The sequence below is a fragment of the Austwickia chelonae NBRC 105200 genome (assembly GCF_000298175.1).
In the GTDB taxonomy this organism is placed as follows: Bacteria; Actinomycetota; Actinomycetes; order Actinomycetales; family Dermatophilaceae; genus Austwickia; species Austwickia chelonae.
This window is the reverse complement of sequence record NZ_BAGZ01000008.1, coordinates 630,030-687,700: the sequence shown is the minus strand read 5'-3', so window position 1 is coordinate 687,700 and position 57,671 is coordinate 630,030. Positions and strand designations below refer to the sequence as shown.

General features: G+C 66.8%; 53 protein-coding genes (2 of these 53 cut by a window edge). 14 read left to right on the top strand and 39 right to left on the bottom strand.

Going from position 1 to position 57,671, the window contains the following annotated elements:
* The 11 genes from AUCHE_RS09755 to AUCHE_RS09705 form a co-directional block, all read right to left on the bottom strand.
* Nucleotides 1-12: the beginning of a CPBP family intramembrane glutamic endopeptidase gene (locus tag AUCHE_RS09755; RefSeq protein ID WP_052024857.1), read on the bottom strand. The gene continues 903 nt to the left of window position 1, outside the view; the window shows 12 of its 915 coding nt (coding positions 1-12); the start codon lies at nt 10-12; its stop codon lies off the left edge, out of view.
* 625 nt (nt 13-637) lie between these two features.
* Nucleotides 638-1,759: a peptide chain release factor 2 gene (prfB, locus tag AUCHE_RS09750; RefSeq protein WP_040322105.1), complete on the bottom strand. Its 1,122-nt coding sequence runs from the start codon at nt 1,757-1,759 to the stop codon at nt 638-640.
* Between the two features lie 26 nt (nt 1,760-1,785).
* Nucleotides 1,786-3,039: a phospholipase D-like domain-containing protein gene (locus AUCHE_RS09745; protein ID WP_006503135.1), complete on the bottom strand. Its 1,254-nt coding sequence runs from the start codon at nt 3,037-3,039 to the stop codon at nt 1,786-1,788.
* 98 nt (nt 3,040-3,137) lie between these two features.
* Entirely contained in the window at nt 3,138-3,401 is a 264-nt protein-coding gene (locus tag AUCHE_RS09740; RefSeq protein ID WP_143114841.1) for a hypothetical protein, read from the bottom strand.
* 306 nt (nt 3,402-3,707) lie between these two features.
* Nucleotides 3,708-4,256: a pilus assembly protein TadG-related protein gene (locus AUCHE_RS09735; RefSeq protein ID WP_006503133.1), complete on the bottom strand. Its 549-nt coding sequence runs from the start codon at nt 4,254-4,256 to the stop codon at nt 3,708-3,710.
* 1 nt (nt 4,257) lies between these two features.
* Nucleotides 4,258-4,689, bottom strand: a complete 432-nt coding sequence (locus AUCHE_RS09730; RefSeq protein ID WP_006503132.1) for a TadE family protein — start codon at nt 4,687-4,689, stop codon at nt 4,258-4,260.
* Nucleotides 4,686-5,105 carry a TadE/TadG family type IV pilus assembly protein gene (locus tag AUCHE_RS09725; RefSeq protein WP_006503131.1) on the bottom strand — a complete coding sequence of 140 codons (420 nt, stop codon included), beginning with the start codon at nt 5,103-5,105 and terminating at the stop codon, nt 4,686-4,688. Before AUCHE_RS09725 ends, AUCHE_RS09730 begins: the two co-directional genes overlap by 4 nt.
* Nucleotides 5,105-5,320 (bottom strand): hypothetical protein, encoded by a 216-nt coding sequence (locus tag AUCHE_RS09720; protein ID WP_006503130.1) that lies wholly within the window; start codon nt 5,318-5,320, stop codon nt 5,105-5,107. Before AUCHE_RS09720 ends, AUCHE_RS09725 begins: the two co-directional genes overlap by 1 nt.
* A gap of 112 nt (nt 5,321-5,432) precedes the next feature.
* Nucleotides 5,433-6,368 (bottom strand): type II secretion system F family protein, encoded by a 936-nt coding sequence (locus tag AUCHE_RS09715; RefSeq protein ID WP_006503129.1) that lies wholly within the window; start codon nt 6,366-6,368, stop codon nt 5,433-5,435.
* Complete coding sequence (locus tag AUCHE_RS09710) at nt 6,365-7,225, bottom strand: type II secretion system F family protein (protein WP_006503128.1); 861 nt, start codon at nt 7,223-7,225, stop codon at nt 6,365-6,367. Before AUCHE_RS09710 ends, AUCHE_RS09715 begins: the two co-directional genes overlap by 4 nt.
* Nucleotides 7,222-8,454: a CpaF family protein gene (locus AUCHE_RS09705; protein WP_006503127.1), complete on the bottom strand. Its 1,233-nt coding sequence runs from the start codon at nt 8,452-8,454 to the stop codon at nt 7,222-7,224. Before AUCHE_RS09705 ends, AUCHE_RS09710 begins: the two co-directional genes overlap by 4 nt.
* Nucleotides 8,455-8,803: 349 nt before the next feature.
* On the opposite strand from AUCHE_RS09705, the gene AUCHE_RS09700 reads away from it, so the two are divergent.
* The gene (locus AUCHE_RS09700) at nt 8,804-9,319 is read left to right on the top strand and encodes a hypothetical protein (RefSeq protein WP_006503126.1); all 516 of its coding nucleotides are present in this window, start codon (nt 8,804-8,806) and stop codon (nt 9,317-9,319) included.
* Here the strand turns inward: AUCHE_RS09700 and AUCHE_RS09695 are convergent.
* Nucleotides 9,271-10,746 carry a nitronate monooxygenase gene (locus AUCHE_RS09695; protein WP_006503125.1) on the bottom strand — a complete coding sequence of 492 codons (1,476 nt, stop codon included), beginning with the start codon at nt 10,744-10,746 and terminating at the stop codon, nt 9,271-9,273. The genes AUCHE_RS09700 and AUCHE_RS09695 overlap by 49 nt on opposite strands.
* A 203-nt stretch (nt 10,747-10,949) precedes the next feature.
* Between AUCHE_RS09695 and AUCHE_RS09690 the strand changes: the two genes are divergently transcribed.
* Entirely contained in the window at nt 10,950-15,368 is a 4,419-nt protein-coding gene (locus tag AUCHE_RS09690) for an FtsK/SpoIIIE domain-containing protein (protein WP_006503124.1), read from the top strand.
* Here the strand turns inward: AUCHE_RS09690 and AUCHE_RS16235 are convergent.
* Nucleotides 15,278-15,766: a hypothetical protein gene (locus tag AUCHE_RS16235; RefSeq protein ID WP_143114836.1), complete on the bottom strand. Its 489-nt coding sequence runs from the start codon at nt 15,764-15,766 to the stop codon at nt 15,278-15,280. The genes AUCHE_RS09690 and AUCHE_RS16235 overlap by 91 nt on opposite strands.
* A 452-nt stretch (nt 15,767-16,218) precedes the next feature.
* On the opposite strand from AUCHE_RS16235, the gene AUCHE_RS09685 reads away from it, so the two are divergent.
* Nucleotides 16,219-16,467 carry a WhiB family transcriptional regulator gene (locus AUCHE_RS09685; RefSeq protein ID WP_006503122.1) on the top strand — a complete coding sequence of 83 codons (249 nt, stop codon included), beginning with the start codon at nt 16,219-16,221 and terminating at the stop codon, nt 16,465-16,467.
* A gap of 69 nt (nt 16,468-16,536) precedes the next feature.
* Here AUCHE_RS09685 and AUCHE_RS09680 read toward each other — a convergent pair whose 3' ends face one another.
* Nucleotides 16,537-18,027 carry a sensor histidine kinase gene (locus AUCHE_RS09680; protein WP_006503121.1) on the bottom strand — a complete coding sequence of 497 codons (1,491 nt, stop codon included), beginning with the start codon at nt 18,025-18,027 and terminating at the stop codon, nt 16,537-16,539.
* 184 nt (nt 18,028-18,211) lie between these two features.
* Entirely contained in the window at nt 18,212-23,110 is a 4,899-nt protein-coding gene (locus tag AUCHE_RS09675; RefSeq protein ID WP_040322097.1) for an NAD-glutamate dehydrogenase, read from the bottom strand.
* Nucleotides 23,111-23,305: 195 nt separating this feature from the next.
* On the opposite strand from AUCHE_RS09675, the gene AUCHE_RS16625 reads away from it, so the two are divergent.
* Genes AUCHE_RS16625 through AUCHE_RS16230 form a run of 3 tightly spaced genes read left to right on the top strand, consistent with a single transcriptional unit; the run spans nt 23,306 to nt 24,409 of the window.
* Nucleotides 23,306-23,497, top strand: a complete 192-nt coding sequence (locus AUCHE_RS16625; RefSeq protein ID WP_143114833.1) for a hypothetical protein — start codon at nt 23,306-23,308, stop codon at nt 23,495-23,497.
* Nucleotides 23,494-23,895, top strand: coding sequence for a hypothetical protein (locus AUCHE_RS16960; RefSeq protein ID WP_006503119.1), 402 nt, complete (start codon nt 23,494-23,496; stop codon nt 23,893-23,895). Before AUCHE_RS16625 ends, AUCHE_RS16960 begins: the two co-directional genes overlap by 4 nt.
* A 10-nt stretch (nt 23,896-23,905) precedes the next feature.
* Nucleotides 23,906-24,409, top strand: coding sequence for a DUF2505 domain-containing protein (locus tag AUCHE_RS16230; protein ID WP_006503118.1), 504 nt, complete (start codon nt 23,906-23,908; stop codon nt 24,407-24,409).
* An 18-nt stretch (nt 24,410-24,427) separates the two neighbouring features.
* On the opposite strand, the gene AUCHE_RS09660 is transcribed toward AUCHE_RS16230, so the two are convergent.
* From AUCHE_RS09660 to AUCHE_RS09650, 3 genes are all read right to left on the bottom strand, one after another.
* A complete protein-coding gene (locus AUCHE_RS09660) occupies nt 24,428-26,284 on the bottom strand; it encodes a WS/DGAT/MGAT family O-acyltransferase (RefSeq protein WP_246785320.1) in 1,857 nt (618 codons plus the stop codon).
* A 69-nt stretch (nt 26,285-26,353) separates the two neighbouring features.
* Nucleotides 26,354-27,802 (bottom strand): AAA family ATPase, encoded by a 1,449-nt coding sequence (locus tag AUCHE_RS09655; RefSeq protein ID WP_040321870.1) that lies wholly within the window; start codon nt 27,800-27,802, stop codon nt 26,354-26,356.
* Nucleotides 27,802-28,455, bottom strand: a complete 654-nt coding sequence (locus AUCHE_RS09650) for a CpaB family protein (protein ID WP_006503115.1) — start codon at nt 28,453-28,455, stop codon at nt 27,802-27,804. Before AUCHE_RS09650 ends, AUCHE_RS09655 begins: the two co-directional genes overlap by 1 nt.
* Nucleotides 28,456-28,687: 232 nt before the next feature.
* Between AUCHE_RS09650 and AUCHE_RS09645 the strand changes: the two genes are divergently transcribed.
* On the top strand, nt 28,688-28,906 hold the full coding sequence (locus AUCHE_RS09645) for a helix-turn-helix transcriptional regulator (protein WP_006503114.1): 219 nt from the start codon (nt 28,688-28,690) through the stop codon (nt 28,904-28,906).
* A gap of 33 nt (nt 28,907-28,939) precedes the next feature.
* Here the strand turns inward: AUCHE_RS09645 and AUCHE_RS09640 are convergent, their stop codons facing one another.
* A complete protein-coding gene (locus tag AUCHE_RS09640; RefSeq protein WP_245706796.1) occupies nt 28,940-29,545 on the bottom strand; it encodes a hypothetical protein in 606 nt (201 codons plus the stop codon).
* A 176-nt stretch (nt 29,546-29,721) separates the two neighbouring features.
* On the opposite strand from AUCHE_RS09640, the gene AUCHE_RS15695 reads away from it, so the two are divergent.
* Together AUCHE_RS15695 and AUCHE_RS09630 are read left to right on the top strand one after the other, a co-directional pair.
* A complete protein-coding gene (locus AUCHE_RS15695; RefSeq protein ID WP_006503112.1) occupies nt 29,722-30,414 on the top strand; it encodes a LysM peptidoglycan-binding domain-containing protein in 693 nt (230 codons plus the stop codon).
* A complete protein-coding gene (locus AUCHE_RS09630; protein WP_006503111.1) occupies nt 30,411-30,953 on the top strand; it encodes an Rv3235 family protein in 543 nt (180 codons plus the stop codon). The genes AUCHE_RS15695 and AUCHE_RS09630 overlap by 4 nt, the downstream gene beginning before the upstream one ends.
* A gap of 42 nt (nt 30,954-30,995) precedes the next feature.
* Here AUCHE_RS09630 and secA read toward each other — a convergent pair whose 3' ends face one another.
* From secA to ahcY, 10 genes are all read right to left on the bottom strand, one after another.
* Nucleotides 30,996-33,740 (bottom strand): preprotein translocase subunit SecA, encoded by a 2,745-nt coding sequence (gene secA / locus AUCHE_RS09625; protein WP_040321869.1) that lies wholly within the window; start codon nt 33,738-33,740, stop codon nt 30,996-30,998.
* 215 nt (nt 33,741-33,955) lie between these two features.
* Complete coding sequence (locus AUCHE_RS09620) at nt 33,956-34,258, bottom strand: GNAT family N-acetyltransferase (protein WP_006503109.1); 303 nt, start codon at nt 34,256-34,258, stop codon at nt 33,956-33,958.
* A 75-nt stretch (nt 34,259-34,333) separates the two neighbouring features.
* The gene (locus tag AUCHE_RS09615) at nt 34,334-35,620 is read right to left on the bottom strand and encodes a winged helix-turn-helix domain-containing protein (protein ID WP_245706795.1); all 1,287 of its coding nucleotides are present in this window, start codon (nt 35,618-35,620) and stop codon (nt 34,334-34,336) included.
* Nucleotides 35,589-36,317, bottom strand: coding sequence for a response regulator (locus AUCHE_RS09610; protein ID WP_006503107.1), 729 nt, complete (start codon nt 36,315-36,317; stop codon nt 35,589-35,591). The genes AUCHE_RS09615 and AUCHE_RS09610 overlap by 32 nt, the downstream gene beginning before the upstream one ends.
* A 160-nt stretch (nt 36,318-36,477) precedes the next feature.
* Entirely contained in the window at nt 36,478-37,113 is a 636-nt protein-coding gene (hpf, locus tag AUCHE_RS09605; protein ID WP_006503106.1) for a ribosome hibernation-promoting factor, HPF/YfiA family, read from the bottom strand.
* A gap of 219 nt (nt 37,114-37,332) precedes the next feature.
* Nucleotides 37,333-38,037 carry a ComF family protein gene (locus AUCHE_RS09600; protein ID WP_006503105.1) on the bottom strand — a complete coding sequence of 235 codons (705 nt, stop codon included), beginning with the start codon at nt 38,035-38,037 and terminating at the stop codon, nt 37,333-37,335.
* Nucleotides 38,038-38,144: 107 nt separating this feature from the next.
* Nucleotides 38,145-39,956: a GerMN domain-containing protein gene (locus AUCHE_RS09595; RefSeq protein ID WP_006503104.1), complete on the bottom strand. Its 1,812-nt coding sequence runs from the start codon at nt 39,954-39,956 to the stop codon at nt 38,145-38,147.
* On the bottom strand, nt 39,953-41,965 hold the full coding sequence (gene mtrB / locus AUCHE_RS09590) for an MtrAB system histidine kinase MtrB (RefSeq protein WP_217994363.1): 2,013 nt from the start codon (nt 41,963-41,965) through the stop codon (nt 39,953-39,955). The genes AUCHE_RS09595 and mtrB overlap by 4 nt, the downstream gene beginning before the upstream one ends.
* A gap of 5 nt (nt 41,966-41,970) precedes the next feature.
* Complete coding sequence (mtrA, locus tag AUCHE_RS09585) at nt 41,971-42,648, bottom strand: MtrAB system response regulator MtrA (RefSeq protein WP_006503102.1); 678 nt, start codon at nt 42,646-42,648, stop codon at nt 41,971-41,973.
* A 130-nt stretch (nt 42,649-42,778) separates the two neighbouring features.
* The gene (gene ahcY, locus AUCHE_RS09580) at nt 42,779-44,245 is read right to left on the bottom strand and encodes an adenosylhomocysteinase (protein WP_006503101.1); all 1,467 of its coding nucleotides are present in this window, start codon (nt 44,243-44,245) and stop codon (nt 42,779-42,781) included.
* 202 nt (nt 44,246-44,447) lie between these two features.
* Between ahcY and AUCHE_RS09575 the strand changes: the two genes are divergently transcribed.
* Complete coding sequence (locus AUCHE_RS09575; protein WP_006503100.1) at nt 44,448-45,383, top strand: DUF808 domain-containing protein; 936 nt, start codon at nt 44,448-44,450, stop codon at nt 45,381-45,383.
* A 53-nt stretch (nt 45,384-45,436) separates the two neighbouring features.
* Here AUCHE_RS09575 and AUCHE_RS09570 read toward each other — a convergent pair whose 3' ends face one another.
* The 7 genes from AUCHE_RS09570 to AUCHE_RS09540 form a co-directional block, all read right to left on the bottom strand.
* Entirely contained in the window at nt 45,437-46,096 is a 660-nt protein-coding gene (locus tag AUCHE_RS09570; protein ID WP_006503099.1) for a class F sortase, read from the bottom strand.
* Between the two features lie 20 nt (nt 46,097-46,116).
* On the bottom strand, nt 46,117-47,604 hold the full coding sequence (locus AUCHE_RS15690; RefSeq protein WP_006503098.1) for an Ig-like domain-containing protein: 1,488 nt from the start codon (nt 47,602-47,604) through the stop codon (nt 46,117-46,119).
* Nucleotides 47,605-47,879: 275 nt separating this feature from the next.
* On the bottom strand, nt 47,880-49,259 hold the full coding sequence (locus AUCHE_RS09560; protein WP_006503097.1) for a mycothione reductase: 1,380 nt from the start codon (nt 49,257-49,259) through the stop codon (nt 47,880-47,882).
* Nucleotides 49,260-49,310: 51 nt separating this feature from the next.
* Complete coding sequence (locus AUCHE_RS09555; RefSeq protein ID WP_143114830.1) at nt 49,311-50,489, bottom strand: SIS domain-containing protein; 1,179 nt, start codon at nt 50,487-50,489, stop codon at nt 49,311-49,313.
* 62 nt (nt 50,490-50,551) lie between these two features.
* Entirely contained in the window at nt 50,552-50,758 is a 207-nt protein-coding gene (locus AUCHE_RS09550) for a Trm112 family protein (protein ID WP_006503095.1), read from the bottom strand.
* Entirely contained in the window at nt 50,758-52,170 is a 1,413-nt protein-coding gene (locus AUCHE_RS09545; RefSeq protein WP_006503094.1) for a phosphomannomutase/phosphoglucomutase, read from the bottom strand. Before AUCHE_RS09545 ends, AUCHE_RS09550 begins: the two co-directional genes overlap by 1 nt.
* Before the next feature lie 73 nt (nt 52,171-52,243).
* Nucleotides 52,244-52,639: a DUF3499 domain-containing protein gene (locus tag AUCHE_RS09540; RefSeq protein ID WP_006503093.1), complete on the bottom strand. Its 396-nt coding sequence runs from the start codon at nt 52,637-52,639 to the stop codon at nt 52,244-52,246.
* A gap of 191 nt (nt 52,640-52,830) precedes the next feature.
* Between AUCHE_RS09540 and AUCHE_RS09535 the strand changes: the two genes are divergently transcribed.
* Nucleotides 52,831-53,211, top strand: coding sequence for a metallopeptidase family protein (locus AUCHE_RS09535; RefSeq protein WP_245706794.1), 381 nt, complete (start codon nt 52,831-52,833; stop codon nt 53,209-53,211).
* Nucleotides 53,212-53,225: 14 nt separating this feature from the next.
* On the opposite strand, the gene AUCHE_RS09530 is transcribed toward AUCHE_RS09535, so the two are convergent.
* Nucleotides 53,226-53,495, bottom strand: a complete 270-nt coding sequence (locus AUCHE_RS09530; protein WP_006503091.1) for a WhiB family transcriptional regulator — start codon at nt 53,493-53,495, stop codon at nt 53,226-53,228.
* 453 nt (nt 53,496-53,948) lie between these two features.
* Between AUCHE_RS09530 and AUCHE_RS09525 the strand changes: the two genes are divergently transcribed.
* Nucleotides 53,949-54,641, top strand: a complete 693-nt coding sequence (locus tag AUCHE_RS09525) for a TIGR03089 family protein (protein ID WP_006503090.1) — start codon at nt 53,949-53,951, stop codon at nt 54,639-54,641.
* A 42-nt stretch (nt 54,642-54,683) separates the two neighbouring features.
* Here the strand turns inward: AUCHE_RS09525 and AUCHE_RS09520 are convergent, their stop codons facing one another.
* Nucleotides 54,684-54,947 carry a peptidoglycan-binding domain-containing protein gene (locus tag AUCHE_RS09520; RefSeq protein WP_006503089.1) on the bottom strand — a complete coding sequence of 88 codons (264 nt, stop codon included), beginning with the start codon at nt 54,945-54,947 and terminating at the stop codon, nt 54,684-54,686.
* A 176-nt stretch (nt 54,948-55,123) separates the two neighbouring features.
* Here AUCHE_RS09520 and AUCHE_RS09515 point away from each other — a divergent pair, with 176 nt between their 5' ends.
* Together AUCHE_RS09515 and AUCHE_RS09510 are read left to right on the top strand one after the other, a co-directional pair.
* Complete coding sequence (locus AUCHE_RS09515; RefSeq protein ID WP_006503088.1) at nt 55,124-55,900, top strand: CoA transferase subunit A; 777 nt, start codon at nt 55,124-55,126, stop codon at nt 55,898-55,900.
* A 3-nt stretch (nt 55,901-55,903) separates the two neighbouring features.
* Nucleotides 55,904-56,545: a CoA transferase subunit B gene (locus AUCHE_RS09510; RefSeq protein WP_006503087.1), complete on the top strand. Its 642-nt coding sequence runs from the start codon at nt 55,904-55,906 to the stop codon at nt 56,543-56,545.
* A gap of 62 nt (nt 56,546-56,607) precedes the next feature.
* Here the strand turns inward: AUCHE_RS09510 and AUCHE_RS15685 are convergent, their stop codons facing one another.
* Nucleotides 56,608-57,671 carry the 3' portion of a SpoIID/LytB domain-containing protein gene (locus tag AUCHE_RS15685; RefSeq protein ID WP_006503086.1) on the bottom strand. It continues 781 nt past the right edge of the window, so the window shows 1,064 of its 1,845 coding nt (coding positions 782-1,845); its start codon lies off the right edge, out of view; it ends in the stop codon at nt 56,608-56,610.

The following is a 57,671-nucleotide window of genomic DNA, read 5'->3' as shown; positions in this document are numbered from 1 at the left end:
TCGTCGAGACATGAGAGATCTCCGATAGTTCGATGAGGTGTGCTTCATGACAGCCCTGCGGAGCGTGGTGCACGCTTCTTCCGATGGGTGCGACAGGCGCCCTGTCGTTTCGGCGGTCGAGATGATCGCGCTCGGCCTTGCCGAGGCGAGGTCGACCGCAGGCAGGCCGTACCCGGGATTCCTTCGCCGGTCATCGGGCGAAAACGGCGGGTGGGCAGTTCCGGGCGAGCTCGGTGGCAACCTCTCCTGCGGTGCCCGCCAGGTCAGTAACGACGGTTACGACATGATGTCGACGCATGCGAGATTCTCCACTGGGTTGACCCTGGGTCGGTGCACTTCCGCACCGGCCCATTAGGGATCAACGCATGACAACACCCTTAGTTCCTATATGACCTGAGGATGCGCTGTGATTTTTCCGATGTCCTTCTGAGATGTCCTCACCCGGCAGAACAGCCCTGTCAGCCGACACCGACTCCATGCTCACCCCCGGCATGAGCGGAGCGCCAGTTGCAGCTCTTCACCGAGACGCTGGCCTCTCGCCGGAAGTCTCTTCCTCAGGTGTCCGACACGCCGAAATGCCTCGTGGCCGACGACGAGGACCCGTCGTCGGCCACGAGGACCATTCAGTTCAGAACGTTCAGGAGTTGGCGGCTTCCCGCTCCAGGGAACGCTTCCAACGGATACCTGCCTCCAGGAAGGCATCGATGTCACCGTCGAAGACCCCGGAAGTATTTCCGACCTCGTGCTCGGTACGCAGGTCCTTCACCATCTGATAAGGATGCAGGACGTAGCTACGCATCTGGTCGCCCCAGCTGGCTTTCACGTCCCCGGCCAGTTCCTTCTTCTTGGCGTCCTCTTCCTGCTTCTTCAGCAGCAGCAGCCGGGACTGCAGGACACGCAGAGCAGCCGCCCGGTTCTGGATCTGCGACTTCTCGTTCTGCATCGACACGACGATGCCAGTGGGGATGTGTGTCATCCGCACGGCGGAGTCGGTCGTGTTGACGCTCTGCCCACCGGGACCCGAGGACCGGAAGACGTCGATCTTCAGTTCGGACTCGGGGATGTCGATGGTATCCGTCGACTCGATGAGCGGGATGACCTCGACCGCTGCGAAGGACGTCTGCCGACGCCCCTGATTGTCGAACGGGCTGATCCGCACCAGACGATGAGTACCTGCCTCCACTGCCAAATTGCCGTAGGCATAAGGAACCTTCACCTCGAAGGTGGCGGACTTCAGCCCGGCCTCTTCGGCATAGGAGGTATCCAGCACCGCGGTCGGGTAACCATGACGTTCGGCCCAGCGCAGGTACATCCGCATCAGCATCTCGGCGAAATCTGCAGCGTCCACCCCGCCCGCACCTGAACGGATGGTGACCACGGCCTCCCGTTCGTCGTATTCACCGTTCAACAGGGTACGCACCTCGAGTTCGCCGACGGCCTTTCGCAGCGAAGCGAGTTCGTCCTCGGCTTCGGCGAGGGTCTCGGCGTCGCCGCCGTCCTCGGTAGCCATCTCGACGAGGACCTCGAGATCCTCGATCCGGGAGTCCATCCCCTCGATACGTTCCAGTTCCGCATTCGCCCGGGACAATCTGCTGGTGACAGCCTGCGCGTTCTCCTGGTCGTCCCACAGGTCCGGCGCGCTGGCCGCCTTCTCCAGATCGGTGATCCGAGCCTTCAAGGTGTCGACATCGGTCACCTGACGGACCGAGGTCATCGTCGCGCGAAGGTTCTTGATCTCTACTGCAAAGTCGGTGGCCACGAGGACCGAGTCTACGGCACGACCGCTCACAGAAGAGGCTGCATATTCGCCAGCGCTCGTTCACCGATCCGGGCCATCACCCCGCGTGCCTGCCAGTCGTCCAGATGGAGCTGCCGGCAGTTGGTGAGATCCCGGGCGAAGATCTCCTCCATGTGCGCAGCCTGCTCGTCACTGAACAGCTCCAGGTTCACCTCGTAGTTCCCCAGCAGGCTCAACCTGTCGATATTCGCGGTGCCCACCGTCGACCAACGCCCGTCGACCGTGGCCGTCTTCGCGTGCACCATGGCGTCCTGGTAGAGCCAGATCGTGACGCCACCTTTGAGGAGGGTGGTGAAATAACCACGGGCGACCCAGTCCGCGACGATGTGGTTGCTGTACTCCGGCATGAGAATCCGCACGTCGACCCCGCGACGGGCCGCAGCCAGCAGCGCCGCAAGGATCTCCCTGTCCGGGAGGAAATAAGCCTGTGTGATGTAGATCCGCTCCGCCGCACGGTCGATGGCCTCCAGGTAGAGACCCCGCACCGGGAAGAGCATCCGGTTGGGAGCATTGCGGGAGGCCCTGATCCGAGCCTCCCACTCCCCTGCACCCCGGTCAGGGATCTCCGGATGCTCCGGGTCACGGTACTCGTTCCAGAAGTCGACGAAGGTGTTCTCGATCTCCCAGACCGCCGGACCGGTGACGCACAGATGGGTGTCCCGCCAGGTCGTCGCATAGAGGTCCCCGATGTTGTACCCGCCGACGAAACCCACTCGCCGGTCGACGACCAGGATCTTGCGATGGTCCCGTCCGAAGTACCTCAGGTTGAACATCAGCATCCCGGCCCGGACCGCAGGGAAACGCAGTACGTGCACGTGGTCGGGGAAACGGAAGAACCGCGGGTCCACGACCAGGTTGGCGAAACCGTCGTAGATCACGAAGACCTCGACACCGCGGTCGGCCGCCGCGATCAGGGCCTCCTTGAACTTCTCCCCGATGGCGTCGTTCTTCCAGATGAAGGTCTCGAGAAAAATATGCTCCCGCGCCGACTCGATCGCTGCGAGCATGTCCGCATAGACGTCCTCACCGTAGGTGTACGTCGTCACCTCCGCACCGGCGATCCGAGTCGTCGTCGGAGAGCTGCGCGGGAAGATCCCCAACGGGGGTTCCCGGCGTTTACGGACGGCATCGACAGCAAGCACCGCAGCCACCGCTGCGGTCTGCGCGGCGGCGCCCACACCCAAGGTCCACAACCCGGCACGGAGAACGGCTGCACGGCTGGGAAGGTGCGGACGAGACATGCGCCGAGCCTACAAGCAGCGGCTGTGATGTCCCTGGAACAACGCTCTACGACCTCGACCGATGCGGTGCCGGGCGGTCACCGCATCGACCAGGTCGGTCAGGCGGCCAAGGCTGCGGTCACCAGACCGAGCACCTTGATCCGGACCCGCTCCTCCACATCGGAACGTCGCGCATCCACCAGCCCCAGCTCATCGCCCATCACGGCGATATCGTCCGCTGCCAGTCGCCGCAGCACCCCCGAGACGTGGGCTTCCACATCTGCGGAGACTGCCTCCCAGGAACCATCGCGCCCGGCCTGCTGCGCCTCGGCCACCCCGTTCACGGCCGCCACCAACGCTTCCACCATGACGTCATTCACCATCGCGACCATCCCTTTCACACCGTCGACCCACTACGCCGTCCATGGACGTGATCGCGAGTGGATTCTGTGTTCGTCTGCCCGATGGGGGAGGCTCCTGCGTCTCCCTCACCAGCGAGCTCAAGCTTTTCAAGGCACCATCTGCCGATTCTCGAGACTTCTGGAAAGCTCAGAGATTGCTTGACACCGACCACGTCCTCAGGTCACCACATCTTCCGGGCGACAAGTAAACACCACGCCCGATTGGTGTCACCAATTAAGGCGACTTGTCCGACTCGGCAGGGATCGCGACCGCTCCTACGTCGCTCGTCACGGGAGAGATGTGGGCAAGTTGTCCAGGCGGCTTTCGGCAGTGGATGCCACGGTGATTCTCACAGGCCCGAAAACGGACGTCAAGAGCAGATTACCCAAGGGCATCTCCACCACGCCGCTCACCGCCACCGTCGCCGAACGTCCGTCACGGGTCCCTGTCCCCTCGACCAGCGACATTGTACTGACATGCTCGGGGAGAGGACGGGAAGACAGGAAACTCTCGGCCTGCGCCCGCACCGACGCATCCGTGACAGGGATACGGGCACCCAGCCCCTGCCGGTAGACCACCGACTCGTTCAAAGCATCAGCAGCATCGAGAGCCGCCCCGTCAGCCATGTCGTACAACCGAGCTCGCGCCAGCTGCAATGCCGTCACGTTCACGATGCCGACCACCAGGGTCAACGCCAACACGGCACATCCCAGAACGAACAGACCGATCTGACCGGCTTCTCCCGAAACAGCAACACCCCTGCGTTCGTGACCGCAGGAAGACCCTGTCGCGCCCGCACAGACCAGCGATTCTCGGTCCGTCAGGTCGCTGTCCATCTCACCGCTCCCGGAATCGGTCGACCGTCGCCCCGTAGCTTCCGTCGACCCGTACCGTCAACGGCCATGCGTCGGAGAGGAAAGCCGGCAGCAGAGGCAGAGGGACATCGACGGCGGCTTGGACTTCGATCCTCGCGTCCGGACTGAGGCAGGGGTCGGCTGCGCAGCGGATGGTGACCCGCCCTCCGTCCAGTCCGTGATCGGCGTAGGCCAGTTCGGCCGCAGCCTCGGCGCGGGCCTGCGGCGAGACGTGCCTGGGCGCGGTGACGAACGCACGTCCGGCCTCCCTGGCTGCGGTCGACACCGCGAAGGAAGCCGCTTGGAGGCGTGCCACGGTCAGCACCAAGTAGATCAACGGGATCAGCAGGATCACCACCAGGAAAACGAATTCGACGACGGCTGACCCGTCCTCGCTGCGGCGTCGATTCGTCATTGGTCCTCGGCGAAGGCCCGGCCCCGCGTGGTGACCGCACCCGGCGGCCCCCACAGGGCGATGACCGGCAGCGGTGCCGTGATCTGGACCTCGACGACAGCGACGCCGTTCTCGACCCGCCGTAGGACGTGAACGTCCTGGGCGTAACGCGCGGACAGGCTCTGGGTCACCAGGTCCTGGCTTCGCGCCGCCCCTTGTTCGAGGGTCATCCCGGTACGGGCTCCTGCGCGCGCACCCTCCGAGGCGGCCCAGGTGAGGGTGTTGCGCACGTGCAGGGCGAACCCGAGCTGCAGGAGCGACAGGGTGATCGCACACACCAGGACGGACACCAGGACGAAGTCGACGACGGCCGAGCCTTCCTCGGTCCGGTCGTGTACTTCCGGGCCGTGGCCCCCCTGGTGCGGCGCTGCGGACACTACTTCCGGCCGGGGCCGGTCACCCCGGAGATCGCCGTGGTGAAGACCTGCGCGAGCTGGTCGCCGGCGATGGCCCAGATCGTGGTGACCAGCCCGGCGGTCATCAGGGTGACCAGCACCCAGCCGGGGACGTCGCCGCGTTCCCGTTCGCGTGGTGACCCGGTGGCGCTGCACAGACGGGCCAGCACGAGCAGAGTGGCTGCCATGGCGGACATCGGCCATGCCCAGAGCGCAAGTGCTCCTGAGCGGACGAGCTGTCGCCACCTCGTTGGGATCCTCATCGTTACTTCCTTCCGTGTGCGGGGGTCTGCGACCTCATGGGAGAGGTCATGGGGTCAGTCGCAGGTAGATCAGTCCCGGGTAGATCGCGAAGAGCACCGTGACCGGCAGGACGAGGAAGACCACCGGGAGGAGCATGAGGATCTCCTTGCGTCCGGCGGACTCCATCACTTCCCGGCGTCCTTCCTCCCGGGCGTCCTGGGCCTGTGCGCGCAGAACGTCGGCCAGCGGGGTGCCCCGTTCCAGGGCGATGACGACGCCGTCGATGAATCGTCCGAGGCCGGGAAGGCCGGTGCGTCGGGCCATACCCTGCAGTGCGACGGGCAAGGTGGCGCCGGCTCTGGCATCGGCCAGGCAGCGTCGTAATTCGTCGGCGAGTTCACCGGAGGAGAGTCTGCAGACTCGTTCCAGCGCTGCGGCCGTTCCTTCTCCAGCACTGACAGAAAGAGCGAGGAGTTCTGCCACGGTAGGGAATTCAGCGATGATCCGCTGTTCTCTCCTGGAGACGGCGCGGGTGAGTTCGTGGTCGCGCAACAGGATTCCCCCTAGCGCTCCGATGAGTACCGCCGCCAGGGGGAGGAACAGCGATCCAGGCCTGCGCGCCCAGATCAATGCGGCCATCCCGAGGCCGGCCAAAGCGCCGGCAGCACCCCAGACAACCTGTTCCACACGGAAGGCGGCCACATCTGCAGACTGCCCAGCGCGAGTGAGTCGCCTCGCCACCGAGTGGGAGCCGCCGAGCATCGTGTCGATCGCCCGTGCGACGCGGGCGACAGCCGGCTCCGTCCACGACCACAGCCGGGACGGTCTGTCCTGCCTACGTGCCTGCAGCAGAGTGCTCGTCGGGGCGACCTCACGGACGTAGGGCGCGAGACGGTCGGCCAGGGTGGGGGTGCGCCGGAAGGGCAACCGCGCCCACAGCAGCAGGATCCCCCAGGCCAGGGCGAGCCCGCAGAGCGCGCCGACGGCTCCCATACCGGTCATCGCAGCACCCTTTCTTCCTCGGGCAGACGTCCCAGGACGGTCATCAGGCGGTAAGCGGTCGCCGAGACCACGGCTCCGATCAACAGGACGAGACTTCCGCCCGCGCCTGCGTAGGCCCGAGCCGAGTCGGGACGGGTGCACAGCATCGCCAACACCACCCAGGGTGCGATCACCGCCAGGCGCGCCGCATTCACCGTCCAGCCCTGCCTGGTCTCCAGTTCTGCGCGGGTGCGGGCGTCATCACGCAGGAAACCGGAGAGGGTGCGCAGCAGGCGGCCCAGGTCGCTGCCGCCGACGTCCCGAGCTATCCGCAGGGATTCGATGAGTCGGTCCCCGACGGGGTCGGCCAGACGCTCCTTGAGTTCGTCCAAGCAGCAGTTGAAACGTCCGGTTGCCCGGTAGTCGTCGGCGAATGCGGTGAAGGCCGGACGGAGTTCGGCCGGTCCTCGGGCACCGACCTGGGCCAGGGCTTCGGGGAGGGACAGCCCGGCTCGGACCGCCGAGGCGATGTTGTCGACGACATCCGGCCAAATCTCACGCAGGGCGATACGCCGATTGCGTGCCCGGGCGCGGACGAGGACCACCGGGATGTAACCGGCCAGTGCGGCGAAGGAGACGCTGATGGGAAGGACCTCGGTGGCGGCGTAGACGAGAAGTCCGGCGACGAAGGCGCTTCCTGTGCAGGCGGCCAGGATGTGGACGGGGCGGTAGCGGGTGAATCCGGCCTGGACGAGGTCGTCCTGGAGCCGTAATGCCCAGGCCGGTCGGCGACGGTTCCTGGTCTCCTGGGGCCACAGGGAGTTCCACAGGCAGAAGAGTCCTGCGCCGAAGAGGAGTCCGACGGCTGCGCCGCTCATGCCTTGCCTCCGCCGAGGAGGAGGGCGAGGTCGTATCCGGCTCGTTCGAAGCGGTCGCGGTGGGGTGGGTAGCCGTCGGCGCGGGTCAATACGCCCTGTTGTCGGACGAAGATGTCGGCGATCTCGATGACATCGCCTTCGACCCGGCCGGGCAGGGCGACGATCTCACGGACCCGACGTCGCCCGTCGGCGTCGAGACCCAGGTGGACGACCAGATCCACGGCATTGGCGACCGTGGGCACCACGAAGCGGGAGCTGACGTTTTCGCCGGCGAGCAGGGGCAGGACGCACATCTTGTTGACGGCTTCGCGCGCCGAGTTGGCGTGCAGGGTACACATGCCGGGGACGCCGCTGTTGAGGGCGAGGAGCAGGTCGAGGCTCTCTGCCTGACGGACTTCACCGACGATGATGCGGTTGGGTCTCATCCGTAGCGCTTCGACGACGAGTCGGCGCAGAGGGACCTCTCCGGTGCCTTCCAGGCTGGCCTGGCGGCATTGCATCGCGGCCCAGTCGCGGCACTGCAGTTTCAGTTCGAAGACTTCTTCGCAGGTCACGACGCGTTCTCGGGCGGGGATCGCGCTGGAGAGGCAGTTGAGCATGGTGGTCTTGCCGGCCTGGGTTCCTCCGGCGACGAGGATGTTCAGCCCTGCGGCCACGGCGGCCTCGAGGAAGTGTGCTGCGGGTGCGGGCAGTGAACCCAGTCGGACGAGGTCGGTGAGTCGTTCGGCGCGGGCGACGAACTTGCGGATGTTGACGAGCCAGTGTCGGCGGGACACATCGGGGATGACGACGTGGAGTCTGCTGCCGTCCGGGAGGGTCGCGTCCACGAAGGGGCAGGACAGGTCGACGCGGCGTCCGGAGGTCTTGAGCATGCGTTCGACGAGGTCGCGGATGGTCTCGTCGGTGAGCACGGTGGTGGTGAGTTCGGCGACCCCGCCGCGGGCGACGAAGACCTGGTGGGGCCCGTTGATCCAGATCTCCTCGACGGCCGGATCGTCGAGATAACGCTGGAGGGGTCCGTAGCCGGCGATGGCGTCCATGACCTGGCGGAGGGTGCCCCGGGGGTCGGTGAGTCGAGGGAGGCTGCTGGTGAGTGCACGCAGCTCGTAGTCCTCGATCGCTGCTTCGACGAGCTCGAGGAAGGCCGTTCGTTGAGTGAGGGGGTCGACTCCTTCACGGCGTACGAGTTCACGCACCTCGTTCTCGACCAGCTCCCCCGCCGGTGTCATCGCTCATCCCCCGATATGTCAGTTCTCGACCTGGACGAATGTCCGAAAAGAACCTTAAGGGTGATTCAGGACGTTCGGGCTCATCATGAGGCGCCAGGAGGGACCACGACGGGAATTCGACCCACAGGGGCAATGAACCCCCACCCGGGGCAGCTGATTCGACGAGCCTCCCGCGTGACGTGAGTCCTGTCACATCTCAGGTCGAACCGGACACTCGGGCTCATGGGCCCCACCTCCGGCCACCGGCCCCCACCGGACCCGGCGAGACCCCCGGAAGACCAGGATCCATTTGGCGCCGAAGGGAATCCATCTTCGGGCATTTTCGGACAAGCCACCCTAATGTGGGTTCATGGTCGATGACATGAACATCCCCCATGGCACCGGGACCCTTCCCCCGCTCGAATACGACTGGGCCAACGACCCCGACGGACTCACCCCGGCAGACTTCGACACCAAGGACTGGTTGCTCGACTCCCTGCTCTCAGCGATACCCGGCGAAGCCGACACCGACAAGGCCATCAGCATCGGCCTGTCCGTGCACGGCACGGTGCTCTCCGGACGAGCCGTCTCCTTCGCCCGATGGACGAAACTGTGGACCGCCTATCTCGCAGAATCCGGCGGACGCAACGGACAGGAACTCGGCGAAGGATTCCAGGTCGTCCTCCCCGACGCCGTGCAACATCGCACCGATTTCCGCAACCGCCGAGAAGCCCGGCACCTCCCCGTCCCCAAGCCCGAATATCTCAACCTGACCCACGTCAAGGTCGTCATCGGCGATCAGCTGGTCAACATCCGGTTCACCCGCGTCCGGACAAGTCAGATCGATGCATGGTGGGTCGGCGAATTCGGGGAGGAAGAGTCCTGACCCCCGTCGGCGGACAGCAGCCACCGCACGGCTTCCGCCGCAGACCATCCCTGCGGATAGAGCTCCGACAACAGCCGCACCCCCCGCAGATCCTGACCCAAGGTCACCCCCGGAAGCTCCGTATAGCCGTCCTTACGGGTTTGCCCCAGGCCGATATCGGCCATCAAGGCATTGCACAGACACCGTCGCCCGACCGTATCGGCTTCCACCCCACCCTTGCGCAGATAAATCTCCACCGGCTCACTGGCGCAGCGATAACCCAATGAACCGTCCAGCCGCTCGTAGGGCTCGCGGAGATAAGAGAGATCGCACAACCGCGGCCGCTGCTCGTAGACCTCGGCCTGCGCGACCGTGCCGGACAACTCGGCCAACTTGAACGGGAAGCCCGTGGGCGAGGCCCGGGGATCATTCCGCACCCGAAGACGACCCGAGTCGATCTCGGCCAGCAGTCGCGCGCGCAGCCGACCGGTCAGGCCGGAATCGGTGGACAAGGCGAAGACGGTGCCGCACTGCACCCCGGATGCGCCCGTAGCCAACGTTGCGGCCACCCCCTCGGGGTCGGCTTGGGCGCCGGCCAGCCAGAAAGGCGCCCCCAAGGCCTCGAATACACCCAGATCTGCGACATCCCGTGGTCCGTAGACCGGTTCGCCGTCCTCCCCCAGGCGCAGCCGACCACGTGGTGGGGCACTGTGACCACCGGCCTGGGGGCCTTCCACCACGAAACCATCAGGTCGGATCCGGTCGTCACGGCACAGATAGGTCGCCAGTGAATGCACCGACACGATCGCCAAGAACTCCGGCCGGCGCAGGTCCGGCACGGGCACTCCCAGTGCGGCGCCCGGATCGAGTGCCACGACGTGTCGGCGAGTGGCTCCGACCACGTCGACGGTGAGCTCGCATGGCCGCCCCGCAGCGAGCGCCGTGAGTACCCCGGGGATCTCGCGGGGGATGCCCGCGCCCATGAGCACCACGTCGACCTCGGCCAGTATGGCCCCCAGCAGTGCGGCAGGTGTTCCCATCTGGATCTTCTCCAGCAGGTTGATCCCCACGATCCCCTGGTGGCCCTCCTTGGCGAGCCATACCTCGACGAAGTTCCCGGTGATCGACAGGTCGAGAGCGTCCTGACCCGGTTCCGCGGTCAGGCGGGGGTGCGGACGGTACGGGACACCGGGCGCACGCCCGTCCGGGCGGAGGTATCTCGCCAGTACCCGTTCGACCATCGCCAGGTCGGGGAAATGGGAGAGTGCCCGCCGGCAGTGCCCGCCTGGGTCTCCGTCCTGCAGGCGTCGGGCCAGTACGGCGTCCAGCGCGGTGCCGGAAACCACGCCGAGTTGCCCTGCCGCGGCGACCGCGCGCGCCATCTGCCAGGAGGAGACGGCGACCCCCATGCCGCCCTGGATGATCGTCGGCACCGTGGAGAAGGTCATCGCGTGGCTCCGTGGGTAGGTGTGGGCAGGTCCTGGTGAAGGAACTTACGCTGACGTAAGTTTCTCCACCGTAAGTTACGGTAGCGAAAGTTACGCTATCGAAGGTTGGCGCTACCCGGAAGTACCCCGCACACCCACCACTTATCCACAGGCGCTCCGCTCCGGGACACGCCGCCGGACCCCGCGCACTCAAGATGCTCCGCATGGAGCTCACGATCACCCTGCGCCGCTGCGACCCCACCCGCGGCACCGACCAGGACCTGCTCGTCACCGTTCCCCGCGACACCCCGTTCTCGACACTGCGAGCCGTCCTCGAACAGGAGCTCGGGCTCCCGACCTCCCGACCCGGGCCCGGGCCCGGGCCCGAAGGTAGGCGACTCCTCCCCCACTGCACCGATGTCCCCCTCCAGGACACCCACCTCTTCGGCTGCCCACCGCTGCTCGACGGAGCCGTCATCACCTGGAAGACGCCCCACGAAGCGGCCCCCGACCGGCCACCCGTCGTCGACCTACGAGTCCTCTCCGGCCCGGACGCAGGACGCCGAGCCGTCCTGCCCTACGGAGACCACCTGATCGGCCGGAGCCCCGACGCGGCACTCACCCTGGACGACGGCACCGTCTCCCGGCGACATGCCACCCTGCGGATCACCCCGGCCGGGATCACCGTCCACAACCACGGCGCCAGCAATGGCGTACGTCTCGACGACACCCTCCTGGACGGTGACTGTGCTCCTGTCGGCATGTCGGACATCCTGCAACTGGGAGCGAGCGGGATCACCGTCGTCCCCCTGCGGGACACTCCCCCGGTCGCCGGCCGAGCCTGCGGGGACGGGACGATCCGCTTCCACCCCGCACCTCGCGACATCATCCAGCCCCCGCCACACACCGTCTCCTTACCCGCAGCTCCGGCGGAGCTCGAGCAACCCCGACTCTCCATGCTCCTCCTCCTGCTGCCGGCGGTCTTCTCCGCAGCGGCCGCATTCCTCCTGAACAGTCCCGCCCTCCTCCTCTTCGGCCTCCTGGGGCCGGCGCTCTCCCTGACACAACAGCTCACCGATCGACGGCACCGCCGTCGCCGCGAAGCAGAAGAGGCAGAGCGGCACCTGGCCCGATCGGAACAGATCCGCCGGAATATCGCCGTGCTCCTGGCCGAGGAGACCTCGGTGCGGGCACTCTCCTGCCCGGACCTGGCCACCGTCGCAGAGGTCTGCCGAACTCGCGATCACCGCCTATGGGCACGGCGACCCCAGGACCACGACTGGATACACCTGCGCGTGGGCCGAGGCAGTATGCCGAGTACGTTGACCGTCCGCCACGGAGAACGTACGGAGAGCCCCGCGCTGACCGACGTCCCGATCACCATCGACGTCGCCGATGTCACCGGGATAGCGCCGGATACGTCCGGCGCCGAGTCCCGTCGTATCGCCGACGGATTGGCCCGGTCACTCCTGATCCAGACAGCCACCTGGCACAGTCCCAGAGCCCTTCGCCTGTGGGTCATCGGTGAGGACCGGGCCTGTCTGACCGGATGGGAATGGCTCTCCCGACTTCCTCACCTGCGCGACGAGAGCGACCCCGCGAACACACGGATCCTCCTCGCCACCGACCGTGACGGACTCCGCCGTGGACTGAATCCCCTGCTGTCCGAGTTGCAGACCCGCAGGGGAACACCGAGCGCCCGGCCCAGGACGGAGGCCGGACCCGACCAACTGGTCGTCCTCCTCGGCGGGCACCGGTTACGGGAGCACGCCGACCTGTCCGCCCTGCTCAGGGAAGGGCCGGACCACGGCGTCGCCGTGCTGCACCTCGCGACGGACCACCGTGAGCTGTTCGCCGAATGCACCACCACCGTCCGGGTCGGACACCGGCCAGGAACCGGTGACCACGCGCGGCTCCGCACCCCCACCGGCACACAGACCGTCCGGCCCGACCTGTGTCCCCAGGAGGTCGCCGAGGAGATCGCCCGGGCACTCGCCCCGCTGCGGGATGCCACCCCCTCGACCGGTGGCGAGCTCCCCGACTCGGTGCGGATCACCGAGCTCACCGAAATGCCCTTCGATCCTCGGGAGATCACCCGGCAGTGGGCGGTCACCCCGGCGAGCACCGAGATCGTCGTAGGTCGGGATGCCGAAGGTGCTGTCCGTCTCGACCTGTGCGCCGACGGCCCGCACGTCCTGATCGGGGGCACCACCGGTTCGGGAAAGTCCGAACTGTTGCGCACGCTCGTCGCCGAACTCGCCCGGGGGAACCGTCCGGATCGGTTGGCCTTCGTCCTGATCGACTACAAAGGTGGTTCCGCCTTCGACGCCTGCGCCAGGCTGCCCCATGTCGTCGGCCTGGTCACCGACCTCGATGAATCACAGACCCGCCGGGCCCTGACCGGACTCGACGCCGAGCTCCGCAGGAGAGAATCCGCCTTGCGGGCGGCCGGTGCGAGCGACCTGGAGGAATACCACAGGATGGTCGACGCCGGACGCCACGGAAAGGACGGTCGACCACTGACCCATATCGCACGGCTCGTCGTCGTGGTCGACGAATTCCGTTCGCTGGCCGATGAACTACCCGACTTCGTCTCCGGGCTGGTCCGGTTGGCCGCCCTCGGACGATCCCTGGGACTGCACCTCGTGCTGGCCACCCAGCGCCCGGCCGGCATCGTCTCGGCCGACATGCGGGCCAACATCTCCCTGCGGATCGCGCTCAGGGTCCGCGATCCGCATGACTCCCTCGACCTGGTGGAGACCGACGCCGCCGCCCGGATCAGCCCACGGCACCCAGGACGCGCCGTGATCCGTGGCGCCGACCAGGAGGCCACCGTCGTGCAGACCACCTACCTGGGGAGCAGACCCGGCCGCGAAGAGATCCCGGTGGAAGTGCGTCGCCTCCCGACGCTAGGCCGAGGCCCGTGCGCCGACGCGCCTCGGCTGATCCATTCTGCACGTCCCCTGCACTCCTCCCAGGTAGCCGATCGTCCAGAAGAAGAGGGTTCCCCCGACCTGCACCGTCTCGTCACCGCACTCGTCGAGTCCTGCGCCCTCACCGGCGCCCGCCCACCGGCGCCGCCCTGGCTCCCACCGCTACCGGTCGAACTGACCTCGAAAGAGATCGAGGAGCTCACCGTCCGAAGTCACGGACTGTTCGACGGTCTGGGTGACCCGCCCGCAGGAAAGGTCCTCGTGCCTGCACAATGCGCAGGTCCGCTCCGACCGACGGTGGTCGTCGACGACCCCTCCGGACACGGACGAAGCGCAGCCAGCTGGCATCCCGGCCAGGGCCATCTGGCCGTCGTCGGCGGGCCTCGGAGCGGTCGGAGCACCACCGTGACCTCACTGGTCCTGGCCGCGGTGCAGGCTTCCTGCCCTACGGATCTCGCCGTCTACGTCGTCGACGCCTCCGGCGCATTGGCCAGCCTGCGTCGCCAACCCCACATCGGCGCCTATCTGCGATTGGACGAGATCGGAGCCGTCCGGAGACTCATCGACCTGTTCCACGAGCTGGCCTGCCGCAGCGAGCCGTCGACTCAACGACGGCTGCTCGTGATCGACACCTGGGAGGATCTGCGGGACGCACTGGACCGGGTCGATCACGGTGTCGGCTCCGAGTCCTTGGTCCAGGCCGTGCGCGCCGGATCCGTCGCCGGGATCACCGTGCTGGCCGCCGGAGGGCGAGGTCTGTTGAGCGGGCCGGTCTCCTCGGTGCTCACCCGGAGGATGATCCTGCCACTGGCGGATCCGACGGAGGCCTATCTGGCCGGGGTGGAACCGGTCCCTGGTCGGCAGATCCCCGGCCGTGTCCGGTTCTCCTGGAACGAGAATGCAGGGCAGGTGGCTCTCCCGGATGTCCACGGCCACGGGACGGACGACACACAGCCAGAGCGCGAGATGTCCCACCGCCACTGTTCCGGACCACAGATCCGGGTGCGCGCGCTGCCCCCTCAGATCGAGGAGAGGGATCTGTCGACGACTCCGGCCGTGGATGTCGACGGACTCTCGGTGGAGGTGCCCTTCGCCATCGATCACGACGGTTCTGTCGCAGGTCTGGTCCTGGACGGACGAGGTGTCCTGGTCGCCGGGCCGAGGGGCAGCGGGCGCACCAATGTGCTGGAGCTGATCGCGGGGCGTCTCCATGCGGCCGGGGTGCCTCACGTCCGTTGTCACCCTCGGGGCGGGTTCTCGACGGGCGACGGGCAGGTCTTCGGCCCGGAGGACGCGGAGACATTGTTGGCACGGCTGCAGGAGGAGACCCGCACGATCTGTCTGGTCGACGACGTAGATCAGGTGGACGGCCGCTTCGAGGAGGTGCTGGCGGCGTACGCCGCGGCCGGCCATACCGGGTCGGTGGTCGCCGCCGGTTCGTTCAGCGAACTGGTGGACTCCTATCGGGGTCTGGTCGGCAGGCTGCGTCGCTCGTCCTACGGGGTGGTCCTGAACCCGGGGCCGCGCTGCGGCGATCTCTACGGGACGGGCGTGTCCGTCCACGAGCCGCTGGTCCCTGGCCGGGCTGTCGTGATGGACGACGGACGTTCTCGGGTGGTTCAGGTGTTCCGCGCATCTCGCGCGGCCAGGATCGTGCCTCCCGCCCCGCTCAGGCAGAGTGCGGCGACCCCGACGGCAAGCAACGGCTGACCGGCTTCGATCATCGTCGGACACAGCAGGAGTACGAGGACGTTCCACAGAACGGTGGGTGTGCGCGGCCACTCAGACCCGACCCATAGACCTCGGGCGAGGACGAGGAGCCCGGCCGCACCGAGGAGGAAGACGACGACCGACATGGCGACCCGCATGCTGTCGTCACCTTCTCCGCGGACGAGTTCGACGACGTAGAAGGCAACGAAACCGAGGATGATCGCGACTTGGACGAGGAGGGAGCCCACGGCCACCTTGGCAGCGGCGCCGGGTACCTCCTGGGGGGCTACGAGAACTCGGGGCACTCCGTCAACGTACCGATCAGGACCGGCGGAGAGGGCTGTGGACTTCCACCGGCGTTGAACATCCACCGGTCGCCCGAAATATGAGACGCTCATTGAAGTATCAACATCACTTCATCGAACTCACGGACGACCGTTCAGGACGTGCGACCTGCCGACACGCCCGTGGACACCGAACGCAATCAGGTTGTTTTCAGGCTAACCTGGGCCGGTTATGCGCAAAACTCTTCCCCTGTGACCGGCCATGCCCGTAGACTGAATCAACCGAGCAGAGCCTGACGTCTCACCGGAAATCACCACATGAACTGCGTGTGGACTTCCGCGGACAAGTGAGGCACTGACCGCGTGGAACAATCCGGCCACCACCGACGTTGGCCTGGTCGCGCTGGCGTCGTCGCACGAGACGAGACCCGACGCACACGCTTAATAGTGGCCGATCGTCGCCACGTTCCTTCTCCGTCGCCATCCGATAGGGAAGAGACGTGACGTCTTTCCGGGGATGTTCCCGCCCGTAACCGGAAAACCCGCACACACACAGGAGCTTGATGATGGATTGGCGCAACCGCGCTGCGTGCCTGGAGGAGGACCCCGAACTCTTCTTCCCCATCGGCAACACCGGCCCTGCCCTGCTGCAGATCGAAGAGGCCAAGGCCGTCTGCCGACGCTGCGACGTACAGGACACCTGCCTGAAGTGGGCTCTCGAGTCCGGCCAGGACGCAGGCGTCTGGGGGGGACTCTCCGAGGACGAACGCCGCGCCCTCAAACGTCGCAACGCCCGCGCACGCCGCGCCAGCTGAGGACACCCGACAGACTTCCCGGAGGCGGGCGGCCCGACCACAATGGTCGCAGCCGCCCGCCTCCGCGTGTCACGCCCCGGCCGTCGCCCTGCGCAACCTGGCCCGGAAGATCACCTGCGTCCCCTTCGGCTCGTACGGACGCCACTCGATGGTCCCCCTCAGATCCTGCACCAGTGCGCTCACGATCTGAGTTCCCAAGCCTGAATTCCCCGGACGGAAATCATCCGGAAGCCCCGACCCATCGTCGGCGACCACCACCGTCACGTACTCGTCATCGCCCTCCTGCCCACGCTGAGCGTCGATCGTGACCGTCCCCCCACCCGGACGCAACCCGTGCTCGACCGCATTGTGAACCAACTCGGTGACGATCATCGCCATCGACGTGGCGTCCTCAGCGCTGATCATCCCGAAACTCCCCGTGCGCCTCCAGGAGATGTCGTCATCCTGATTGGCGACCTCCACCACCGCGTTCAACGCCCGCGCGACGATGTCGTCGAAATTGACGACCTCCTCCAGACCCTGACTGAGCGTCTCGTGCACCAGAGCGATCGTCGCCACCCTCCGCACCGCCTCCTGCAAGGCCGCCTTGGCATGATCATCGGTCACCCTGCGCGACTGCAGACGCAACAGCGCCGCCACCGTCTGCAGATTGTTCTTCACCCGATGATGGATCTCCCGGATCGTGGCATCCTTCGTCAACAGCTCGCGCTCACGGCGACGCAACTCGCTGACATCACGCAGCAGGACGACCGCGCCGATCCTCGCCCCACCCTCCGTCAACGGAATCGCCCGCAGCGACAAAGTCGCATAACGCGATTCCACCTCCGTGCGCCAAGGAGCCCGCCCGGTCACCACCACGGCCAAGGATTCGTCGACCTGGGTATGCCCGGGGATCAGCGCAGTGGTGACCTCACTCAACGAGACCCCCTCCACCCCGCCGTGATGCCCCAACCGATGCAATGCCGAAATCGCATTCGGACTGGCATAGGTCATCACCCCCTCGATGTCCAGGCGGACCACCCCGTCACCCACCCGCGGCGCGCCACGACGCATCCCCGTCGGAGCACCAGCCATCGGGAACTCCCCCGAGGCGATCATCCGCGCCAAGGTGTCCGCGATCCCCCGGAACGTCAGTTCCAACCGGTTGGGCGAACGCATCGTCGCCAGATTGCTGTGCCGGGTGATGACCGCGATCACCCGCCCACCGTGAACCACCGGGATCGCATCCTCACGCACCGGAACCTCGTCACGCCACTCCGGCACCCGGTCACGGATCACCCGGCCCCGACTCGCACACAGCTCCAGGAGCGCCTGACGGCCCGCCCCCGCCACCGAACCCACGATGTCGTCGAAGAAGACCAACGGGCCGGTATTCGGCCGCACGTGCATCGCCGCCACCCAGCTGCCCGGAGCCAATCTGGTGTCGTAGACCCAGAGCACCAGATCGGCGAACGACAGATCCGACAGGATCTGCCAGTCACCCACGAGAAGATGCAACCAATCGACATCGGCTGCCCCCAGACCGGGGTGCTCCTGAAGGACATCGTTGAGTGTCGGCACGGCCCGAGCGTACCCGTGAGCACCCGGAGCTCGCTCTGCGCCATACCCGAAGGACACCGCCTGGAGCGGAACACCCCCCCCCCGGCGGTCCCCCCGCCGATCCACCGGCCCCGGACGTCGACGGCGCCTCACCCTCCCCCGTAGAGAAGGACGAGGCGCCGTCGACGTCCGGCATACCGCCCGATCAGCCGACAGCACCACCGGCCCGCGCCACCCCGCGAAGAGTGCGCAATGCCACCGACAGAGGTGCCAACCCGGGCTGCTCCAGATCATCGATACCGCTCAACGCCGCACGAGTCCGCTCCATCGCCGCCGCATTGGTCTCCAACCAGGACGCCAACCGCTGCGGAGCTTCCTGCGACAGCTCCGTAGAGGTCACGATCGAGCGGGTCAACGACTCCAACGCCGAATAGAGATCGTCCCGCATCGCGCCACGGGCCAGAGCATCCCACCGGTTCTTCCGCGGAAGCTCCGCCACCCGGCCGAGCATCCCGTCCACCCCGAAGTGCTCCGACGTCGCGAAGTACACCTTCGCCACCTCGACCACCGGCTGGTCCAGATCCTGCGCCAGCTCCACGATGTCCAGACAGGCGTACAGGTCCAGCAAGCCCGCCCAACGCACGGCCAAGGCCTCCGGAACTCCCGCCTCCATCATCTGCTGCGCGCTGGCCCGCTGACGCTCCGCCTCCTCACCGACGAGCAGATCGGGCAGCTGCGCACCCAGATCGGCGATCGGTGCACTGAACCGCTCGATCTCCGCCGCTACATCGACCCGCCCCGGACGCCGCTGCAACAACCACCGCACCGAACGGTCCAGCAACCGACGGAACTGCAGATACATCCGCGTCTGGATGTCCGTGGAGACCACATTGTCCAACTGTTCCACTGCCTCGACGAACGACCTCAGGTCGAAGATCTCCCGCGCGATCACGAAAGCCGTCGCGATCTGCTCCGGGCTGCCCCCCGTCTCCTCGGCAGCGCGGAACATGAAGGTGATCCCGCCGCGGTTCACCACCGAGTTGGCGACCGAGTTGACGATGATCTCCCGCCGCAACGGATGCTCGTCCAGATGATCGAGATAGGACTCGCGCACCGCCGGCGGGAAGTACTCCGCCAAAGTACTGCGGAACCACGGCTCGTCGGCCAACCCACTCTCACTCAGATCGGACTTGAGAGCCAGCTTCGCGTAAGCCACCAGCACGGAGAGTTCCGGCGACTCCAACCCGTCACCGTTCTGCTTACGACGGTTGATCTCGGCCTCGTCCGGCAGGAACTCCAACGCGCGGTCCAGCTCACCGCGCTCCTCCAACCACCGGATGAAACGCTCGTGCACGGCCAACATCACCGAGTTCTGACTCCGGGCGTTGCCCAACAGGACGTTCTGCTCATAATTGTCCCGCAGCACCTGACCCGCCACATCACCTGTCATCGAGGCGAGCAGGGCGTTGCGCTGCTTCAAGGTCATATCGCCCTCCCGGGTCATCCCGGTGAGCAGGATCTTGATGTTGACCTCGTGGTCGGAGGTGTCCACCCCGGCCGAGTTGTCGATGGCATCGGTGTTGATCCGCACCCCGGCCGCTGCTGCCTCGATCCGTCCCAGCTGGCTGCACCCCAGGTTGCCGCCCTCGCCGACAACCCGGCAGCGCAGATCCCGGCCGTCCACCCGAATGGCGTCATTCGCCCGGTCGCCGATCTGCGCAGAGGTCTCCGTGGACGCCTTCACATAGGTACCGATGCCGCCGTTCCACACCAGGTCGACCGGCGCCAGGAGAATGGCCTTCATCAACTCCGCAGGAGTCATCGCGGACACCGAATCGGCGATCCCCAGCCGCTCCTTGACCTGGGGACTCAACGCGATCGACTTCGCCGTCCGCGGATGGACCCCACCACCCTCACTGATCAACGCACGATCGTAGTCGTCCCAGGACGACCTCGGCAGGTCGAACATCCGCCGACGCTCGGCATAGGACACCGCCGCGTCGGGAGCCGGATCGAGGAAGATGTGCCGGTGGTCGAAAGCCGCGACCAGACGGGTGCACGGCGACAACAACATGCCGTTACCGAAGACGTCACCGCTCATGTCCCCGACACCGACCGCGGTGAACTCTTCGGTCTGGATATCGACGTCCAGCTCCCGGAAATGCCGCTTCACCGACTCCCAGGCTCCCCTGGCGGTGATACCCATGCCCTTGTGGTCGTACCCGGCCGAACCACCGGAGGCGAAGGCGTCGTCCAGCCAGAAGCCGTAGCTCTGGGCGACCCCGTTGGCGATATCACTGAACTTGGCCGTGCCCTTGTCGGCCGCAACCACCAGGTACGGGTCCTCCGGGTCATGACGTACGACCCGTTCGGGCGGCACGATCTCCCCGCCGACCCGGTTGTCGGTCACGTCCAGCAAGGAAGAGATGAACAGCTTGTAGGAGGCGATACCCTCCGCCAGCCAGGCGTCCCGGTCGACGGCCGGATCGGGTAGCTGCTTCGCGAAGAAGCCACCCTTGCTCCCGGTCGGGACGATGACCGCGTTCTTGACCATCTGCGCTTTGACCAGACCCAGGATCTCGGTCCGGAAATCCTCCCGCCGGTCGCTCCACCGCAGACCGCCGCGGGCGACCTTGCCGAAGCGCAGATGCACGCCCTCGACCCGGGGGCTGTACACCCAGATCTCGAACATCGGTCGGGGCGCGGGGATATTCGGCACCTGCTTCGGATCGAGCTTGAAACAGACCGTCGGTTTCACATCCGGGACGAAACCGTCCTCCCCGGCACGAGGAGTCTGGTAGAAGTTCGTCCGCAAGGTGGCTTGGATGACGCCCAGGAAGGAGCGCAGGATGCGGTCCTGGTCGAGGCTGGCCACGTCGTCCAGTGCGGCCTGGATGCGCTCGATGACCTCGTCCTGCGCAGCCTGACGTTCCGAGGAGGCCAGACCGCCGAACAGGTCCGGGTCGAAACGTTTCTCGAACAGTTCGACCAGGTGACGGGCCAAGACCGAATGCGTCGTGAGCGTCCCCTCCTGGTACGACTGGGTGAACGGGGTCCCGGTCTGCCGTTGGTACTTGGCCACGGCGCGCAGGATGACGACCTGCCTCCAGTCCAGTCCGGCGGAGAGCACCAAGGCGTTGAACCCGTCGCTCTCCGCCTCACCCGACCAGATCGCTTTGAAAGCCTCCTGGAACCTGCTGCGGGCTCCTTCGGGGCCACGGGTCCAGGACTCCTCCTGATCGGCACGGATCCCGAAGTCGTAGATGTGGACGACGGTGCCATCGGCCCCCTGCAAGCGGTACGGGCGTTCGTCGGTGACCTCCAGACCCATGTCGGTGAAGATCGGCAGGATCGCCGTCAACGACAACGAACCCTGGCGGTAGAGCTTCAGTCGTCGCTCCCCCGTAGGTGCCCCCGGGACGTGATAGACGTTCAGCCGCAGATCGGTGCTGTCACCGAGCTGCTCGGCATGGCGGAGATCGGCGATCGCCACCCGCGCCTGGAAGTCCTCCTTGTAGGCCTCGGGGAAGGCATCGCCCCACCTGGAGAGCAGACGGGCGGCGGCTTCCTCGCCGCACTCGGCCCGGCCCGCCTCGCTGAGGTCCTCCGCCCAGGTTCGGGCCGCCTCGGTCACCTGGCGTTGCAATTCGTCCAGATGCGCATCGGGCACTTCGGTGCCCTGCTTGACCCGGACCACGAAGTGCAGCCTGGCCAGGGACGATTCAGAGACCCGCGTCGTATATTCGACGCTCTCGCCCTTGAAGGCCCTCTTGAGCAGGGCCTCCAGGCGCAGGCGCACCGTCGTGTTGTAGCGGTCCCGGGGGATGTAGACCAGACAGCTCATGTACCGGCCGTAGTCGTCCTTACGCAGGAAGAGCCGGGCCTGACGGCGCTCGTGCAGGTGGACGACCGCCGTGGAGATCTCGGACAGCGCCTCGACGTCGGACTGGAAGAGTTCGTCGCGGGGATAGGTCTCCAGGACCTCCAGGAGATCCTTGGCCAGGTGGCTGTCGGGCGCGAAACCGCTCTGCTCGATGATCCGCTGGACCTTCTGGGCGATATAGGGGACCTGGGTCACCGAATGCGTGTAGGCGCCGGCGGTGAAGAGCCCGATGAAGCGGCGTTCCCCGGTGACCTCGCCCGACGGCGAGAAGGTCTTCACCCCGACGTAGTCCAGGTAGACCGGGCGGTGCACGGTGGAGATCGTATTGGCCTTGGTGACCACCAGGACCTTCTTCTCCCGCGCCTTCTGCGCCACAGGCCCGGTCAACCGGTTGAAACCTGACGCGGCCGGGTTCTCGGCGTCGTACCGCATGAGGCCCAGGCCAGTACCGGGGACCGGCTCCAGGATTTCGCCGTCGATGTCCGAACCCAGCGTGTACTCCCGGTAGCCCAGGAAGGTGAAACGCCCCTCGGAAAGCCATCTGAGCAGAGCACGGGCTTCTTCGACCTCGTCGTTGTCGATCCCTGCCGGAGGGAATTGGACGAGTTCCTCGGCGAGGTCCTGTGCCCGCTGGGTCATCCTGGGCCAGTCCTCGACCGCGACCCGGACGTCGGCGAGGACCCGGCGCAGTCCGACGGCGAGCTCCTCCCTGGCCTGGGGGTCGCTCTCCCGGTCGATCTGCAGGTGCATCCACGATTCGACGCCGACGCCGAATTCGTCCGGAACCTCTTGCCCACGGACGTCGAGGACCTCTTGCAGCACGCCGGCGGCATCCCGTCGGACGACGAGCTGCGGGTGTACGAGCAAGTGCACGGAACGGTTCTCCCGGGCCAGATAGGCCGACACCGAGTCGACCAGGAAGGGCATGTCGTCGGTGACGATCTCGACGACCGTATGCCCGGTGGTCCAGCCCTCCTGCTCGACCGTGGGGGTGAACACGCGCACATTCGCCGAGCCGACCGGGCGTTGCCCGGCCAGGGAGCGGTGGGAGAGGGCAGCGCCCACGAGGTCCTCGGGACGCCGCGCCAGCAGGTCCTCGGTAACAACGTGCCGGTAGTAACGTTGCAGGAGCCGTTCGGCCGGTTCCCCGGGCGAGCGCCCGACGAGTTGGGCTGCCGAACGGAGCAGCTGGTGACGAGACTCTTCCAAGGTCAAGGTCATGAGGGGACTCACCTTCAGGTCCATCGGACACACCGATCTGCGGTGGTTGCTTCAGGTTATCCACGCGGTTGTGCGTTGCCCGAGCACCTGAGGGCTGGTTTCGCATTTTTCGCTCGGATGAGCTACTTCGGACTAGTCCACAGGGGTCATCACGGTGGCGCCCCGGGAACGGTCGGGGGCCCTACCCTGGTGCCCGTGATCCCCTCAGAAGCTCCGTCGCCCCGCTCCGAGCCTCCGGTGTGCTGTCCTCTTCCCGGTCGACGGTTCGCCGAGGTCCTCGGCGATCTCCCGGTGGACATCGGTCGGCAGGCCGAGCAGCGGACGGTCAGGGACACGCTCGACGCCTTGGCCGCGCTGGCCCTCGCGCTGGACGAGCCTCCCCGATGAGCGCCCGCGGCGACGACGGAACCGACCCGCGGTTGTACACCGACGCGGCATCCGTTCGGGCGGCGGCAGCCGTCGTCGGGCAGGAGATCCGTCGTTGGCGGACGATGTCCTCCGAGCGCGCGGACAGCCCTGGCGGGCAGGTTCTTCAGGAGTCGGCCGCGGTCTTGGCGGCTGCGTTGACCGGTTATGCCGAGGCGATGTCCGCGGCGGAGGCGCTGTGGCAGCGTGCCGGGTCGGATGATCTGCGTCATGAGGCGGTCGCCGCGGCAGGGCGGGCGAGAAGTCGGCTCCGGAAATGTTGTGTCGAGCTCACTGCGGCATGTCGGGCTGCGGCCCGGTCCGGTCCGGCCGGAGACATGGGTCTGCAGGATGCGGGTCGGACCGACGACGACGGTTAGCGTTGAAGGTATGAGACTTTCTGTCCGACTGACGTACCCGGCCGCGCCGGAGACCGTGGCCGAGATGTTCGCCGACGAGGGGTTCCATCGCGCCTTGTGCACGGCGACGGGGGACGCGCAGGCCACGATCACGGTCGAGAGCCAGGGCCCGGGGTTGTCGGTGACCACGGCGCGCCGGCTGTCGACCGACGGGTTGCCCGACATGATGAAGTCCTTCGTCGGTTCGACGGTCACCGCGGTGCAACGGACCCGTTGGTCCGCGCCGGCGGCTGACGGTCGTCGGGATGGGCAGGTCGAGGTGGAGGTCCGGGGCACCCCGGTCCGGCTGTCGGCGCAGGCGGTGTTGTTCCCGGAGGGAGAACGCACCTGTGTCTCCTATGTGGGTGATCTGACGGCCAAGGTGCCCTTGATGGGTGCGGCGGTCGAGCGGGCCACGGAGCCCTTGGTGCGTTCGGCCTTGGAAGCCGAGCAGCAGGTCGGTGAGACCTGGCTCCGGGAGCGTTCTCAGGGGTGATCCGGGGGGTGTGCCGGTTCAGAGTTCCCCACGGGCGAGTCGACCCAGTTCGGTGACGTCGTACCAGAGGAGTTCGTCGTCCGGCCCGGCTCCGGTCTCGGCGGCGTGGACTGCGACGAGGTCGGCGGCATGGACCGGTCGGTCGAGGACGACCTCGAAGCCCACCCAGCCGTCCCCGTCCTCCACGACGGTCAGGGTCGATATCGGTAGGTCGACGGCGGCGACGACCACCCGGGTGCCGGGTTTCTCCTCGGCGACGATTTCGGCGGCTACCAACAGGGCGTCGTATTCCAGGTCTTCCTCGTCGTCTTCCGGGAAGGCCGCACGCACCTGGGCGGTGACCGCGCTGGCGCGCACCTTTCCGACGTCGAGGGGATGTCCTTCGGCCAGTCTCGTCAAGCCGTCCTCGCCCAGCGCCAGGTACACCCGGATGTCACGCACGTGTCCGTCCTCCTCCGATGTTCTCGACGTGGGTCGGTCCGTGTCGAGAGCTGTTGTCAGTTCGTTCAGGGATTCCCGGGTGAAGGTCGGGAAGGTTCCGAGATCCTGCATCGTGCCACGGTCGCCGTTGAATCCGATACCGACCGTCCCTGCATAGGACGTCAGGCCGATGGAGAGGGACTGCCCCTGGGCGAGGGGGATGATCGGGTAGCAGATGGTCATCCGGGCCCCGGCGACCCACAAAGTGTGCTCGGGTCCGGGCACGTTGGTGATGACCAGGTTGAAGAAGCGGCGGGCTGCGGCATGGCCGAGCTGGGCCCCCACGTGGTGCAGGGTCGATGGTGCGAAGCCTGCGATCTGGGCGAGCGCGTGTCCGCGTACTGCGCGTCCTCCCCCGACCTGGCGGCGCATCTGGAAGGTGATCTGGTCGAGCCGCATCAGCGGGTCGGGTTCTCCTACCGGAAGGTCCACGAAGCACGCTCGGACGGACGGTCCCATTCCGACTGCGGTCTCGGAGTCGACGACGCTGACCGGGACCAGCGCTCGGACTCGGGCGGCGTCGTGGACCGGTTCGCCTCGGCTCTGCAGCCAGGATCGTAGGGCACCGGTGAGCACGGTCAGTACCACGTCGGTGACCGTGCATTCCCGAATATTGCTGAGGTGGTGGTAGCTGTCGCGGACGTCGCGGAAATCGGTCAACGGGACCCGGGTGAGAGCGATCCGTCGTGCGACACCGACCGTGGTGTTCAACGGGCTGGGCGGGGCGGGGTCGGCAGCGGTGCGGGCCATGGCTCCGGCGATCGTCCTGGTGTGTCCGAGGACTTTTCCGGCCATGTCGGTGAGCTCGCTGAGCCCGCCGGCGGCCAGGTCGAACCAGCGTTGGGGTCGGGTGGCCAGTGTCATCAGCGATGAGGCGAACAGTTCGGTGTCGGTGGGTTCCCGGGAGGGTGCCGGTTCGGGGGGCCGTTCTCCGTCGGGTGCGGGTTCGGGGTCGAGGAGAAGTTGGGGGATGTCCACGGCGGCGATTCCGTCGACCAGCGCCTGATGGGTCTTGGTGACCAGCGCGATCTGTCCGTCCCGCAGCCCTTCGACGATGTACAGCTCCCACAGCGGGTGGGACCGGTCGAGCGGCCGGGACATGATGCGGGCGACGAATTCCTCGAGCTGTTCCTGGGTGCCGGGGCGGGGCAGCGCCGAGTGTCGGATGTGATAGGTCGGGTCGAAGTCGGCAGCGTCGACCCAGATCGGCGGGGCGATCCGTCCTGGGATCTCTCGTACTTTCTGTCGGTATCTGCGGACCCCTGCGGTCCTGGAGATGACCAGCTCGGTGAGCTGTTGCCGGTCGATGCCCTCCGGTCCGGCTTCGAGGAGCAGGACCGATCCGGCGTGCATCGCCGTGGTCGGGCTCTCCAGGTACAGAAAGGATGTGCCCAAGGGGCTGAGGTGATCCTCCACGGTTCCATGCTCACACAGGCGGGTTCGTCCGTGACGTGCAGAGGGCGGTCAGCGTGTGCGAAGTCTGTGCGGCCACCGGCGTCCGTGTCCGGTTCGACGGCGGGTGTCCGGTGGTGCCGGCGTCCGGTCCGTCAGGATCCGGGCGAGCGCGGTGAGTGGTTCTCGTGCCGGGGAGTGGGGTGCGCATTCGGCAAGGGTTCGGCCTTCGAGGGTGGCCAGGTCGAGGGCGGCTCGGTCGTCGGGAACGTAGACGGCTTCACGGATTCCGGCGAAACGGTCCAGGGCTGCGGCGAGTGCGTTGCGCGGGTCGGGTCCGACGGCTCCGGCGCGTACCCGGTTGAGCACGATGGTGCGTGCCTGAGGGGTCTGGACGGTGTCCAGTTCTTGGAGTCCGCGGACGAGTCGTTGCAGGCCTATGGGTTCGGCTGCGCCGACGACGACGAGATGGTCGGCGTGGGCGAGTGAGGTCAGGGTGCTGGCGTTGCGGCGGGGCGCGGCGGTGTCATAGCTGAGTTCTTCGTCGTCCTCCAGGTTGAATCCGCAGTCGATGACGACGAATTCGAAGGCGAGGCGGGACATGTGCAGGACGTCTTCGAGGGGTGAGGGTCGTAGTTCCGGCCAGCGGTCGGCGCGGGTGATGCCGGTGAGGACCGAGAGGCGGGTGGAGACCGTGGAGCAGTATCTCTGCAGGCCGGGCCGGTCGAGGTGCCCTTGGTTAGCTGCGCGGACGGCTCCGGCGAGGCCGGGTGATTCGTCGAGGAGCCCGAGGAGCTGGGCTTGCACGCCGCCGTAGGGGTCGGCGTCGATCAGGAGGGTGTGTGATCCGGCGAGGGCGGCTTCTTCGGCGAGGTTCAGGGCGATGGTGCTGCGGCCGGGCGCTCCTGCGGGTCCCCAGACGGCGATCGTGCGGCCGGGGAGGTGCTCGTCGTGGTCGTCCGAGGGGTTGTCACCGGCGGGTGCGGAGGTGCGGGTGAGCATGACGGTGGCGTCGCCGGTGGGCCGTGTCTGTGGTTCGGAGGCCCATTGTGCGAGGTGGCTGGTCAGGTCGGGGAGCAGCCGAGGGGTGTCTGGGTCCTCGTTCGTGGGGTCGGTTCTGGTCTCTTGGGTGCGGTGGGTTTCGGGTGGGAGAGGGGCGGTCTGCGGTGGCAGCGGTCGGCCCAGGAGTGCGGTTTGTAGCCGGTCTGCGGGGGTGTCGGCGGGCAGCACCGTGGCGATGCCGAGTTGGCGGAGGCGTCGTTCGTCTCCTTCGTTGCCAGGGCTGGTCATGCCGACGACGTGGACGCCGGCGGCGTGCAGTTCGGCGACGGCTGTGCGGTCCAGTCCGGGGAGGGTGCTGCCGATCAGCGCGCATTCGCCGAGGTGGGCGGCGGCGGTGGAGAGGAGTTCGGGGAGGTCTGCGCAGCGGCGGACGAGTTCTATCCGGGCGCAGGCGGTGAGCGCTTCGACGACAGCGGTTTCCCAGGCCTGGGGGACGGCGAGGAGCAGTGTGGTGCGCATCATCGGTCCCGTTGTGCGGAGCCGGTGGTGGGGACGAGGGTGATCTTGGCGCCTTGATCCATGGCTCCGACGAGTCGTTCGACGTCGGCGTGCGGGATGTGGACTTGGACGGCGGTGGCTCCCAGTCCGGCCAGTCGGCCTTCTTCGGGGTCGGGGACGCGTCCGACAGGGGCTGCTTTGACGGCTTTGCGTGGGGTGCCGAACTGGGAGGTCCCGGCGACGAGCTGTTTGTCGTTGATCCAGATGTCGACGGTGGATCCGACGATGAGCATGCGGGCGGTCTCGGCGGGGACCGGGATGACGACGGGGGTGCGCCCGCCGTGTTCTCCTGGCGCGATGGCGGTATGTGCGAGGAGTTCTCCTGGCCGGACTTCTCGGACGACGACGGCATCGGGGAGGGGTTCGTCGGCGGGAAGATATTTCTCGGAGGTCTCTCCGAGGGCGACGTCGACGCGGGTGAGTCGGTCGGCGGTGAGCCGTTCACCGGGGATGAGCGCATGGGTGGCGGCGTACATGGGTGCGGTGTGACCTGCTGCGGCGACGACGCGGGCACCGGTAGCGACAGAGGCAACGATGAGGAGGACACCGATGAGCAATCTGCTGTCACGCCAGTGCGGTCGGCGTAGTCGGCGGGCGTGGGTGCTCTCGGACATGGCGGGTCCCCCTGGGTGCGGCGTCTTCCGGCGGTCTGTTGCGGGAGCGGTCGGCGCGCGCTCCTGTACGAGCGTCCATTATGCCATTTGTCTGTTTTATGCCGATATATCTCCCGTTCGGACCTGTGGACGACGCAACGCCTCCCCGACCTGCCATGTGATAGACAAAACAAGAGGTCGGGCAGGGCGCCCTCCACCTCCGTCGATATCCGTCCCACACAGAGGCAGAGCCATGTCACGCCGTTTCCTCCCGCTCTCCGAGGTCTGCGAGATGCTGGCGATCTCGTCCGCCCAGGGGTATGCCCTGGTCCGGTCCGGCGAGTTGCCGGCCATCCAGATCGGCGGACGCGGTCAGTGGCGGGTGGACACCGACGTCCTCGAGGAGTTCATCCAGGGCAAGTACGCCGAACAGCAGGCGGCGGCCAAGGAACAGCGCGAAGCCCGTTTCTGACTTCAGGATCCGATTGCCAGAAGAGGACTCGCCTCAGCCGAGGCTCACACAGACCAGGGCATACAGGGGGAGGCACCGACGGCCCTGTACGTATTCCCCCCTGCGCGGCAGGTCGAGGGGGTGTTCGGAGAGGTCGAGATGGTCGGCGCCCACGACGTCCACGGTCCCGGTCAGGCTGCGCCCGGAGAGATCCTCGAGTACGACGGCCACTCTGTCCCGGGCCAGTGCGCGTAGGGCATAGCCCAGTCCGAAACGCCGGATGCGCGCGGCCTGCCGGGCCCCTGCGGATCGGCCGCCCAATCCGGTGATCTGGACCACGGCCGCCAGAGGCACCAGGTGCCTCCTTCCGTGCTCCGCGAGTACGACGAAGTCCGCGCCGATCTCCTGAGGTTCGCCCTCGACGCGTTGTCCCCCGGCCAGCAGGATCGCCAGCTTCCCTCGGTGGACCGCCAGTCGGTCGACCAGGGTGACGGTGGCGCGCTCTCGACGCGTCCGGTCGGCGACCTCAGCCGCCCGGCTGGCCTGCGCGTCGGCATCCCACTGGGCTTCCAGGTCTTCGAAGAGTCGTTCCCAGCGCACCTTGCCCGCCTTCCTCGTCCCGTCGCAACGAGGCGCCCGCCTGTCGCGCCGGTTGATCACCGCACCACCGTGCGCGAGACACCGATGCGACCCCATCGGCACCGACGGGATCACTTTGACCCACATTCTTTTTCGAGAATCCCTCAGTGGGCGGGCCCGGATGGGACCAGAAAGTTTCCCGAAGCACCTTTCTAGGTCAATTGACATCAAACAGCATCAAACGCCATATTTATGGGGTGAAGCGCATCAAAACGGTCATATCGCGCCTAGGTGTCCTCGCCGCCCGTCTGGCAGCACTCGGCCTGCTCACCCTGAGCACACACTGGTTCGCCCAGGACGCCTGGCAGACCGCACCGACCGCGAACACGAGCCCGGCAGCAGCCATCCAGTGCTTCACCGCCGCGATCACCTCCGGGATCACCGGCTGGCTGCTGTGCATCCACCTGGCCTGCGCGGCAACACAGATCCCCGGCGCAGTCGGCGCCACAGCTCACACCCTCGTCGAGCGGAGCACCCCCGCCACGATGCGACGGCTGGCCGCACTCACCCTGGCCACCACTGCATGGGCACCCCAAGCCCACGCATCCACCCCTGGCCCTGGCCCTGGCCCTGGCCCTGCCGGGATCGTCGCGACCGCTCCCTCCACCCACCGGTCCACGGCCGTCGAACTCCCCCTGCCCGATCCCGGGCTACGTCCACGCCACCGCACCCTCGACCAAGCGGGACGGATGAAAAGCGTCACCGTCCGCCCCGGAGACACCCTCTGGCAGATCGCCGCCCACCATCTCGGGGATCAGGCCACCCCGGCCCAGATCGCCGTCGAATGGCCACGGTGGCTCGCCGCCAACCGGACGGAACTCACCGATCCGTCCTCCCTTCGCCCCGGACAGACCCTCATCGCCCCCCTCAGCCCGAAAGCCCCACGATGACCACCGCTGCGCCCGCGTCCCTCCACATCCGCCCGCTTTCGGACATCGCACCGCCGCCGATCACCGACGCCACCTGGGTTCCCTTGTCCGTCACCCGCGCTGCGGTCGGTACCGTTCAGGACGAGCTCCCCCTGGAAGAGCCTGTCCGCCGCCCCAGAAACCGTCCTTCGGCCACCACCGACCGACTCTTCGAGCGCCGCCCCACCTCCACCGCCGATCTCCCGGACGCGCCACAGTTCGTCGCTCGGATGGCCGTCGCGCTCACCGAGATCTCCGCGGGTGCACGCCCTGCGGCCCAGGTGATGCGTCACTGCTCACCGAAAGTCTTCGAATCCCTGCTGCGTCGTCAGGCGCACCAGGTCGGACGGTCCCCCGCGCGTCGCGCCGTAGTGGTCAGACGAGTCCGGGTGTGCGACGTCCGTGACGGCATCGTGGAAGCCACCGTCGTCCTGGCAGACAAATACCGGGTGCGACCCCTGGCCCTTCGGATGGAAGGGCTCGACGGCAGGTGGATCATCACCGCCCTCGAGATGGGGTAGCACCCGGTACAGAGCCCGGCCTCATCGGACCGGGTCGGGGACTCAGGCCTTACGGCGCTTCCGCGAGGCCCGGCGCTCAGCGCGGCTCAACTGGTCGCCGGAGTCCGTCCATCCGCCCGAAAGGGTCTCATCGTGCTCCTCGATCGACCCGTCGTCCGAGGGGGCGCTGTAGTGCAACGACGTGGACTTGTGCGCCTCGAGACCCTTGGCGTGCACCTCGGGGACCTCTTCCTCGGCGGCGGCCGCCGCGACCATCGAGGCGTCGACCTCGACGTTGAACAGGAAACCGACAGACTCCTCCTTGATGCCGTCGAGCATCGCGTTGAACATCTGGTAGCCCTCGCGGGAGTACTCCACCACCGGGTCGCGCTGAGCCATCGCACGCAGACCGATGCCCTCCTGGAGGTAGTCCATCTCGTACAGGTGCTCCCGCCACTTACGGTCGAGGACCGCGAGCACGACCCGCCGTTCCACCTGCTTCATCACCGGCTCGGTGAGCTCCTGCGTCCGCCGGTCGAAGGCGTGCAGGGCGTCCGAGGCGAGTTCCTCGCGGAGGATCTCCGCGGTGATCCCGGCACGCCCTCCGACAGCGTCCTCCAATTCCTCGAGGGACAGGGTCATCGGGTACAACTGCCCCAAGGCTTCCCAGAGGGTGTCCAGATCCCAGTCCTCGGCGAAGCCCTCGGCCGTCGCGACATCCACATAGGAATCGATCGTGTCGGTGATGAAATGCACCATCTGGTCGTGCATGTCCTCACCCTCGAGGACCCGACGCCGCTCGCCGTAGATCACCTTGCGCTGGGTGTTGAGGACGTCGTCGTACTTCAGGACGTTCTTCCGGATGTCGAAGTTACGTCCTTCGATCTGGCTTTGCGCGCTCTGGATCGAGCGGGTGACCAGTTTCGACTCGATCGGGACCGAATCCTCCAGATTGGTCCGGGCCATCAATCGTTCGACGACGGCTCCGTTGAACATCCGCATCAGCTCGTCCTGCAGGGACAGGTAGAAACGGGACTCTCCCGGGTCACCCTGCCGCCCCGAACGGCCGCGCAACTGGTTGTCGATCCGCCGTGACTCGTGCCGTTCCGTACCCAGGACGTAAAGGCCACCCAGCCCCATCACGTCCTGGTGCTCGGCCTTGACCTCCTCCTCGGCACGGGCCAGGGCCTGGTCCCAGGCGGCCTCGTACTCCTCCGGTGTCTCCTCCGGGGAGAGCCCTCGGGACTTCAATGCGCTGACCGCGATGAACTCGGGGTTACCACCCAGCATGATGTCGGTACCACGACCGGCCATATTGGTGGCCACCGTGACTGCGCCACGACGCCCCGCATCGGCGACGATCGCCGCCTCACGCTCGTGCTGTTTCGCGTTCAGGACGCTGTGGCGCACCCCGTTCTTCGACAACTCCTGGGAGAGATATTCACTCTTCTCCACCGAAGTCGTGCCGACCAGTACCGGCTGGCCCTTCTTGTGCTTCACGACGATGTCCTGGACCACCGCGTCGAACTTGGCCTTCTCCGTGCGGTAGATCAGATCCGGCTGGTCGCGGCGGGCCATCGGACGGTTCGTCGGGATCGGCACCACACCCAGTTTGTAGATCTGGTGGAGCTCCGCCGCCTCGGTCTGTGCGGTGCCGGTCATCCCGGACAGCTTGGCGTACAACCGGAAGTAGTTCTGCAGGGTGATCGTGGCCAGGGTCTGGTTCTCGTTCTGGATCTCGACACCTTCCTTGGCCTCGATCGCCTGGTGCATCCCCTCGTTGTACCGACGGCCGGGAAGAATACGTCCGGTGTGCTCGTCGACGATGAGCACCTCGCCCTCGATGACGACGTAGTCCTTGTCCCGCTTGAACAGTTCCTTCGCCTTGATCGCATTGTTCAGGTAACCGACCAGCGGGGTGTTCACGCTCTCGTAGAGATTGTCGATACCCAGCAGGTCCTCGACCTTCTCGATGCCCTGCTCGAGCACGCCGACGACGCGTTTCTTCTCGTCGATCTCGTAGTCACCGGTGGGCAGGATGCCCCGGACCCGATCCCCCGGACGCCCCCGGTGCAGGTGTTCGACGATCTTCGCGAACTCGCTGTACCACTTCGTGGCCTGGTCGCTGGGACCGGAGATGATCAACGGCGTACGTGCCTCGTCGATGAGGATCGAGTCGACCTCGTCGACGATCGCGAAGTTGTGACCGCGCTGCACCATCTCCTCGGTGGCCCAGGCCATGTTGTCGCGCAGGTAGTCGAAGCCGAACTCGTTGTTGGTGCCATAGGTGATGTCCTTGGCGTATTCCGCCCGACGCTCCGCAGGTGTCATCTTGGCCAGGATGCACCCGGTCTCCAGACCGAGCATCCGGTGGACGCGGCCCATCAGATCCGACTGGTACTGCGCCAGGTAGTCGTTGACCGTGATGACGTGGACGCCCCGTCCCTCCAAAGCGTTCAGGTAGCTCGGCAGGGTCGCGACCAAGGTCTTACCCTCACCGGTCTTCATCTCGGCGACATTCCCGAAGTGCAGTGCGGCCCCGCCGACCAGCTGCACGTCGAAGTGCCGCTTACCGAGAGTGCGCTTGGCCGCCTCACGGACCGCGGCGAAGGCCTCCGGTAGGAGACTGTCCAAGGTCTCCCCGTCGGCGAGTCGACTCCGGAACCGGTCGGTCTCCTCCCTCAGCTCCGCGTCCGACAGCGTCTCGAAGTCGTCCTCGATAGCATTGACCTGGGCTGCGAAGCCCTGTAAGCGCCGGAGCTCGCGTCCCTCACCGGCGCGCAGGATGCGATCGACGATCTTCGCCACGACATACTCTCCCAAGGGATACAGGTCACGTTCTCACAGAGGCGGCCACCTGCCAGGCGGCTGCGCAGCGACAAGGACGTGTCGGACAGTGACACCGTTATGCGACCCGGGAAAAGCACGGTCGCACGACATACGGCGGGCTCCAGCCTAGACGACGCGGCAGAAGCCCATCCACAGGTCCGGTGGTGAGTCCACCGAGGCACCCGTCCGGTTCGTCAGGCGTCGGGCCCCCGACCGGTCACCAACAGGTCCGCCTCGGCGGGATGACGATCGATCCATCCGGCGTAGAAAGAACACTGCGGATCCACCAACAGACCGCGTGCGCGCACGTCCGCCAGCGAAGCCTGGGCGAGCATCCCGGCGATCCCCCGACCGCCGAAACGATCCGGCACCTCGGTGTGGGTGAAGGTCACCACATGCCCGGCCAGCACATAGTCGGCCCGACCGACCACCTGATCGCCCTCGAGCGCTTCCCAGCAGGAATCCTGTTCACGGTGTTCGACCCTGATCTGCGACATGAGCGCAGCATGGCATATCGACCTGGGCGGGACATCCGGGGCATCCGGGGCCGACGGCGAGACCGCCACCTCTTCTCAGCGCACGACCGTCCGCCCCGTCTGTACCCGGTCGAGCCCCAGGAAAAGCGCCAACGAGGAGAGCTCGGCCGCCAGAGCTCCCATCGCGGCTCCCCCTTCCTGGTATCTTCCCGGTTCCCAGTAGACCGAACTCACGCGCAGTATCCCGGCGCGGCGGTCGGCCCGCAGGTCCACTCTGGCCACGAGATCGTCCCCCCACAGGAAAGGCATCACGTAGTAGCCGTAGACCCTCTGCGGTGCAGGGATGTAGAACTCCAGGCGGTAATCGAAGCCGAACAGGGCGCGGACCCGGTCACGTTGCCAGATCAACGAATCGAACGGACTGAGCAGAGCACGTGCCCGGACCGGGCGCCCCGGTAGCCGAGCCTCCCGGTGCACGAAGGCCGGTTTACGCCACCCCTCGACCCGCGCCGGGAGCAGGACCCCCTCGTCACACAATCGACGAATCGCCGGACGGGCCTGGGCGCAGGACAACCGGGCGTAGTCCCGCAGACACGATTCGGTGCCCACACCGTGCGCCCGGGCCGCCAGCTCCACCAGCGCGCGTACCGCCTCGTCCTCAGGAAGCGGGTCGTCCCCCATCGGACCCTGCCGCCGCACCGCCTCGGGCAGCACCGCTTCCACGACGGAGTATTGGCGTTCGAACTGACGATTCCGGCCGGAGCTGGTCACCCTGCCCGCCCAGAACAGGTGTTCCAGAGCCGATTTCACCAAGGACCAGTTCCACCCCCAGTCCTTCTCCGCCGATTTCACCTCCTCGTGCGCCACTGCGGCTTCCACCTCACGAGAGGTCATCCCCGGATGACGCGCCACCTCGCGGTACACCAGCTCCACCAGTTCCGGATGCTCTCGGGCGACGCGGCGCATACCCGACCACGACTCCGTCCACGCCCTGCGCATCCGGAACCCGAACAGAGGCCAGAGTTCCGGGGAGATCAACGACGCCTCGTGCGCCCAGTACTCCACCAGGTGACGACGCCCCAGCGGATCGCCATCCCGCAATTCGTCCACCCACGCCGGATCGTACGGCCCCAATCTGGAATAGAACGGCAGGTAATGACTGCGGGTCAATGCGGTCACACTGTCCAACTGAACGATCTGCACCCGTTCTGCGACCGCTCGGACATGCTGACGCCGGACCGCGCCACGAGGACGATGCCGCGCGCCGAAACCCTGAGCGTCCAGCGCCATCCGTCGTGCCTCGACCAGGCTCAGCTCGCGGAGCCCCTCAGCCGCGGTCATCGCTCCGCCGTCACCCGGGGGAATGTCGAGGACGTGGCTCACGTCCGTGATCGTCCACCAGGTGCTCCCGCACCGCGTACATCGCCGCTTCCACCCTGCTGTGCAACTGCAATTTCTCCAGGATCGAACGGACGTGGTTCTTCACAGTGTTCTCCGAGATGAACAGCGTCCTGGCGATCTCCCGGTTGCCCATGCCCCGGGCGACGTGCACCAGGACCTCACGTTCCCGGTCGGTGAGTCGAGCACCTCCGCCGCCTGAGGTCTCGTCCTGCCGGGCCAGACTCGCGAACTGGCGCATCAGACTCGCCGCCATCGTCGGGGAGACCAGGGAGCCACCCCACCGCAACGTCCGGATCCCGGCGACGACCTCCTCAGGAGGAACGTCCTTCAACAGATAGCCGTTGGCCCCCGCACGCACCGCATCGAACAGGTCCTGTTCGTCGTCGCTGGTGGTCAACATGATGATCTGGATCTCCGGGTGATCCCGTTTGATCTGCTCGCAGGCCTCGATCCCGTTCATCCGAGGCATCCGCACATCCATGACGACGACATCCGGACGGTGTTCGTTGACCGCCACGATCGCAGCCCGACCACCATCGGCCTCCGCCACCACCTCGATGTCCTCCTCCTGGGAGAGCACCAGATCGAGGCCGCGCCGGTAGAGCACATGGTCGTCCACGATGACGACCCGGGTCAGACCGGGAGAAGACAGCGAGGAGTCATCCGCGACAAAGCTCACCCGGCCATCATGGCATGACCGTCCAGGACGCTCGGGTCAGGCCAGCCACCCGGACACCGGCGAGAAGCCTCCCTCGAGGAGACGACGCGGCACAGCGAAGCGGGGTGCGCCGGAAATCCTTCCGACGCACCCCGCGACAAGACCGATCAGCGGATCAGGGTCACACTTCGGCCGAAGCGTCCAACGAGATCACCCCGTAATCCCACCCGCGACGCCGGTAGACGACACAAGGCCGTTGGGAATCGCGGTCGATGAACAGGTAGAAGTCGTGCCCGACCAGCTCCATCTCGTACAACGCCTGGTCCAGCGCCATCGGCACCGCTTGGTGGACCTTCTCCCGCACCTGCACGGGAAGGTCCCCCTGGGCGCCCAGTTTCTCCTCCAACGGGCTGCGCTCGTCGACCTCCTCCGTGGGGAGCACCGCTCCTCCCGCATCGAGGGTCACGACGTCGAGGTCGGCGGTCGCGCCGTCCAGGTCCGGGCCGCCCCTGCGCCGCACCTTACGCTTGTCGCCCGCCCTGCGCAGCCGCTCGGTGAGCTTCTGCAACGCCAGGTCCATCGCTGAATACTTGTCGTCGGCATAGGCCTCGGCCCGAATCACCGGGCCCTTGGCGATACAGGTGATCTCGACACGCTCGCTGCCCTTCGGGGCGGCCTTGCTGGTCTCGTGACTGACCACGACGTCGATCCGTTGGGTACGCGGCGCATACTGTTCGACTTTGGTCAGTTTCTCGCTGAGGATCTGGCGGAAACGATCCGAGATCTGGACGTGGCGGCCGGTGACAGTGATCTCCATGGTGACCTCCTGGTGAGGCGTGAGTTGCTACGACGACAACAGAGAAGAACGGGGGCAGGCATTCCCCCTCTCGACACCCCGGAAAACGATGAACGCCCCGGACCTCCGGCGACAGCCGGTGGCGGGACGTCCTTCCATACCGAGATTCTAGGACACCAGGCCCTCGACGACCAGGACCTTCACCATACTGATGGGGGATATTCAGGTAACTCCCAGCCGTCACGGAGTGGTCGCCACACAGGCCGCAGACACCGCGACAGCTCCTGCCGCCCAGGCAGCCCGAGCCGCCTCGGCCAGGGTCGCACCGGTCGTCACGATGTCGTCCACCACGACCACCGTGGCCCCGGCGAGCACCTCGGCACCGGCGAAAGCGCCGGCCACATTGCCCGCCCTGGCCCGCGCCGAGAGCCCTGCCTGGTCGGAGACCGCGCGAACCACCCGCAACCCTCGCGCCTGGCACCCCTCGCCCTCCGGTCCGAGCCGGGAGCGCATCGCCGGGGGGAGCCGACGCACCGCCTCACGGGTCAACGCCACCAGGGGCTCGTCCCCTCGCAACCGTCGAGCACGAGCTCCGGAAGGAACCGGCACCACCACGATCCCTCCCGGTGCAGGGCTACGCCCGATCGCCCGGGAGAGCGGAGACACCAGCAACTCCGACAGGGGCTGGACCAGATCACGACGACCGCCGTCCTTGTAGACCGACAGCGCCCGACGCAGCGGCCCGGTGTACTCCGCGGCGGCCCAGCTCTGCGGATAACCGGCGACGGACGGCCGTTCGACGGTCAGCCAGGCACCGTCCGAGCCCGAACGGCGCACCTCCGCTCGGCACAGGGCGCACCATCCGGTGTCACCACGCCCGCATCCGGCGCAGCTCTGCGGAAGAGCCAGATCCCATGCCATTCGCACCGCTTCACGCACGTCCATGGCAGACAGGCTCCCCCACCCAGGACGCCGGAGAGCCGACGACCCCGACCCCTGTGGACCACAAAACCTGCACGAATTCCCCTTGGGGACGACGTCGGGCCGAACCCTCAAGGCGCCATGACATCGGTGGCCGCAACAGCCTCCTGCCAGCGCCCGGCGATCGACAGGCGCAGCCGACCGTCGCCCCCCACGACGCCCAGCTGCCCGGCGCCCAGAGCAACGATCCCCTTCGCCCCCGGCACCGGCGGAAGTTCCAAGACCTCGGTGCGTCCTTCCAGACCCACCGAGAGCGCCCGCAACTCCTGGCCCTGGGCCGCCCGCCCGAGGACAGCCAACTGGTAGGGCGACGACCAGGTCAGATCGACCGCGTCCACGACCCGCCCACCCAGGAAGACCGGCGCGGTCAGGCTCTGGGGGCGCTCGTCCTGTCCTCTGACCACCCCGCTCACCGCGATCCGCAGTCGACCGTCCCGCTCCCTCAGCAGCATCGCCAACCGTTGCGAATCGGTCGAGACCGACATGTTCAACACCGTCGCACCGCCCAGCCAAGGTGCCTCGATCTGCCTGGCCGGCGTCTTCTCCACCTCACCACGGGTGTCGATCACCCAGATGCCGGCGCCCCCGGACGGAAAGGCACCGCCCACCCACAGACCGTGATGACTGTCATAGGTCGGACGGGTCATCCCGACAGCGAAAGGCGGCTGGGTAGCCGACTGCCCCGGGCTGCTCGGATCACCGTTCTGCCGCCACCTCAACAGCGCCCGCCCGTCGGCCGAGACCGCGGCGATGTCGTGCATGTCCGAGGACACCGCCAGTTTGCTGTACGCCGGATCGATCGAAGGCAGATAGGGACCCTGGGCATTCGACTTCCCCGAGCGCAGATCACCGGAATGCATCGGCATCAGCCTCGCGCCCTGACGGACCACCACCCAGCCGGGGTTCGGTCCCGGCGCCGTCTGATAACCCAACTGGCTCAGCTCGTTGGGCGGTGCGGAGACCCCGATCACCTCCAACGGACGGTCGTCCACCTGGAGGGAAACCCCCGCGACCGCAGAGACCTGGGTCATCGTGGTGATCGCCTGAGCCAGGGCAGCCCGTCTTTCCTCGGCCCGACTGTCCAGAGCTGCCGAATTCAAATCCAACCTGGCCAACCCGTCCTGTACGGTCACCGCATCGGCCGACAACTTGGTCAAAGTCGGGAAACCGGTGGTGACCGCGCCCTGCAGATACGGCGGGATCGGATCGAGCTGCGCCCGGGCAAGCGCCGTGAGCAATGCCCCCGACACGGGGAAGAAACGACGGTCGGGAATGATCGTCCGCCCGATCGGGGAGGAATATCCCACGGTGAACGGCTGGTGGGAGCGGTCGAAGTAGAAAGTGTCCAGCCACACCCCGAAGTCCTCCGGGAGCTGCGAGATCCGCCACTGTCCGTTGACCCGGGCCAGATGGAACTCGACAGACCGCTCCTCCGGGGTCACATACTCGGTATAACGGCCGTCAACACCGAGAACCGCTGTGACCTGGGCATTCACCGTGACTGTGAGGTGTTCTTTCGCTTCTTTCCCCGGCCGGATCGTCAGTGCCCGCTTCCCCGAGTACAGATAGGACGGGTGCGCCCGGGGAACCCACCGCTCAGCGGTGCCCGGCGCCAGATATTCCCGGGCAGCCCGGTAGTCCTCGCTCTGCGCCGAACCGTCCAACAGGAAACCCGAGACGATGCTCTGCGGGTCGGCCCCCTTCTGCGGGCCCACAGGATGCTGCCGGACCGGCGCCAACAACGGCTGCGAGACATTGTCCCCGGGCATGACCTCGCTGCTCACCGGAAGACCGCCACAGGCCGAAGTGCCCAGGAGAGCGCTCACCGCCAGCAGGGCACCCAGGCGGGCCCGTCGACGACCTGAGCTGCTCCGAGCGGTCACTCCTTCACCTCCGGGTTCTCCTGGCGCATCGTCCGGGCGTGGGCCTCCAGTTCCGCGAGACCTTCGATCTCGGCGAGTTCCTCCGGCGGAGGCATCCGGTCGAGGTCGTCGATCTCGTCGGTGGGCGGCTTGGCACCATCCGTCGGCTCAGAGCCCGCGCTCGGGTCCACCGCTGCGGCTGCGTTCTCCGCCACGGCGGATTCCTCGGATGACGGGTCGGCGGGTATCTCGTCCGGCTCTGTGCCGAGAGCGGCCACCACGGTAGCGCCCAGCACGGTGGCGCCCGGCGCCGCAACTGCCGAGGAAGTCTCCTCGGCGGGGAGGATGGGCTCACCGATCGGCTGCCCGTCCGGGGATTTCTGCGGCTTGGGATCGGTGAGAGGCAACGGCGAGTAACCGATGGGACGACCTGCGACGCGTGGAAGGGTCAGTCTGAACCGGGATCCTTCTCCCGGCTCGCCCCAGGCCTGCAGCCAACCGTCGTGGAGCCGGGCGTCCTCCATGGCGATGGCCAACCCCAGCCCGGTGCCCCCCGTGGTCCGTTTCCGGGACGGATCGGCCCGCCAGAACCGGGTGAAGACCAGATCGGCCTCGCCGGGGCGTAGGCCGATCCCGAAATCACGGACGGCGACGGCGATCGCGCTGTCGTTGCCGGCGATCTCCACCCGCAGGGGTCGCCCTTCCCCGTGCTCCAAGGCGTTGGAGACGAGATTGCGGATGATCCGTTCGACCCGGCGGGGGTCCATCTCCGCACGCAGGGGTTCGTCCGCCCCGACCAGCAGGACGCTGCTCCCCTTGTGTTTGGCCAGTTCCGCAGTGCCGGCGAGTACCCGGTGCACGACATCCCTGATGTCGGCATTGTCCCGGTCGAGATTGGCCGCCCCGGCATCGAACCGGCTGATCTCCAGGAGGTCTGCCAGCAGGTCGCCGAAACGCTCGACCTCGGCGTAGAGGATCTCCGTCGATCGGGAGGACACCGGGGGGAAGGCCGACCGGTCGTCGTGGATGACCTCAGCGGCCATCCGGATGGTGGTCAGGGGGGTGCGCAGTTCGTGGGACACGTCCGAGACGAATCGCTGCTGGACCGCGGAGAGATCCTCGAGTCTGGAGATCTGGGCCTGCAGGGTGTCTGCCATGTCGTTGAAGGCCGCCGCCAATTTGGCCAGGTCGTCCTCGCCCTTGATGTCCAAGCGCTCGTTCAACCGCCCGTTGGCCAGTCGACCGGCGACCACCGCGGCCTCCCTGACCGGATCGACGACCAGTCTGGTGACCACGTGGGAGATCAGGCCGACCAGGACCGCGAAGATCACCACACCGAGCAGGAAGGTCCGTTCCACCATGTTCAGGATCTGTTCCTGGCGGTCCATGGGGTAGACGTAGTACAGCTCGTAGTCCCCCGCCTCGGGGATCCGCACGATCGCACCGATGAGCACCGCGGAGACCCGGTCCTCGCCGCGCGGGATGCTGACGATCTTGACCTGCTGCCGGGACGGGTCCTTGGAGATCGCCTCACGGATGTCGTCCGGCACGATCTTCGGATCGATCCCCGTCTCGAGTGTGGGCAGGTTCATGTCGCGGGAGGAGTTGCTCCTGGCCTTGGTGAGGATCAGGTCTCGGGTGCTCTCCCCGCGCTGTGATTCCTGCTGACGGATCAGGTCGTAGGCCGTCTGACGCAGGCTCTCGCTGTCGAGTTTGTCGGTGGTCGCGAGTTTCGCCTGGATCTCACGGGTTCCCGCTGCGGCTTCCTCACGGGTGCTGACGATGCGGTCCTGGACGAGCCCGTCGGCGATCCGTTGATACAGGTATGTCTGCAACAGACCCATGACCACGAGACAGAGCACCACGGTGGCCGTCACCACCCGGAATTGCAGGCTCGATCGCCATTGACGGGCCACCCAGGAAGAACATCTCCGGGCGCCCTCGGTGGTCAGGTGCAGTGCTCTGCGGGCGGCGTCGACCACCCAGGTCGTCCGCGAAGGAGGCGTGTCCGACGATGGAGTGTCCGACATCACGATCAGCTAGGGCCCGCCTTGTAACCGACACCACGCACCGTGACCACGATCTCGGGATGCTCGGGATCCTTCTCTATCTTGCTGCGCAGCCGCTGCACGTGCACGTTGACCAAGCGGGTGTCCCCGGCATGGCGGTAACCCCAGACCTGTTCCAGGAGCACCTCCCGGGTGAACACCTGCCACGGTTTACGGGCCAGCGCCACCAGCAGTTCGAACTCCAGCGGAGTCAGCGGGACGACTTCCTCTCCCCGCTTCACACTGTGGCCGGCGACATCGATGACGAGGTCACCGATGGTGAGGCGCTCAGGTTCGGGGTCTTCACCGCGACGCAGACGCGCGCGCACCCGAGCGATCAGTTCCTGCGGTTTGAAGGGTTTGAGGACGTAGTCGTCGGCGCCGGACTCCAATCCGACGACCACGTCGATGGTGTCGGTCCGGGCCGAGAGCATGACGATCGGCACCCCGTTGTCGGCGCGGATCCGTCGGCACACCTCGATGCCGTCCATGCCCGGCAGCATCACGTCGAGCAGCACCAGGTCGGGTTTGAGCTCCCGGGCAGCGTCCAGGCCGGATGGACCGTCGGCGCGGTGGACGACGTCCAGGCCCTCCGCGCGCAGAATGATCCCGAGCATCTCTGCCAGTGCCAGGTCGTCGTCGACGACGAGCACGCGTGCTTTCATGCCTGTTCCCTTCTCCCCTGCTGTCCCGGGTCGAATAGTACCTGTTCACAAGTGCTCTGGTCGGATAAGCCAAGGTCAGACGGGAAATGGGGGCCGTCGTGCGGGGTTCCTGCCCCGGCTCGGCCCTGCTTCAGTAGCGGTAGTGCTCGGGTTTGTACGGTCCGTCGACCGGCACGCCGAGGTAGTCGGCCTGGGTCGGGGTGAGGGTGGTCAGCCGGGCTCCGAGCGCGTCGAGGTGCAGCCGGGCGACTTTCTCGTCGAGCGCCTTGGGCAGGACGTGCACGCCCAACGGGTAGTTCTCCGGTCTGGTGAACAGTTCGATCTGCGCGATGGTCTGGTTGGCGAAGCTGTTGCTCATCACGAAGCTGGGGTGACCGGTGGCATTGCCCAGGTTGAGCAGTCGTCCTTCGGAGAGCAGGACGATCGAGCGGTGGGGCCCGTGCGTGTCGGCCTCGAAGGTCCATTCGTGGACCTGGGGTTTGATCTCGGTCTTCGTCACACCGGGGACGCGGGCGAGCCCGGCCATGTCGATCTCGTGGTCGAAGTGGCCGATATTGCCCACCACGGCCTTGTCTTTCATCGCGAGCAGGTGTTCGGTGCGGATGACGTCGCGGCAACCGGTGGTGGTGACGAAGATGTCACCCTGTCCGACCACGTCCTCCAGCCGGGCGACCTGGTAGCCGTCCATCGCGGCCTGGAGTGCGCAGATCGGGTCGATCTCGGTGACGATCACCCGGGCTCCTTGTCCGCGTAAGGACTCGGCGCAGCCTTTGCCGACGTCTCCGTATCCGCAGACGACTGCGGTCTTCCCGCCGATGAGGAGGTCGGTGGCCCGGTTGAGTCCGTCGACGAGGGAGTGCCGGCATCCGTATTTGTTGTCGAATTTGGACTTGGTGACCGAGTCGTTGACATTGATGGCGGGGAAGAGGAGCTGACCGCGTTCGGCGAGTTGGTAGAGCCGGTGCACCCCGGTGGTGGTCTCCTCGGTGACGCCTCGTATGTGGTCGGCGACCCGGTGCCAGCGCCTCCGGTCGGTGGCGAGGGATGCGCGGAGCAGGTCCTTGACGACGGCGGCCTCGGCGGAGTCCTCGGCGGTGGTCGGCGGTACCGATCCGGCATCCTCCCAGGCCCGGCCCTGGTGGACGAGCAGGGTGGCGTCACCGCCGTCGTCGAGGATCATGTTGGGGTGGACCTCGGCGCCGTGTCGGTCCTCCGGCCAGGTGAAGATCTTCTCGGTGCACTGCCAGTACTCCTCGAGGCTCTCCCCTTTCCAGGCGAAGACGGGGACTCCGCGGGGATCCTCGGCGGCACCCTCCGGCCCCACGACGACGGCGGCCGCGGCCTCGTCCTGGGTGGAGTAGATATTGCAGGAGGCCCACCGGACCTGCGCGCCCAGGGCGACGAGGGTTTCGATGAGCACCGCGGTCTGGACCGTCATGTGCAGGGATCCGGCGATGCGCGCGCCGCGGAGGGGGCGGAGGTCGGCGAACTCGGCACGGATGGCCATCAGGCCTGGCATCTCGTGTTCTGCGAGGCGGATCTGGTGTCTCCCGGCAGGTGCGAGGCTGAGGTCCTTGACCTGGTGCTCTGGGGCCATCGGTGGGTCTCCCGACATGAGGGGGCGCCTGCGCATCATTGCGAATCAGGCCTGATATCAGTGTAATCCGGACGATCTTCTTGATTGGATGTTGTCTTGGGCCTTCCGGATGTACACCGCTGATCTGTGATCGGTCAGGTCCGGTGCCCTACAGTCGCTGCATGCTTCCCCTTCTTGCCTCCACGGCTGTGCAGGTCGACCGGTGAGCGGCGGGCTCGTCGCACTGCTGGACGACATCGCCGTCCTGGCCAAAGCAGCCGCGGCCTCCGTGGACGATGTCAGCGCGGCTGCCGCCCGGGCCAGTGCGAAGGCTGCCGGGGTGGTCGTCGACGATGCGGCGGTGACTCCTCGGTATGTCACCGGGTTCACTCCCGACCGGGAGCTGCCGATGATCAAGCGGATCGCCGTGGGTTCCTTGCGGAACAAGCTCCTGTTGATTCTTCCGTTGGCCTTGTTGCTGAGCCAGTTCGCGCCCTTCCTGCTCACTCCGCTGCTGATGGTGGGCGGTACCTATCTGTGTTTCGAGGGAGCGGAGAAGATCTGGGAGAAGGTCTCCGGGCACGGCCAGCTACCCGAGGAGACGGCCGGGGAGCGCGGCGCCGATGCCGAGGAGGAGATGGTCACCGGGGCGATCCGCACCGATTTCATCCTGTCGGCGGAGATCATGGTGATCGCACTCAACGAGGTCGCGACCCAGCCTCTGCTCTCCCGGGCGATCATCCTGGTGGTCGTGGGCATCCTGATCACCGTCGGTGTCTACGGCGTGGTGGCTCTCATCGTGAAGATGGACGACATCGGGTTGTACCTGGCCGGTAGGCGGTCCCGGTCTTCACGGCAGGTGGGGCAGGCTCTGGTGCGGGGAATGCCGCGTCTCCTGGCCGGGCTGGTGTCATTGGGCACCTTGGCCATGTTGTGGGTGGGTGGCCACATCCTGCTGGTCGGCGCGGACACTCTGGGATGGCGGGCGCCTTACGGCGTGTTGCACCATGCCGAGGAGGCGGTGCGTCAGGCCACCGGTTCTCTCGCCGGACTGCTGGGGTGGCTGACGAACACTTTGGGGTCTGCCGCGGTGGGCCTGGTCGTCGGCGCGGTAGTGGTGGCTCTCCTCCATCTGCGCCCGGGCTCTTCCGCGCACTGATCCGGGGCGCTGTCGGCGGCCCTGCCCGGCCGGCGGTCGGTGGTCGGCGGGGTTCAGGGTGCGGGGTCGGCGTAGACCACGACATTGTCCCGGTAGCTGCGGCCTTGTCCGGTCTGCAGTACCGGCCCGCCGCAGGTGATCAGGGCCAGTTGTCGCCGCCCGGTGGCCTCGAAGGCGGGCAGCGCGTCCTTGTGGTGTACGGAGGATGCGCTGACCCGCCACCGGTAGACCTGGCCGGCGGCATCGGTGGTGACGACCAGTTCACGAGGTCGGATACGGTGCAGTTCGGCCAGTGCGCCTCGTCCGACACCGGAGAAGTTGACGTGGCCAGCCAGCAGGGTGGTTCCGGTGGTCGCGGACATCTCCGGGCCGTCCCGCCACCGGCCTACTGTCGCGGGGTCTCCGGGGATGACCAGGGCACCTGATCCGGCGATGTCCTCGTCCTGGACGGGGGCGTCGATCCCCAGCGCGGGGATGCCCAGGCGCCGAGGCCCGTAGGTTTTGATCGGCGTCGGATCGGGCGGTTCCGGGTCGGAGGCGTGTCCGAGTGCTCTTTCGTCGAAGGTCGCTGCAGGCAGGGGTGCTGCTTCCGGGTCACGGTCGATCCCCTGCAGGAACAGTCCGGCACCGGTGGCGGCCACCGCCAGAGCGAGTATTCGCAGCGTCCGGCGGTGGCCGTTCCTTCTGTTCTCCGAGGGAGGCACCGGGGTCACCGGGTCCGTGCTTCCCTGGGTCAGCGTTCTTCCCGCCGTCCGACGAGGAGAAGAACGAGACCGGATGCGGCGATCAGCCCGAGGCCTGCGGCGACGAGACGCCATTCGGGTCCGCCCTCGTCAGGCACACCGGTGTCGACATAGCGGGGTGAGCCGATATTCCGTTTCGTCACCGGCACCGGAGTGGCTACGCCGGGACGATAGGGGGTGGCTCCGGCGGGAGGCGTGGTCGGCAGCCCACTGTTCGTGGGCGCGACCGTCGCTCCGGAGGTGCTGGTGGTGGTGCTCGAATCGGGTGTCGTGGCCGGCATGGTCGGCAATGGCGGTCGACTTGTCGTGGACGAGGTCGATTCGGTGGTGGTGCTCGAATCGGGTGTCGTCGCCGGCGCGGTCGGCAGCGGTGGCCGGCTCGTCGTGGAGGTGGAGCTCCCCGGGATCGAAGCGCTTGACAACGGAGGGGTGACAGTCATGGTCGCGGTGACTGTCACGGTTGTGGTGACTGTCCTGGGCCGGGGGGGACGAACCGGCGGCGTTTGTTCTCCTCCGCCGGTCCCGCCGGCAGAGAGCAGCTCGGTCTTCACCGGGATTGCGCCATTGCCGACGACGACCTTCCCGGAATTGGTGTAGGACTTCAAGGTTCCGTCGGTCATCCGGGAGACGCCCAGCAGCATGGGAACGCTGCCGACATGCTGGGAAGTGGGTTTGAGAGTGACCACTATCTCCTTCGGGCTGCAGGAGATGATGTCGTAGTGAGTCGGCCTGTGGAAACCGATCCCTTGACCGTCCAGCCTTCCCCCGACATTCCGTTTCCCACTGAGCATCACGGCATAGCCGCAGATGATCTCCTGGCCAGGCCCGGGAGTATCGACAAAGGTCATCGGACGGGTGGAGGTGATCTTGGGCCCGATGATGCCCCACAGGATGTTGGACCCTGCGGGGACGCCCGGCGCCAACGGCGACTTCAACCACGTGGCCCACTTGGTCGCGGTCTTCGACAGGTCGTTGGGATTCTTCTCACCGACGATGATCGTGTCCTTGAAGACGGAAGTTCCCACCCGGAAGGTCAGGTCGTTCGGCCCGGGCTTCAACTCCTTGGCAAAAGTCACCGTGAAATAGGCGGACCCATGGACCTTGATATGACTCTGGGCGTAATCGGTCATGGTGAAGGTCACCGTCTGGCCCTGGATGACCGCCTTTGCCACGACCGTCTTGTCGGGGGCCTCCAGGTTGAAACCGGTGCCGCCCAACGGCTTGAGCTGGTCAGGGAGGACCAGGGTGAAAGTATCGCCCCCGCGGGTTCCGTCAGGAACGCTCCACGTCATGTCCAAGGTCAGGCTGTCTCCCTGAGCGCCTTTCTCTTCCCGGATGTTCACCGAGGTGATGGCCTTCTCGATGACGCCGGCGTGGGACCACAACGTCGGGGAGGACAAGGCGAGGAAGACGGCCAGGACTCCGGCGATCGCACGGGGAAGAAAATGGCTTTTATCTATCGAAGAAGGAGTGCTCATTTTCAAGTTCTTTCCTGAAAACCGGTCAGCACTGCCGGAAGTTATTTCCCCTGGCCGGAGAGTGTCGGCCGCCGTTATTCAACGAGCCACGGAGACCCTGACCGGGCCATCATAACCACCTGAAAACCGTATGGAAACTGTAACATTCGTTCAATACACACAGGTGACAAGAAATGAATATATTGCATTCCACATGCAGGTAATTTTACCTAAAAATAAAGGGAGGCCCTTTTCCTCCAAAAAAGAGGAAAAGGGCCTCCTGGTCGAGGAAGCACTCAGCTCCGCGCTGCCTCCACCCCCAGAAGAGCGTTCTCGAGGACCTCGGTGAGCGCCGGATGGATCCAGTACTGTCCCCGGGCGACCTGCGACACCGTCTGCCCGAAGGACATCGCCTGGATCAACGGCTGGATCAACGTCGACGCCTCGACCCCCAGGATGTGCGCGCCCAACAGCTCACCGGAGGACGGATCGGCCAACACCTTGCAGAAACTCTCCACATCCTCCATCGCCCAGCCGTAAGCGGTGTCCCCATAACGCTGCACCTTCGAGACGAAAGGCACCCCCCGCTCGCGAAGCTGCTGTTCGGTTGCCCCCACCGAGGCGATCTGCGGGATGGTGAAAACCGCGGAGGGCACCGCCCGGTGGTCGAACGGGCGCAGATCCTGCGGATGCGTCAGGTTGTGCGCCACCACCCGCGCCTCATGGTTCGCGACATGCTTGAGCTGATAAGGCGAGCTGATATCCCCCAACGCCCAGACCCCCGGCACCGTCGTCCGGCCGAATTCGTCCACCACGATCCTGCCGTCAGGACGCATCGCCAACCCGGCCGCGCCAACGTCCAGATCGGCGCTGTTCGGTGCCCGGCCCGTCGCCACCAACAGCACTTCCCCACAGGCAGACGACCCATCGGCCAGGGTCACCTCGATCTGCCCCTCACCCTGACGGACCGCGGAGACCGGCGAGTTCAACCGCACATCCCAGCGTGCCCCCGCGATCCGGGTGAAAGCTGCCGAGACCTCCTCGTCCTCCTTCCGCAGCAGAGCCGGCCCGCGCACCACGAGAGTGACCTTCACCCCCAGGTCGGAGAAGACATGAGCGAATTCCGCAGCGATGAAACCGCCACCCAGGATCACCATGGACTCGGGCAGCTCCGCCAGACGCATCACGTCGTCAGAAGTGTGATAGCGCACCCCGGATTCCGCAACGACCTTCGGTACCACCGGGCTGGACCCGGTCGCCACCACGATCTGGTCGGCAGACAACGCCACCTCGCCCCCGTCGTTCAACGAGATCGCCAGTTCCTTCGGCCCGGTGAACCGGGCCCGGCCGGCATAAGTCCTGGTGTTCTCCCCCTGGCGACGGTATTCGTATCCCCCCTCGGAAATGGGATCGATACGCCCGAAGACCCGATCACGGATGTCAGGCCACCGCACACCCTCCACCCGGGCGTCCACACCGTACCGGGAGGACTCCCGAGCGACATGGGCCACATGCGCCGCATAGACGAACATCTTCGTGGGGATACAACCCACATTGAGACAGGTTCCCCCGAAAGCCCCCGACTCGATGACAGCAACCTGCTTGTCAGCGAAATCAGGAGTGATCAGGGAATTACCCGATCCGGAGCCGATGATGGCAAGGTCGACATGATCCACACCATCCAGGGTAACGGGGCCGAAGAACCACGGAAAAAGACTGACCAGCCGTCACCGACGGGTGTGATCGCGCAGTTCTGCGATATGCCGTGAGATCGCCGGATCGATCCCCAGCCCGATGGCCAGATAAGTAGAGGTGAAGTCCGTCGTCGCCATCAGCCCGGCGAGCCTCGCCAACGCAGGGCCCGGTTCCGGGGACACCGTCAGCACCCGCACCCCGGCGTCCTCCGCAGTGGCGACCACCCCGTCGACCAGAGCCGCTCGAGCCGCCACCTCCGGAGTGTCGATACTCTCCGGCTCGTCCCGCAAGAGCAGCAGACCCAGCTGCGGTTGAGCCGGACCGTCCAGGAAAGGATCGGCGAAGATATCCCGCTCCCGGGGAAAAGCGACACCGTCGCCCCCTCCTGCGGTGAACGGCCCGTCGAAGGTCGCCACCACCTGGGAAGCCGCGTCGGGCAGAGCACCATGGGTCGCCGGCAGCCGAGCCGTCCGCGCCAGCATCGAGGCCGCACGATGAGCTGCCACGCCGCCCAGGTCCCCCTCCCCCAGGACCACCGGAACGGTCTCCGCCAACTGCAGCGCCAGGACCTTCGCCGGGTTGACGAAAGCCTCCGAGGACGGCCGACAGGTCTCCGCACACTCGTCCAACCGATCGGCCACCTGCTGGAGAAGAGCGTCGGACACCTCCACGATGCCCAGACGATCAGCAGCCATCAACACAGGAGTGACCATCGACCACAAGGCCGTCCGGCTGGAGATCCGCCCCCGGCCGGAGTCGATGTGCACACCCCTGGCCTGAGCACACACCGCCGCCAACGGCGACTCGGCCGCACCCACCGTGACCAACGCCGCCCCGCGACGGGCAGCCTCCGCCGCCACCGCCAACGGACCGGGAGCGCGCCCGGACAGCGACACCGCCACCACCAGGTCCAGAGGGCCGACCCAGCCAGGAAGCGGGACATTCCGCCGAATAGTCACCGGCACCGGAGAACCCGGCTCGGCAAGAAGATCGAGGATGTCACCGACTACGGCCGAACCACCCAGGGAAGCCACCAGCACCGAACGCGGGCGCCCCTGCCCCGCCAGACGATCGACCCCGGCCTCGACAGCCAGCGTCATCGCCTCACGGACCTGGGCGCCAGCCGTCGCCAACGCCCGCAAGGTGTCCCGAGAATCCAGCTCCGCCACTCGCCTCGCATCGTCCAGCGCGGCCTCGTCGATCATCGGCACCAGCGACCTCCCCTGCCTGAATACTGAACTCCGATCGTGGCCGTCCCCGAACTCCAGGACGGTCAGGACTGCTGTACGACGGCCTCGTCGGGAAGGAGTACCGGGATGCCCTCCTCGATCCGGTACCGGCATCCGGCCTCACCCTGCACACAGGGCCCCGCACAGATCAGCACCGGGGCACCGTCCGGGTCGACACCGTCGGCCAGGACACCCCGGCACCGCGGACACCGCAGGATCTCCCGCAACCAAGGCTCCACCGGGGCGGACATCAGCCCTGCCCCCGCACGATGCTCAGGACCTCATCGCGGACGTCCGCCATCGTCGACTCGTCCACAGCCTCCACGTTCAACCGCAACAACGGTTCGGTGTTGCTCGGCCGCAGGGAGAACCACCACTTCGGCGACCCCTGGTACTCCACGGTCACCCCGTCGAGACGGTCGACGTCCACCCCTTGCGCCTCGGCCCAGTCCAGGACGGCCTGGGTGGCCGCGGCCGTATCGGACACCGTCGAGTTGATCTCACCCGAAGCGGCATACCGGTCGAACTCGGCCACGAAACGGGACAGCGGAAGATCCTGCTCGCCCAACGCCGCCAGGACATGCATCGCCGCCAGCATCCCGGTGTCCGCGAACCAGAAGTCCTGGAAGTAGTAGTGGGCGGAGTGCTCCCCGCCGAAGACCGCGGTCTCCTCGGCCATCGTCTTCTTGATGAAGCTGTGCCCGACCCTGGTCCGCACACCCCGCGCACCCTGCTCGGCGATGACCTCCCGGACCGCATGGCTGCAGATGACGTTGTAGACCACGGAGATCTTCTCGGCAGGCACCCCGAGGGCGACCTGCTTGGCGATCTCCCGGGCAGCCACCAAACCTGTGATCGCCGACGGGCTGACCGGGTCCCCCTGCTCGTCGACGACGAAACAGCGGTCCGCGTCGCCGTCGAAGGCCAGCCCCAGGTCGGCCCCTTGTTCCACCACCGCGCGCTGGAGATCACGCAGGTTCTCCGGCTCCAACGGATTGGCTTCGTGATTGGGGAAGGTACCGTCGAGCTCGAAGTACAGGGGCACGATCTCCAGGGGAAGGTCGCTCAACACCGCAGGCACAGTGTGCCCGCCCATCCCGTTGCCGGCGTCCACGACGACCTTCAGGGGCCGGATCTGCCGTAGATCGACCAGCTCCCTGAGGAAATCGGCGTACTCGGGCAACAGGTCACGCTCGACGATCTCACCAGGTTCACCGGGCGCCGGGACATCCTGCTCGCCGTCGACAATCGCCTGCGCGACCGCGGTGATCTCCGCCAGACCGGTGTCCTGTCCGACCGGGCGCGCCTGGGAACGACACATCTTGATGCCGTTGTACCGGGCAGGATTGTGGCTGGCGGTGAACATCGCTCCGGGCAGGCCCAACGAACCCGACGCAAAATACAGCCCGTCGGTGGAGCACAGGCCGATCAACGTGACCGGGATACCGAAGGCCGCGACGCCCTCGGCGAAGGCTCTGGAGAGCTCAGGGGAGGAAGGCCGCATGTCATGGCCGACCACCACACCGGGAGCCCCGTCGGGGAGCGCCACCACCTGGGCAAAAGCTGCCCCGATAGCCCGCGCCACGTCGGCGTCCAACTGGTCGGGGACCGTGCCGCGCACGTCATATGCCTTGATGAAATCCGAAAGCCTGCGATGGGTCACACGGAAAGCCTATCCGCAACGAGCCTCTCGAGGGGCAAGGGGCCGGGCGCCCGCGCCTCGGAGCAGCGACCTCTCAGATGTCGCGCAGGACCCGTAGCTGAGGGCGGCCCAAGGGCGCCGGCTTGGTGGCCGGACGGCCCCCGGCCGTACCGGAGAACCGGTTTTCCTCGTCCTCGCCGTCCTGGCGCCGCTGCGATTCACTGACCCGCGCGGGCGGGCGGGCGCTGACCGCATCGGCCACGGCGAGCAGGTCGTCGACCTCCCCGCGTTCCACCAGGTCGCCGACCAGGCGGATGACCTCCCACCCCTGCGGCACGGTCAAGCGCATCGCATGGGTAGCGCACAGGTCGTAGGTGTGCGGCTCGGGGAAGGTGGCCAGAGGGCCGAGCACCGCTGTCTGCTCGGCGTAGTTGTACGTCAGTGTGGCGACAGCCGCCCTGGAACAAGCGGTCTTCGAACACCGACGCATGACAGTCACGCTTAGGAGGGTAACCCCCCGGTGGCTTCTGCGCCGACGCGGGCCCACGGGGCGTGTCGTCAGGACGCTCGTCCTTGGACGGCCAGGGCCCCGTCGGACGTTAGAGTGGAGACATGCTGCGACCGTCCTCAGCGCACCCGGCACGCGCCCCGCGTGTCAGTCGAGACCGGCACGGTCGCGGCGTGCGCGGCCCTCTGGCCTGGCCACTTGTGCCTGCCGTCCGTTCGCGCTCGGACGCCTTCGACGACATGGTGCTCGATGCGGTGGACCGTATCGAACGCAGATTCGCCAGAGGGCTGGGCAATATCGAACTGGCCGTCGAACTGGTCCCGCCCTCGGACCCGGCGCCCTGGGAACCCCAGCAGGTCCCGCTGTCCAGGCTCTTCCCGTCGGACCGCGGTCTACCCACCCGGATCGTGATCTATCGCAGACCGGTGGAGACCCGGGTCGAGGATCCCCGCGATCTGGCGTTGGTGATCAACGACATCGTGGTCGAGCAGCTCTCCGCCGCCCTGGACGTCGACCCCACAGATCTGGACCCTTCGTACGACGACCGTGGATGACCGCAGCGTCGTCCTCACACCGCGCGGCGCTTGAGCTTACGTCTTTCCCGCTCCGACAGGCCGCCCCAGATACCGAAACGTTCGTCGTTCGACAGGGCATACTCGAGGCATTCGCCACGCACTTCACAGCCCACGCACACACGCTTGGCCTCCCGGGTCGATCCGCCCTTCTCCGGGAAGAAGGCCTCCGGGTCGGTCTGCGCGCACAGTGCTCGGTCCTGCCAGGACAGCTCGCTTTCCTCGATATCGGCGTCATTGCGGTACACCAACCGCAGCTCCTGCATGGCCCCTCCTCCATGTTCCAGATGCTCTCCGGTGATCCGGGGACACGGCAGGGCACACAGCGGTACGTACCTCCACCGACCGGGTGGTCGTGAGAGCGACAACAGTGGAATTACACGTGTGCCATACAGCTCCAGTCAAGCGGAAAATCCTTATCGGACCTGGGCTTTCGTCCAAGACGGACGCCCGCATCCATGGCCGGTCAGCGGCTTTTCCCGCCGCGTCCTCCCCCAAACCGGGAAAGGTCGTCACGATCGCCGGTGACAGCAGATCACTCTCTGGACGAAAACGACCCGCGACCCCCGCTGTCGATGATTGACTGACAGCCATGGGCCTCACCGCACCTGCCGGGAAATCCGGCACCGCCGTTCTCTGCCCGCACCCCGAAGACCTCCTCCACCGCGTCGAGAGACGCGGGAGGGAACAGCCCCGGCAGCCCACGATAACGTGACCCGATGACCACACCCCGCGACATCCTCCGCGCCCTGCTGGCCGATGACTCCACCTCCCCGCGGCTGACCTGGTACGGCCCGGAAGGCGAGCGCATCGAACTCTCGGCGCGGGTGCTCGACAACTGGGTGTCCAAGGCCTCGAACCTCCTCGTCGAAGAAGCCGACCTCGCCCCTGCTGACCCGGTCCGTCTCGACCTGCCCGCCGGACACTGGCGCACCTTCTACTGGGCCCTGGCGACCTGGAACTGCGGTGGCACCCTCCACCTCGACGACGCCCCGGCCGAGGTCACCGTCACCTCGGACCCGACGGCCCTCGTCGGCGAGCGGGCCCCCGTGCAGGTCCTCGTGAGCCTGCCCGCCCTCGCCAGATCAGCCTCCGCCCCCCTTCCCGGGGGGACACTGGACGAAGCAGCAGACCTGGCCACCTACGGGGATGTCTTCGTCGACGGCGAGGACATCAGCCCCGAGGAGATCGCCCTCATCGCCCAGGACGGACAGACCTGGACCTACACCGAGCTGGCATCCGCACCGCCGAGTGCCGGGCGTCGGTTCCACCTCGACGCCCGGCATCTCACGCAACACGACCTGCTCCGCCGAGCACTCGGCGTCTGGGCACACCACGGGTCGGTGGTGATCACCCGGATCGAGGACGACGCCCTCCCGCGCATCCTCACCTCCGAAGCCGTCGACAGCTGACTGCGCCTCACGACAGGAGCCGACACGACCGGACCGGGCGCCTCAGCAGACGCGGCCCGGGTCCAACAGGGCCCAACTGTGTTGGTCCAGGACCCCGGTGATGTCGACCCCGCCACGTTCCTGCCAACGCTGCACAGCGACCCAGGTCTCGTAATCGAAGACGCCGGTCTCCCCGACGCCCAGCAGACGCTGAGCCTCCGCCACATGCGCCCCCTTGGTTCCCAGCACGAGGCTCGGATGACCGGTGTGAGGCCCGTTGGGGCAGATGTCGTGCACGAATCCGGTGGCGCCAGAAGTCCCGTCCATGGTCCTCTCCTCACGTCGTCGGCGGAGCGATGGCCGGACGGGCCAGTGGATCCCATCCGATGTGTCGACGCCTCATGTGCCGGAAAGACGCACGAGGCCGTCCCCGATCCCATCGGCCGCAAGCCACCACATGTGAGCCCCCAGCAGGACCACCCCCTAGGGGTAGATTGCCCGATATGGACAAAGTCGTCTCGAACGCAGCCGAAGCCGTCCGGGACATCCCCGACGGCGCCTCACTCGCCGTCGGAGGTTTCGGCCTGTGCGGGATCCCCCAGGTCCTGATCCGCGCCCTGCACGACCGAGGCTCCACCCATCTGGACATCGTCAGCAACAACTGCGGCGTCGACGACTGGGGCCTGGGTATCCTCCTGGCGGACGGGCGGATCCGCCGCATCCAAGCCAGCTACGTCGGTGAGAACAAGGAATTCGAACAGCAATACCTGCACGGCGAACTCGAGGTGGAACTCACTCCGCAGGGCACCCTCGCCGAGAAGATGCGCTGCGGCGGCGCAGGCATCGCCGGCTTCTACACCCTGACCGGTTCGGGCACCCAGGTCGCCGACGGCGGACTGCCCCTGATGCACGACGCCGACGGCAAGGTCGTCAAGACCTCGGCGCCCAAGGAGACCCGCGTCTTCACCGTCGACGGCGAGGACAAGGCCTTCGTCCTCGAAGAAGCCATCCGTACCGACTACGCCCTGGTCCGGGCGTGGAAGGGTGACCGGTTCGGCAATCTCGTCTTCCGCGAGGCCGCCCGCAACTTCAACCCGCCGGCCGCGATGGCGGGCAAGGTCACCATCGCCGAGGTCGAACAGCTCGTCGAGACCGGCGACATCGACCCCAATGACGTCCAGCTCCCGGGGATCTTCGTGCAGCGCGTCGTCGCGCTGACCCCGGAGCAGGCCGCCGAGAAGCGCATCGAGCGGCGCACCGTGCGCCAGAAGGAGGCCTGAGTCATGGCGCTGACCCGCCAGGAGATGGCTGCGCGCGCGGCCCAGGAACTCAAGGACGGCGACTACGTCAACCTGGGCATCGGCCTGCCGACGTTGATCCCCAACTATGTCCCCGAGGGGGTCGAACTGGTCCTCCAATCGGAGAACGGCATCCTCGGCACCGGCCCCTACCCGTACGAGGGCGAGGAGGACGCCGACCTCATCAACGCCGGCAAGGAGACGGTGACGGTCCTACCGGGCGCGGCGTTCTTCGACTCCGCGACGAGCTTCGGGATGATCCGCAGCGGCAAGGTCGACGCGGCCGTCCTCGGCGCCATGCAGGTCAGCGAGGCCGGCGACATCGCCAACTGGATGATCCCCGGCAAGATGGTCAAGGGCATGGGTGGCGCGATGGACCTCGTCCACGGCGCGAAGAAGGTCATCGTCCTGATGGAGCACACCGCCAAGAACGGCGCCCCCAAGATCCTGGGCGCCTGCGACCTCCCCTTGACCGGCAAAGGCGTCGTACAGCGGATCATCACCGATCTCGCAGTCATCGACGTCACCGACCACGGGCTCGTCCTACGGGAACTAGCTCCGGAAGTGACGGTCGAGGAAGTCCGGGAGAAGACCGGGGCGCGCTTCGCCGTCGCGCTTCAGGGGTGAGCGACGGCGAAGGACCGTAGGCAACAGGAACCGTTATTTCCCGCCCTGCCGCGATAGACGGTTCAGCCGACCGGGATCCTGCCGGTCCATCCTGATCCGATCGTCTTCGTCGCAGCGAAACCGCCTTTACCGTCGCCGGGATACAAGCGCAATGCCCCGGAACGGTCCAGCGCGAGGACATCTGGCCTGCCGTCGCCGTCGGCGTCACCGATGGACCACACCGCGGACATGTCCCCCCAGCCCCAACCGATCTGACGTTGTGCGCGGAAACCACCCTGGCCGTCCCCGGAGTAGAGGAAGAGCCCTCCGGCCGTGGTCCGGCCGATCAGGTCGACCTTGCCGTCGCCGTCGAAGTCGCCGGGAGCGATCAGTCCCTCCATGAGCTGCCAACCCGAACCGATCGGAACAGGATTGCTCAGCCCGGCGCCCGCTCCCGTGGAGAGGACCAGGGCCCCGGTCTGGGCGTGGACGGCCACGAGATCGGGCACCCCGTCGCCATTCCAGTCGCCCGGGGAGACCAAGTGCCGGAAGCCGGCCCACCCGTGGCCGATCTGACGTTGCCCCGTCCAACCGCCGTTGCCGTCACCGATGTAGAAGAACAGGCGACCGTCCTGGTGGCGGGCGATCAGGTTCTGCCGACCGTCGGACCCGGAATTACCGATCGCGAAGACCTCGGCCATGTCACCCCAGCCGGTGCCGATCCGGCGGCCGTCGGCGAAGCCACCACGTCCGTCGCCGACGTGCAATGTCAGATTCCCGCTCGAGTCCCGGGCCACGATGTCCGCCTTGCCGTCGCTCGTCCAGTCCCGGGAGCTGTCGGAGGGAGCCGAGACATCGGCGACGAACCAGGAAGAACGCAGACCGAGCTTGGTACGGATCCGTTCCCCGGAGACCTCTGCGCTTCCGCGGTCGCCCTCCACACGGACGGACAGGACCCGTCCTCCCCAGTCTCCGTGGCCGTCCCGTTTGGTGATCACCATGCGACGGAACTGCCCGATGCCGTCCACCCCGTCGAGGCGGCTCGCATCGAAGGTGCCCTTCCAGTCGTGGGGTGAATTGGCGGTCAACCCGTCGTAGGGGTCGGCCTTGGCGACCTGATAGGGCACCGGGCCAGCGACCGTCCAAC

Coding starts and splice junctions, on each gene's coding strand:
- AUCHE_RS09720 (WP_006503130.1), bottom strand. CDS start 5,320: ATGTCCGCCATGGCAGCCACTCTGCTCGTGCTGGCCCGTCTGTGCAGC.
- AUCHE_RS15690 (WP_006503098.1), bottom strand. CDS start 47,604: ATGAGCACTCCTTCTTCGATAGATAAAAGCCATTTTCTTCCCCGTGCG.
- AUCHE_RS09620 (WP_006503109.1), bottom strand. CDS start 34,258: ATGTCGCAGATCAGGGTCGAACACCGTGAACAGGATTCCTGCTGGGAA.
- AUCHE_RS09525 (WP_006503090.1), top strand. CDS start 53,949: ATGACCACACCCCGCGACATCCTCCGCGCCCTGCTGGCCGATGACTCC.
- AUCHE_RS09745 (WP_006503135.1), bottom strand. CDS start 3,039: ATGTCTCGTCCGCACCTTCCCAGCCGTGCAGCCGTTCTCCGTGCCGGG.
- AUCHE_RS09675 (WP_040322097.1), bottom strand. CDS start 23,110: ATGACCTTGACCTTGGAAGAGTCTCGTCACCAGCTGCTCCGTTCGGCA.
- AUCHE_RS09730 (WP_006503132.1), bottom strand. CDS start 4,689: ATGACGAATCGACGCCGCAGCGAGGACGGGTCAGCCGTCGTCGAATTC.
- hpf (WP_006503106.1), bottom strand. CDS start 37,113: ATGGAGATCACTGTCACCGGCCGCCACGTCCAGATCTCGGATCGTTTC.
- AUCHE_RS09695 (WP_006503125.1), bottom strand. CDS start 10,746: ATGACCTTCTCCACGGTGCCGACGATCATCCAGGGCGGCATGGGGGTC.
- AUCHE_RS09530 (WP_006503091.1), bottom strand. CDS start 53,495: ATGCAGGAGCTGCGGTTGGTGTACCGCAATGACGCCGATATCGAGGAA.
- ahcY (WP_006503101.1), bottom strand. CDS start 44,245: ATGGCCCCAGAGCACCAGGTCAAGGACCTCAGCCTCGCACCTGCCGGG.
- mtrB (WP_217994363.1), bottom strand. CDS start 41,965: ATGTCGGACACTCCATCGTCGGACACGCCTCCTTCGCGGACGACCTGG.
- AUCHE_RS09700 (WP_006503126.1), top strand. CDS start 8,804: ATGGTCGATGACATGAACATCCCCCATGGCACCGGGACCCTTCCCCCG.
- AUCHE_RS09550 (WP_006503095.1), bottom strand. CDS start 50,758: ATGTCCGCCCCGGTGGAGCCTTGGTTGCGGGAGATCCTGCGGTGTCCG.
- AUCHE_RS09540 (WP_006503093.1), bottom strand. CDS start 52,639: ATGCGTCGGTGTTCGAAGACCGCTTGTTCCAGGGCGGCTGTCGCCACA.
- AUCHE_RS09740 (WP_143114841.1), bottom strand. CDS start 3,401: ATGGTGAATGACGTCATGGTGGAAGCGTTGGTGGCGGCCGTGAACGGG.
- AUCHE_RS09520 (WP_006503089.1), bottom strand. CDS start 54,947: ATGGACGGGACTTCTGGCGCCACCGGATTCGTGCACGACATCTGCCCC.
- AUCHE_RS09600 (WP_006503105.1), bottom strand. CDS start 38,037: ATGGACGTGCGTGAAGCGGTGCGAATGGCATGGGATCTGGCTCTTCCG.
- AUCHE_RS09690 (WP_006503124.1), top strand. CDS start 10,950: ATGGAGCTCACGATCACCCTGCGCCGCTGCGACCCCACCCGCGGCACC.
- AUCHE_RS09630 (WP_006503111.1), top strand. CDS start 30,411: ATGACCACCGCTGCGCCCGCGTCCCTCCACATCCGCCCGCTTTCGGAC.
- AUCHE_RS09645 (WP_006503114.1), top strand. CDS start 28,688: ATGTCACGCCGTTTCCTCCCGCTCTCCGAGGTCTGCGAGATGCTGGCG.
- AUCHE_RS09715 (WP_006503129.1), bottom strand. CDS start 6,368: ATGACCGGTATGGGAGCCGTCGGCGCGCTCTGCGGGCTCGCCCTGGCC.
- mtrA (WP_006503102.1), bottom strand. CDS start 42,648: ATGAAAGCACGCGTGCTCGTCGTCGACGACGACCTGGCACTGGCAGAG.
- AUCHE_RS09655 (WP_040321870.1), bottom strand. CDS start 27,802: ATGCGCACCACACTGCTCCTCGCCGTCCCCCAGGCCTGGGAAACCGCT.
- AUCHE_RS09705 (WP_006503127.1), bottom strand. CDS start 8,454: ATGACACCGGCGGGGGAGCTGGTCGAGAACGAGGTGCGTGAACTCGTA.
- AUCHE_RS09685 (WP_006503122.1), top strand. CDS start 16,219: ATGGATTGGCGCAACCGCGCTGCGTGCCTGGAGGAGGACCCCGAACTC.
- AUCHE_RS16230 (WP_006503118.1), top strand. CDS start 23,906: ATGAGACTTTCTGTCCGACTGACGTACCCGGCCGCGCCGGAGACCGTG.
- AUCHE_RS16235 (WP_143114836.1), bottom strand. CDS start 15,766: ATGAGCGTCTCATATTTCGGGCGACCGGTGGATGTTCAACGCCGGTGG.
- AUCHE_RS09650 (WP_006503115.1), bottom strand. CDS start 28,455: ATGTCCGAGAGCACCCACGCCCGCCGACTACGCCGACCGCACTGGCGT.
- AUCHE_RS09710 (WP_006503128.1), bottom strand. CDS start 7,225: ATGAGCGGCGCAGCCGTCGGACTCCTCTTCGGCGCAGGACTCTTCTGC.
- AUCHE_RS16960 (WP_006503119.1), top strand. CDS start 23,494: ATGAGCGCCCGCGGCGACGACGGAACCGACCCGCGGTTGTACACCGAC.
- AUCHE_RS09735 (WP_006503133.1), bottom strand. CDS start 4,256: ATGGACAGCGACCTGACGGACCGAGAATCGCTGGTCTGTGCGGGCGCG.
- AUCHE_RS09515 (WP_006503088.1), top strand. CDS start 55,124: ATGGACAAAGTCGTCTCGAACGCAGCCGAAGCCGTCCGGGACATCCCC.
- AUCHE_RS09510 (WP_006503087.1), top strand. CDS start 55,904: ATGGCGCTGACCCGCCAGGAGATGGCTGCGCGCGCGGCCCAGGAACTC.